Below are 54,091 nucleotides of genomic sequence, written 5' to 3'. Positions count from 1 at the left end.
TGTTCGCCACGGGATACAGTTTGGCCGTGGCCTTGTTGACGCCGACGTCTGTGGATTGGGCCGAGAGAATCACCGCAATCAGCAACTCAAACGGCGTGGAGTAGGCCAGTTCGGTTTTGGGTTCCGGATTGTCTTCGTGGAGCCTGCGGAAAATTTCCAGGCGTTTTGCGGCGTTCATGGGGCAGGCGATTCCTTGCTGGCGGTCAGCGTGATTGTGAAAAATGGGCCCAGGCTTGCAACCCTGCGAGCAATAACCCAAGCAGGATAAACCCGGCCGGCATCAATGTGGTGGCGGCACTGGCGCGTAACAACCCCATGACGAGCATGAGCGCGGCGAACAGGCCGACCAACCGTAGCTGCGCCTTGCGCTGGCCCGCCTCAAAGAAACCATGGTGTTCCAGGACGACGCATTGCACGCTGATCAGCGCAAGGTAGATGCCCAACTGCTGATACAGCGGCAGCGCAAATGCCTGCAACAGTAGCTGCACACAACTGACCAGTGTCGCGGCGACCATCAAGCTGGCACCCAGCCGCAGGGACGCGCTCAGGCGCGAGCGTACCGCGCGCATGACCAGGCCGTAGAGCGTCACGGTCAGCGCCGACAACGCCAGGAAACTCAGGGCTTTGGGCAGGGTGTCAGTCACCCCGAGCAACGGTGCGAGCAGCGCTGCATTGGCCAGGCCAACGGCTCTAGTCATGGGCGTCGGGCTCCAGCAGGGATGAGCGGTGCTCGTCGAAATAGCGCAAAGCGTCATGGGTGGCGCTGATCACCGCTCGAGAGGTGAGGGTGGCACCGGCTATTTGATCGACGGTCGAGTCTTGCATGTCCGTGCGTGAACGCCCCTTGAATGAAGCCAGCCAAGGGTTGCCGGGCTGGCTGATAAGCCCGCCCAGGCTTGGGGTTTCCGATTGCGCCAGGGTCTTGATGCCCAGCAGCTTGCCGTCGCGGTCAATGGCGATCAGCAGTTCGATCGGGCCGGCATAGCCGCTGGTGCTCAACCGCAGCAGCACCGCGCTGGGTTGGCCCGACAGGCTGACCCGATAGCCACCCAGCAGTTGGCTCTCCTCCAGCGGCTGCGCAGCGATCGGCAGCGGTTGCTCCAGCGGCTGATTGTCATAACGGTCGGCGGGTAGCAGGTCGAGCAATGCCTGGCGCTTCAGGGCCAGGGCCTGGCGCGCGGCGTGATCGGCAGTCAGGTGCTGAAGGGTCAGGATCAGCGTGCCGCCGCCGATAGCGATCAGCAACGCCAGCAGTACGCCTCTGTGCGACTTCATAGGCTGACCGCCGGCTGTTTCGCGGCCACCAGGCGTTCCAGCGCCGGCACGGCCAGGTTCATCAGCAGCACCGCAAAGGCTACACCGTCCGGGTAACCGCCCCACGTGCGAATCAGATACGTCAACAGGCCAACGCCCGCCCCGAACAGCAGCCGGGCCCTGGGGCTTTTTGGGCCGGAGACCGGCTCGGTGACGATAAAAAATGCGCCGAGAAGCGTGGCGCCCGTCAGCAGATGAAACAGCGGCGAGCCGTGAGAGTCAGAGCCCGAGCCATTCCAGCACAGCAGGCTGATCACAAACAGGCTACCCAACATGCCCAAGGGCGCGTGCCAACTGAATACCCGCTGGCGCAACAGCCACAGCCCGCCGGCCAGAAACGCCAGGTTCACCCACTCGCTGCCCTTGCCGCCGACATGCCCAAATGCCGGGTTGCGCGCGAACAGTTCATCGATGGTCAGGCTTTTGTTCAGTCGCAGGGCGTCCAGTGCCGTGGCCTGGGCCCAGGCATCGGGCGCGTCGCGGTGCAGGCCGAATACCTGTTGTGCGCCGGCCAGCAGGTCCATGCCGTGGGTGGTCGGCCAGTGCGTCATGAGTTGCGGAAAGGCCACCAGCATCGACGCATACCCAACCATCGCCGGGTTGAAGGGGTTGCGCTGGCCGCCGTACAGGTGCTTGCCCAGCAGCAGTCCACTGGCCACGGCCGCCACGCACAGCCACCAGGGGCAATAGGGCGGCAGTGCCAGGGCGAGCAGGGTCGCGCTGACCAGGCTGCTCAGATCGCCGCCACGCGCCCCCCGCAGGCGTTGCACGCCCGCATCGACCAGCAGTGCGCAGCCCGTCGCCAGCAACAGATTGATCAACACGCCCCAACCGAACAGCCAGAACATTGCCAGCCCACCCGGCAGTGTCGCCAGCAACACCCGTTGCAGGGCCTGTTGAGGCTCAAGCGTGGACATGGGCATCCACCTGGCGCTGTGCTGCGTCGAGATTGGCGTGTGCCTCGGCCAGTTGCTGTGGGTCGGCGTTCCGATCCTGGGCTTTCTTCAATTCGGCGCGCCGCATTGCCAGTTGGATCTTGGCGCGCTTTAGATCGGCGGTGTTAGCGGGGGCCGGCGTTGCAGGCGCGGGCTTCACCTCCAGAGCGGCCAATGCCTGCTCCGCGGCTTCGAACTGTTGTTGCAGCACGATCAGTTGCGACTGCTGTTCAAAGGTGGGCGGATGCCCGAATGCCTTCAAGGATTTATGCAACTGCGCACGGCTCATCGCCACGTTGATCTTGGCTTTCTTGATCGCGGCGTCCTGGGCTGCCTGCGCCGCATCGATCGGCACGGCGGCCAACGGCGCGGCCCGCTTGGTGCGGGCCAGGCGTTCGGCCTGTTTGTGTTCTTCTTCCCGTTGCAGGCGCGCGTTGCGTTGCTCAAAGCGTCGCCGTGCGCGGTCTCGCTTCAAGGCGCGCGCGCGGCGCTCGTGGTCGTTGGTCGCCAGGCCGCCGACAATCGGCAGCACCGCCACTAGCGGGCGCATCTCGATGCAATCGACCGGGCAGGGCGCGACGCACAGGTCGCAGCCGGTGCATTCGTCGATGATCACGGTGTGCATCCATTTGGCCGCGCCGACAATTGCATCCACCGGGCAGGCCTGGATGCATTTGGTACAGCCGATGCATTCGGCCTCACGGATGTAGGCAATCTGTGGTGGCGCTTCGCCGCGGCTGGTATCCAGTGCCAGTACCGGCACGTTCAGCAACTGCGCGAGCGCGCCGATCGTTTCCTGCCCGCCGGGCGGGCATTTATTGATGGCTTCGCCTTGGGCGATCCCTTCGGCGTAGGGCTTGCAGCCCGGGTGCCCGCACTTGCCGCATTGGGTTTGCGGGAGCAGCGCGTCGATACGTTGAATCAGGCTCATGCTTTGATCATTGCGTTGAAACCCAGAAAAGCCACCGCCATCAGCCCGGCGCTGATCAGTTCGACCGGCAGGCCGCGGAAGGGCAGCGGGATGTCGTTGTCGGCGATGCGCTGGCGCAAGTCGCTGAACAGGCTCAGCACCAGCCAGAAGCCGAGCCCGGCGCCCACGCTCAGTGCCGCCATGTGCGCCAGCCCCTCATCATCTTCAATGCCCAGCAACACCACGCCCAGTACCCCGGCGTTGCCCAGCAGCAGCGGCCATAACCCTTCCGTCGGCAGCGTAGGGCGCAGGCGCGTGAGCGCGCCGAGCACGGGGCGGATCAGCAGCGCGGTCAGCGGTAAAAACACCCACAGCCGCAGGGCAGTCAACCCCAACGGTTGCAGCACGTAGTGATCCAGCAAATAGGCCAGCACGCCGCTCACTGCCATCAACACGGTGGTGGCAATCCCCAATGCATGCACCCGCGAGCGTGAATGCGCGGCCAATATCGGGTCGACGGCCAACGGCATCTGCAACACGAGGTTGTTGATCAGGGCGGCGCTGACAAGGGTGAGGAGCATATCGGTCATGGGCATGCCGGTTAAGCGAACAGGGCCTGATTATCCGGCAAGCGAGAAGGGGGTACTAGCTGAAAAGCCCTGTCGCCGCGACGACAGGGCTGTTTTGCAGGGCTTACTTGATGCGTTGACCCGGCTTGGCGCCGCTGTCAGGGCTCAGCAGGTAGATTTCTTCGCCGCCGGGGCCGGCCGCCATCACCATGCCTTCGGAAATACCGAACTTCATTTTCCGCGGCTTGAGGTTGGCGATCATCATGGTCAGGCGACCATTGAGCTTGGACGGGTCCGGATAAGCGCTCTTGATCCCGGAGAACACGTTGCGTTGCTCGTCGCCGATATCGAGGGTCAGGCGCAGCAGCTTGTCGGCACCTTCCACGGCTTCGGCCTTGAGAATCAGCGCAACCCGCAGGTCGACGGCGGCAAAGGCGTCGAACTCGATCTCCGGGGACAACGGGTCCTTGACCAGTTCACCGTTGCCGGCCGGGTTCGATTCGCCGGTGTCGGTCGGGCTGGCGACCAGGTCTTCTTTCGACGCGTCGCTCATGGCCTGGACTTTTACCGGGTCGATACGGGTCATCAGCGGCTTGAACTCGTTCAATTGATGGTTGCTGAGCAAGCTGGCGTGGTCGTTCCAGGTCAGCGGCGCGACGTTGAGGAACGCCTCGGCATCCGCGGCCAGCAACGGCAGCACCGGCTTGAGGAAGATCACCAACTGGCGGAACAGGTTGATGCCGGTGGCGCAGATGGCCTGGACTTCCGCCTGCTTGCCTTCCTGCTTGTTCAGCGACCACGGTGCCTTGTCGGCGATCCACGCGTTGGCGCGGTCGGCCAGGCCCATGATCTCGCGCATGGCGCGGGCAAAGTCGCGGGCTTCATAGGCATCGGCGATGCTTGGCGCGGCGGCCAGGAACGCGTCGGTCAGTTCCGGCGCGGCATTCTCGGCCACCAGCACACCGGCGTTGCCCTTGTGGATGAAACCGGCGCAACGGCTGGCGATGTTGACGACTTTGCCGACGAGGTCCGAGTTGACCTTCTGTACGAAGTCTTCCAGGTTCAGGTCAAGATCGTCGACGCCACGGCCCAGCTTGGACGCATAGTAGTAGCGCAGGTATTCCGGCGACAGGTGATCCAGGTAGGTGCGCGCCTTGATAAAGGTGCCACGGGACTTGGACATCTTCTGGCCGTTGACGGTCAGGTAGCCGTGTACGTTGATGCCGGTCGGCTTGCGGTAGCCCGCACCTTCGAGCATCGCCGGCCAGAACAGGGCGTGGAAGTTGACGATGTCCTTGCCGATGAAATGGTACAGCTCGGCGGTGGAGTCCTTGCCCCAGAACGCATCGAAGTCCAGCTCCGGCGTGCGCTTGCACAGGTTCTTGAAGCTGGCCATGTAGCCGATCGGGGCGTCCAGCCACACGTAGAAATACTTGCCCGGCTCGCCTGGGATCTCAAAGCCGAAGTACGGCGCATCGCGGGAAATGTCCCACTGTTGCAGCCCGGCATCCAGCCATTCGGCGATCTTGTTGGCGACGGCGTCCTGCAGGGTGCCGCTGCGCGTCCAGGTTTGCAGCATCTGCTGGAAATCCGGGAGCTTGAAGAAGAAGTGCTGGGAATCCTTGAGCACCGGTGTGGCGCCGGAGATCGCTGACTTGGGGTTCTTCAGGTCGGTGGGGGCGTAGGTGGCACCGCATTTTTCGCAGTTGTCGCCGTACTGGTCCTCGGTGCCGCATTTCGGGCAGGTGCCCTTGATGAAGCGGTCGGCCAGGAACATTTTCTTTTCCGGGTCGAAATACTGCGTGATCGAGCGCGTGGCAATGTGCCCGGCGTCCTTCAACCGCAGGTAGATCTGGCTCGACAGCTCGCGGTTTTCGTCGGCGTGGGTCGAATGGAAGTTGTCGAAGTCGACCAGGAACTCGGCAAAGTCGGCGCTGTGTTCAGCCTGCACATTGGCGATCAGTTGTTCCGGGGTAATGCCTTCTTTTTCGGCGCGCAACATGATGGCCGAACCGTGGGCGTCGTCCGCGCAGACATAGATGCATTGATTGCCGCGATGCTTCTGGAAGCGCACCCACATGTCGGTCTGGATGTACTCAAGCATATGGCCAAGATGGATGGAACCATTGGCATAGGGCAGGGCGCTGGTGACGAGGATCTTGCGTGGCTCGGACATGGGGCTCGGCTACTCGATGAAACGGAGGTCGGCCACTATAAAGCGCCGGCAAATATATTTCACCCCGTGGCGCTGTTTCAGCATCTTCCCAACCTGCGAAAGCATGCCGTTAAGCCGCTGGAACGGTTAGGATAGCCCCCTGTTTCAGTCAGTCTTTTTCGGGAGTAGCCCATGAGCGCCGTTAATCGCGCAGCGGTGGAAGCCGTTCTTCGCCAGTACACCGACCCCTATTTGAACCAGGATCCGGTCAGTGCCGGTTGTGTCGGCGCCATCGAGATCCAGGGCGACCAGGTGTCGGTCCGGATGGAACTGGGCTATGCCGCCGGTCTGTTCAAGAGCGGCTGGGCGCAGATGCTGCAAATGGCCATCGAAGGCCTCGACGGCGTGCGTTCCGCCAAGGTCGACATTCAGTGCGTGATCGCGCCGCACAAGGCCCAGGCGCAGATCCCCGGCCTGGCCAATGTGAAGAATGTGGTGGCCGTGGCCTCCGGCAAGGGCGGCGTGGGTAAATCCACCACGGCGGCCAACCTGGCGCTGGCGCTGGCGCGCGAAGGCGCCCGCGTGGGGATTCTCGACGCGGATATCTACGGCCCGAGCCAGGGCGTGATGTTCGGCATTGCCGAGGGCACCCGCCCGAAAATCAAGGACCAGAAGTGGTTCGTGCCCATCGAGTCGCTGGGTGTGGAAGTGATGTCCATGGCGTTCCTGACCGACGACAACACGCCGATGGTGTGGCGCGGGCCGATGGTTTCCGGCGCTTTGCTGCAACTGGTGACCCAGACCGCCTGGGGCGATTTGGACTACCTGGTGATCGACATGCCGCCAGGCACCGGTGACATCCAGCTGACCCTGGCGCAAAAAGTCCCGGTGGCCGGTGCGGTGATCGTGACCACGCCGCAGGACCTGGCGTTGCTGGACGCGAAGAAAGGCGTGGAAATGTTCCGCAAGGTCAACATCCCGGTGCTGGGCGTCGTGGAAAACATGGCGGTTCACATCTGCTCCAACTGTGGCCATGCCGAGCACCTGTTCGGTGAGGGGGGCGGCGAGAAGTTGGCGACCCAGTACGGCGTCGAACTGCTGGCCTCGCTGCCGCTGGCGATGGTGATTCGCGAACAGGCCGATGGTGGCAAACCGACAGTGGCGGCCGAGCCTGATGGCCAGATCGCCATGGTTTATCAGGAACTGGCGCGTCACGTGGGCGCGCGGATTGTCCTGCAAGAAGCGGCTTCACCGGCCATGCCGACGATTACAGTCAGCGACGACTGAGTCATTCGCAGGAAACAAGCCCCGCTATTGTCGGGGCTTTTTCTTGTCCGCCGAACGGCCAGGTATCGCTTGCCAGGCTCTTACGCAGTTGCTCGTGTAAGCATTTGCTTACTCTCGCGTAAGTGTTTGGTTTTTTTTGCGTTCCTGGACGTCGCGAATTGTCTGGCCATATTTCTAATCAATTGAAATATAACAATTATTTATTGGCTCGCGAGAGCGAAAGCTCGGCAGGCGACGGGTTGGGTTGCGTTGTACTTCCCTGGGAACTGGTTACTATCAGTCCTGTGTCCACGGATTGACACAGCCATCAAGGAACGATGGTTTGAAGGAACGTCGCAGGATGCGATTCATCAGGATGATGAAAAAGGAATACAGGGACTAGGGAAAAAATGTGGGCGGGTCATACCGCCCCTTTTTTCGCCTGCAGAAAAGTGAAATGCCTGCCCCTGAACGCAAAAAAGGCCCGCAAGGGGCCTTTTTTGTTGGGCTGCGGCGCTGTCAGCGCTCGAGATCCTTGATCTTGCCTTTTACGCCATCCCACTCTTCCGCATCCGGCAGCGACTCTTTCTTCTCCGTGATGTTCGGCCAGATTTCCGCCAGTTCGACGTTCAACTGGATAAATTCCTGCATATCTTCCGGGACCTCGTCCTCGGAGAAAATAGCGACGGCCGGGCATTCAGGTTCACACAGGGCGCAGTCAATGCACTCATCCGGGTGGATCACCAGGAAATTCGGGCCTTCGTAGAAGCAGTCCACCGGACAGACTTCTACGCAGTCGGTGTATTTGCACTTGATGCAGTTGTCGGTGACGACGAAGGTCATTTCTAATTTTCTCCTCAGGCGGCGGCAGCGAAACCCCTTATGGTGGGGCCCGCGAGGTTTGAGAGCGATAATCTGCGAGCCAGGCTAAAAGCCCGCAGCATCCCAAACCGCGCGAGATAATATCAGCTTGCAAGCGTCTGCGTTAGATCTGTGTCTTCAGTGTATAGAGCATTTCCAGCGCTTTTCGCGGTGTCAAGTCGTCCAGGTCAAGTTTTGCCAATTCATCCAGCACCGGATGGGGCAGGCTGGCAAACATATCGCTCTGGTGTGGCGCGTTGGATTTGCTGTTGCTCTTCTTCGGGCTGGCGACCACGGTGTCGTGGGGCAGGGCGGTGGCTTCCAGGCGGCTGAGGTGCTCGCGGGCGCGGCTGATCACGTCGTTCGGCACACCGGCCAACTGCGCCACGGCCAGGCCGTAACTCTGGCTGGCCGGCCCTGGCAGCACATGGTGCAGGAACACGATACGTTCGTTGTGCTCGGTGGCATTGAGATGCACGTTGGCCACCAGCGGCTCGCTTTCCGGCAGCACGGTCAGTTCGAAGTAGTGGGTGGCGAACAGCGTATAGGCGCGCAGGTGCGCCAGGCGCTCGGCCGCCGCCCAGGCCAGGGACAGGCCGTCGAACGTGCTGGTGCCGCGACCGACTTCGTCCATCAGCACCAGGCTGCGCTCGGTGGCGTTGTGCAGGATGTTCGCGGTTTCGCTCATCTCCACCATAAAGGTCGAGCGGCCGCCGGCGAGGTCATCGCTGGAACCGATCCGCGTGAAGATGCGGTCCACCAGGGACAGCTCGCAACTGGCCGCTGGCACAAAGCTGCCGATATGCGCGAGCAACACGATCAATGCGGTCTGGCGCATGTAGGTGGATTTACCGCCCATATTCGGACCGGTGATCACCAGCATGCGGGTTTCGTCATCCAGCGACAGATCGTTAGCGACAAACGGCGTGGTCAATACCTGCTCCACCACCGGGTGGCGCCCCTGCACGATACGCATGCAGGGTTCGCTGACAAACCGCGGGCAGTTCAAGTCAAGGTTCAGCGCACGCTCGGCAAGGTTGCTCAGCACATCCAGCTCGGCCAGGGCGGCGGCGGTGTCTTGCAGTGGCGCGAGGCGGCTGATCAAGTCTTCGAGCAATGCTTCATACAGCATCTTTTCCCGCGCCAAGGCCCGGCTCTTGGCCGACAGCGCTTTATCTTCGAACGCTTTCAGCTCAGGGGTGATGAAGCGTTCGGCACCTTTAAGGGTTTGACGACGTTGATAGTCGATGGGCGCCTGCTCGGCCTGCTTGCTCGGCAACTCGATGAAGTAGCCATGCACACGGTTGTAGCCGACCTTCAGGTTGGCCAGGCCGGTGCGGGCTTTTTCGCGGGCTTCCAGGTCGATCAGGAACTGCCCGGCGTTTTCGCTCAGGGACTGCAGTTCATCCAGTTCGCTGTCGTAACCGGTCTTGAGCACGCCGCCGTCGCGGATGATCGCCGGCGGGTTGTCGATAATGGCTTTTTCCAGCAGGGCCGCGAGGTCCGGATAGGTGCCGGTGGTGACGGCCAGCTGTTGCAGGTGCGGCGTGTCCAGTTCGGTCATCGCCGCTTGCAACTGCGGCAGGGCGCCGAGGGCATCGCGCAGGCGCGCCAGGTCGCGCGGGCGTGCGTTGCGCAGGCCGATCCGCGCGAGGATGCGCTCGATATCGCCGATTTCTTTCAACTGCGGCTGCAGCTTTTCGAAGCGATAGCCGTCGAGCAGGCAGGTAATCGACGTCTGCCGCGCTTGCAGCACCGTCAGGTCGCGCAGCGGACGGTTCAGCCAGCGCGTCAGCAAGCGGCTGCCCATGGCGGTCTGGCAACGGTCGACCACCGATTGCAGCGTGTTGTCGCGCCCGCCCGCCAGGTTGGTGTCCAGCTCCAGGTTGCGACGGCTGGCGCCGTCGAGCACCACGGTATCGTCCAGGCGCTCATGGCGCAGGCTGCGCAAGTGCGGCAGGGCGGTGCGCTGGGTTTCCTTGGCGTAGCTGAGCAGGCAACCGGCGGCGCCGATGGCCAGGGTCAGGGTTTCGCAACCGAAGCCCTTGAGGTCCTGCACGGCGAACTGCTGGCACAGACTTTTCAGCGCCGAATCACGCTCGAAATCCCACGGCGCGCGACGCTTGGTCCCACGACGACGTTCCGCCGGCAGGTCCTTTGGCCAATCATCCGGGATCATCAGCTCCACCGGATTGATACGCTCCAGCTCCGCCAGCAGGTTCTCCCAGCCTTTGGTCTCCATCACGCTGAAGTTGCCGCTGGTGATATCCAGTACCGCCAGGCCGAACAAGCGCTCGTCGCCGAGCACCGCAGCGATCAGGTTATCGCGACGCTCATCGAGCAGCGCCTCATCACTCACCGTCCCCGGCGTAATAATACGCACCACCTGACGCTCAACCGGCCCTTTGCTGGTGGCCGGGTCGCCGATCTGCTCGCAGATCACCACCGACTCGCCCAGCTTCACCAGCTTGACGAGGTAGCCTTCCAACGAATGGTAAGGAATCCCACACATCGGAATCGACTGCCCCGCCGACTGCCCACGCGCGGTCAGGGTGATGTCCAGCAACTTGGCGGCTTTCTTCGCGTCTTCGTAGAAGATCTCGTAGAAATCGCCCATGCGATAGAACATCAACTGATCAGGGTGCTGGTTTTTCAGGCGCCAGTACTGCTGCATCATTGGGGTGTGGGAGGACAGATCGGAAGTGGTTTTACTCATCAGATAATTAGCGAATTCGTTAAAAGGAGTGGCAAAGGGGGCACTTGGCCCGGCTGATTTTGCGATGGCGGCAAGGTTAACACGCGAGGTCGACCCTTCGCAGGCCTGCTCAAAAGACACGGTAAGTGCATAAAAAATGCATGGTCAATGCAAATTAGCATTTGCCAAGCTTCAAATCTGTCGTCACTATCCGCTTTATGCAAAAACGCAACGTTTCTATCGTCTTAAGAGAACTGCTGGACCGCGACCGGATCTCCCCCACGGAGCTTCACCGGCGTACCGGCGTGCCTCAATCCACGCTGTCCCGGATCCTCAGCGGCAAGATCGTTGACCCCTCGGACAAGCACATTTCGCGCATTGCCGAGTACTTCCGCGTCAGCACCGACCAACTGCGCGGGCGCGCGGCGGTGGGCGTTTCGCGGGATGAAGGGCGCGACCCGATGCATTCGGAACTCAAGGACATAAGCCTGTGGGATGACGACACCCCCGTGAATGACGACGAGGTGTCGATCCCCTTTCTGCGTGAGGTTGAATTGGCTGCTGGATCAGGAAGATTCGTCATCGAGGAAAGCGAGAAGGCCAGCCTGCGGTTCGGCAAGCGCAGCCTGCGGCATAACGGTGTGCAGTTCGACCAGGCCAAGTGTGTGACGGTGCGCGGCAACAGCATGTTACCGGTGCTGCGTGATGGCGCGACGGTGGGGGTGAATGCGGGCAAGAGTGCGATTGGCGACATCGTCGATGGCGACTTGTACGCCATCAATCACAATGGTCAGTTGCGGGTCAAACAGCTCTATCGTCTGCCTTCCGGGATTCGCCTGCGCAGTTTCAACCGCGATGAACACCCGGACGAAGACTACAGCTTCCAGGACATCCAGGATGAACAGATCAGCATCCTGGGTCATGTCTTCTGGTGGGGCATGTACGCCCGTTAACCTTCTTGCGTAAGACGAAGCCCGCCAATCAGCGGGCTTTTTTTCGTCTGTAGAAAGGCATCAAACCCTTTGCCAGTAAGGCTTCCAATGCATCAGTGCATTTGTTTGGTAAAAATAAATGCATTTGTGCATTGACTGTATATGCATACATGCATATTCTTTGTCTCAAGCCGGCCAACAAGGCTCGGTGGAGGCGGCAAGGATGCTGCCAGGAACGACAAGGAAGGCACGCAACATCGGCACGGACGCCATCGAAGCGATGGCAGGGATGCCAGGTAACACCGGCAAGGATGCCGACGCTCTTTAGTTTCACCGTTTTACAAGAACAGGCAGCGATGAACCGGCCTTGACGGTTCAGAGGGTTGGCAACTGACCCGGGTGTGCAGCGTAAAGCACCAGAAGCAGTTATCCGGCAGACAGGGATCGTGGTCGGAAAAACATTGAGGAAAGATCCGTACCGCGCCAGTAGCGCCGAAAGATCGAGTACCCAGCCTCACTCATACTGTTCCTTTTGAAGGCGTCTTTTGTCGCCATGCGGCGTTGCCGCTCAACAACAGCCACTCCTCACAAGAGGATCGTATGGGTGAGGCTGGGCACAGGACCGCATTACTGAAAAGCCCGGGCAACCGGGCTTTTTGGAATGCCTACCTATAAATGGATTTACCCAAACGCCGGCATTTTGCCGGCATTGCTCAGCCAGGAGGCGTGACATGACAAACGAGCAGCAAGCGTTAGCGGAAATGCCTATCTGGCTGGTGATCGTACTGGCGCTGATCGGCGGAGTTTCTGGCGAAATGTGGCGCGCCGACAAGGAGGGCGCCCGTGGTTGGTCGCTGATCCGGCGCCTCGCGTTGCGGTCCGGGGCGTGCATGGTCTGCGGGGTCTCGGCGTTGATGCTGTTGTACGCCGCCGGCATGTCGATCTGGACCGCCGGCGCCCTCGGCTGCCTGACAGCCATGGCCGGTGCAGACGTCGCCATTGGCCTTTATGAACGTTGGGCGGCCAAGCGCATTGGCGTCGACGAGGCCCCGCCCTCCCGCCCGGATCAGCAGTAACCGCTGCAAGGACGCGACTGATGACATCTATCGAAAAACCTTCCCAACTGCCCATCGCAATTGGCGAAGCGCTCAAGGGCGCCTTCCCACAATTGCGTGTGGGCAACCACCAGGACTTCCAGGGCACCGGGGATAAAACCGGCGTGCTGATTACCGTGGAACGCAACGGCCCCGGCGTTCGATCCCTTGAAGGACGTAAGGCCCATGCACTGTCGGTGTCACTCATGGCCAGGGTTGTCAGTGGTTCGGCGCCTTACGACGCCTGCGACCTGGCCAGTCAATTGATGGATTTGGCCCTCGATAATCGCTGGGGCCTGCCGTCGGACCAGTGTGACCTGCCAAGCGCCATCGTCGCGGCGCCGACCCTACAGGGCAGTGCCGAAACCGACTACGACAGTTGGACAGTGTCCTTCACCCAAAACATCTACCTCGGCCCGCCGATACTCGAAGATCCCACCGGAAAACCGCTGTTTGCCTGCACGTGGGAAGTCTCGAATATCGACGATCCTGACCAATACCGACCTTTGCAGGAGTAGTCCATGTTCGATGCTTTGTTACGCATGCAACTGGGACCGATCGTCGAGCGCCTGGCGGAAATGGAGGCCCAGCTCGAAGACCTGTACCGACGCGCTGAAAGCTTTTGTCGGATCGGCATATGCCAGCAGGTCGACGCCGCCAGCAATACCTGCATCGTCAGCCACGGCGACTTGCTTACCCCGGCAATTGGTTTTTTCAACCCCAGCGCGGGGGCGCAGACCGAAACGCGCATCCCGTCAGTGGGCGAGCAATGTTTGTTGCTCAACTATGGCGGTGGGGAAGGCGCTGCGCAGTCGGTAGCGCTTTTCGGCCTCAACAGTAGCCTGTTTCCGCCGGTCTCCAGCGTTGCATCGTTGACCCGGCGCCGCCACCAGGACGGGACGCAAAGTGACTATGACGACGCCAGCCACACATTCAACTGGACCAACGGGCCCACCGTGTTCAGCGGTTCCCGCGAACAGGTCGAGGCGAAGGTCGGCGCTGCCACGCTGCAGATCAGCGCCAAGCACATCACCTTGCAACTCGGCGCCGTCGGTGTGCTGCTGGATGCCGGCGGCGTGCATTTGAGCGGCCCGCTGGTGGATCACCAAGGCCGCGTGATCAGCGCCGCATAAGGATTTGCCATGATCGGAATCGATAGGAATACCGGGGCAGCGGTCGATGACTGGCTGCAATTCGTACAGCGTGCCACCCGAGCGCTGACCACCCCCGTGGGCACTCGCCAGAAGCGCCCGTTGTACGGCTCGCTGATCCCCCAACTGCTCGGGCAGAACCTCGGCGACGACCTCTTGATCCTCGCCCAAAGCCACGCGGCCAAAGCGTTCTACAACGTCGAGAACGGCATCGCCGACTTTCAACCCCAGGTCATCGTCGCCAGTCGCCAGGGCGCCGGTCTGTTGCTGCGGTTTGCCGGCACGTGGAAAAACCGCCAACAATCCTTCGAGGTCATGACATGAGCATGCTGATCCCTGGCCAGAACCAACTGGCGGAGCCGGCCATCATTGCCGTCGACGCGTTCGAGCCGTTGCTGGCGCAATTCAAGGCGTTCGTCATCGACTACGTCGCCGCCCGCGCGCCACAAAGTGCCGCCAAACTCAAGGTCAGCCTCGATAACGAAAGCGAACTGCTGAGCCTGGCCCTGGAAGCGTTTTGCGTGCGTCTGCAAACCCACGAACGCCAGTACAACGCACGCATCAAGCAGATGCTGGCGTGGTGGGCCACCGGCAGTAACCTCGACGCACGCCTGGCCGATATGGGCCTGGAGCGCCAGGTGCTGGACCCCGGCGACCCGGCGGCCTTCCCGCCGGTGCCGCCGACATTGGAAAGCGACGACGACGCACGCTTGCGCTATTACTTGGCGCCCCACGCGCCGGCGGCGGGTTCTCGCATGCAGTATCGCCGCGAGGTGTTCACCCTCGGCGAACGACCTGCGGTTAACGTAGAAAGCGCGACACCGGGTGTGGTCACGGTCACCTATACCTTCGACCCGGATGGCTACGCAGCTCAGGTCAAGGATGGCAGCGGCCGACGCACCGCCCCCGGTGAGGTGATGGTGACGGTGCTGTCCAGGGACGGCGATGGAAGCGCTTCCGCCGATTTGCTTGACGGCGTGCGCAGACATTTCGCACGCCCCGATGTACGGCCGGAAACTGATCTCGTCACTGTCCAAAGTGCGCAGATCCAACGCTACAAGATTCGCGTGGTGGCCAAGATCAACGCCGGCCCGGACTCGGGCCTGACCCAAGTGGCGGCGCAACGCTTGCTGCAAACCTACGCCGAATCCTGTCACCGCCTGGAAGGGCGCGTCGACCCGAGCTGGATCGACTACGCCATCCACAGCGCCGGAGCGGCGCAGCTGCAAATCCTCGAACCGCTGGCACCGATTGTCTGCTCGGCGTTCCAGGCGCCGTATTGCACGGGTGTCGAGGTGGAGGTACGCACGCTATGAGTGAGCCCAAACCGAGTCTGTTGCCCGCCAATAGCTCACCGCTGGAAAAAGCGTTGGACCTGGGGTTTGGCAGGTTGCTCGAGCGGATCATGCCGCCGTTTCCGGCCTTGATGAACCCGCTGCAAACACCCTCCGAATTCCTTCCTTACCTGGCCGCCGACCGAGGCGTCAGCGAATGGGACGCGGATGCCAGCGAAACGGAAAAGCGCCTCACCGTGGGCTTGTCCTGGCAGATCCAGCGCCAGGCCGGCACGCCCAAGGCTTTGAGCTATGCGGTGGAGTCGCTGGGTTTCAGCCCCAACATCAGCGCCTGGTATCAACAGCGGCCGCAGGGCTTGCCTTACACCTTCGATGTGCAGGCGATCATCGGGCGCAGTTGGTCCAGCGGTGACCATAACCGATTGATCCGCCGTATCAACGCCGCGAAGAGCGAGCGCGACCAGGCGACGATTACCGTGGTTCACCAGACACAAGCACGCCTTGGCCTGACCGCGATTGTCCACGCCCCGTTTAACGACAGCGAGTTAAGCCTGCAAGGCGCGTTACCCGAACTTGCCTTGGGCGCTCGACTTAACAGTGCCGGCGTTGCCCGGCACTACACCATTAACGACTACGACCTCAGGGCGCAGCCATGACAGATGACATTACGCGCCTGGTGCGCTTCACCTCCAAGGGTTTGGATGAAGTGCTGCAGGCAAAGAACCAGGGCTTGAAAGGCGAAATCACCCACATCGGCGCCGGCACCGGCCGCTACAACCCAGACGGCACGGAAGTGGCCTTGCGTGACGAGCGCCAGCGGGTGGCGATTGTGGATTACGAGGACTTGGGCGAGCGCCAACTCAGGATGGCCGCGCTGTTCGATGGCGATGGCGAGTATGAGATTGGTGAGTTCGGTTTTTACCTCGCCAGTGGGACGTTGTTGGCGGTGTATTCGGTAGCTGGGAAGTTGCTGACGTATAAAGCGGCGGCGGCTCGGGTGCTGCAGAAGTTTACGTTGGATGTTTCGCCGTTGCCGGCGGAGAGCGTGACGATTGTGGTGGGGAGTGAAAACCTGAATGTGTTGCTGGCTGAGGAAATCGCGATTATGGCGACGGCATCGGTTGGCAATATGTATCGCCACGTCGATTTGATGCTCAGGGTTATGCACCTCGAAGCTAAATAGTTGCACCTGCAAAAGTGCTGAAAAGAAAACATGACAGGGAGTTAATGATGGGGATTGAAACGACTATCACGAAAGTTGTGGATGCATGTAACAAACTCACGGAGACGGTTACCAATCAAATTGGGAAGATTGATGCTCGAGTAGATGCTGCATCGAATCAGTTCACGGCTTGGCGTAATAGTGTGCAGGCGAAGGATATCAACGGGCGTTCGTTGTACAGTCAAGAAATTGATCTTACTGGGCTACCTACCGATACCTTCTATCCAGTCTGGTGGACGATGCCAGGAAATGACAGCGGTGAGACGGAGATCACAATTTCTCGTATCTATAGCCGTGATGCGGGCTCTGCCCCTTTTGGGCAAGGAGTGGTTCATATCGCGGGTCTTAATCTGCAAATGGAGGGATGTGGTCACATTTGGAATGGAGATGGCAACTTTCTGACAGTGAAGCGAATTTCACAAACGTACCGCGAGACGGTTCGTGGTGTGAGTTTCGGAATGATCTGTATCGCTCGACATGTATCAGGGGTCCGGCCGCTGTATCTGGGGCTCAAGGATGGGCAGATTATTCAATCGTCCATTCACTCTGGGCTGTATCTGCGAGGTGGGTTGAGCTACACAGTTAATAAATCGTTTGCCGGAGCAGTTGGCTTCAGTCGTTCAGATAGCGAAGTTCCCATGGGCGAAAGCACCCAAGGTGACTGGGAGATCCGCTGGTGTGTTCGACCGTATCGTCTGGCTGATGCCGATGCGGTATTAGGTGCGACATTGCCTGAAAAACGGATGGCTTACGCATATGACAACGACAAAATCTACGCTATGAAGGGAGCATAAATGACGATTTCCATTAAGTCCGTAGTTACCCCCAGCGGCGAGCAATTGATCAACGTCCCAGCAGATCCTGAGATTCTCAAAAACCTCGGTTTTTCCGCAGAGCAAGCAGCTGAGCTTTGTGCTGACGCTGCTAAAACCATTCAACTGGAAAACTCCATAGTTGCGCGCCGCACGCTCTATGTGACTGAAGCTGACCCACTATTCCTAGAGTGGCAGTACGACGAAACCCCTGAAAAAGAAAAGGCTTGGCGAGATAAAGTCGCTGAAATCAAAGCGCTTTACCCCTTGCCTGATCGCATCTGACCCACCGCGAAAGCGGTTTTTTTTCGTCTCCCCAAAGCCCCTCCCGCAGGGGCTTTGGTGTTTTCCACCCGGAGAATTCAACACATGCCCACTCGCCAAACCTACACCGTCCTCATCCCATTCCCCATCGGCGCCGGCCATTGGTCCACCGCCGGCCAGGAACTGGAACTGCTGGACGTCGAAGCATCCGCCCTGTGCACCGCTGGCCGCTTGGAACTGACCAGCGTCCTCAATACCACCCCCAAGAAGGCTGAATAATCATGGCTGAGGTTTTGAACTTCGAGCACAACGGCATCACTGTGAACGCAACTGAGTCCCCCGAGGCCATGGGTGGCCTGGGGGATAACGTGATCGGCCTGGTCGGCACCGCGCCGAATGCCCACGCGTCGATCCCGAAAAATGCCCCGTTCCGCATCAACAGCTTCACCACCCAGGCGCTGCTGGACCCTACCGGCAGTGAGGCGGGCACGCTGTTTCAGGCGGTGTACCAGATCCTCAAAGTGGTCAAGGTACCGGTCTACGTGGTGATCGTGGAGGAGGGTGCCACCCCGGCTGACACGATCAACCATGTGATCGGCGGTAACGAACCGGTCACCGGGCGCAAACTTGGCCTGGCGGCCCTGAGCAGTGTGCCGGAAGACCTGACCATCATCGGCGCCCCAGGCTTCACCGGCACCAAGGCCGTGGCGAGCGAGTTCGCCGCCTTCGGCAAGCGCATCAAGGCCCGTGTGGTGCTGGATGGCAAGGACGCCTCTGTTGCCGATCAGGTGACCTACAGCGGCGAACTGGGCGGTGCCGATCTCGGTTTCGACCGCTGCCTGCTGGTACACAACATGCCGTCGGTGTACTCCAAGGCCGCGAAGAAGAATGTGTTTCTTTCGCCGTCGTCCCTGGCCATCGCTGCACTGGCCAAGGTCAAGCAGTGGGAAAGCCCGGGTAATCAGGTGACCTTCGCCGAGGACGTTTCCCGCGTGGTCGAGTACAACATTCTCGACACGTCCACCGAAGGCGACCTGCTCAACCGCTACGGCGTGAGCTACTACGCCCGCACCATCCTCGGCGGTTTTTCGCTGCTGGGTAACCGCTCCATCACCGGCAAGTTCATCAGCTACGTCGGCCTGGAAGACGCCATCAGCCGCAAGCTGGTCAAGGCCGGCCAGAAGGCCATGGCCAAGAACCTCACCAAGTCCTTCATGGACCAGGAGGTCAAGCGCATCAACGATTGGCTGCAAACCCTGGTCGCCGACGAAACCATCCCCGGCGGCAGTGTGTACCTGCACCCGGAGTTGAACAGTGTCGAGAAGTACAAGAACGGCACCTGGTTCATCGTTATCGACTACGGCCGTTATGCGCCCAATGAACACATGATTTATCAACTCAACGCCCGCGATGAAATCATCGAGCAGTTCCTGGAGGACGTTCTCTAATGTTTACCAACCGAGTCAGACAGGCCATTGCGGCCACCCTCCAAGGCCTGCCGCTGTCCGCGACCGTGGAAGAGTTCACCCCGCCGAAGATCGAGTTCGACATGGAGTCCATGTCCGGCGGGCGCTTCATTGCCGAGGAAATGGCCAAGAGCGGCAAAGTGCTCAACGCCAAGCTGATCCTGCAAGGCGCCGGCCCGGAAATCATGCTGGCCCTGGGCGTGCGGATGGGGGACGACATTCTGCTGAACGTGCGTGAAGCCGGCCAGGATCAGGACGGCAAGACCTACTTCACCTACCACACCGTGGGCGGCAAGCTCAAATCCCTGGAGGAGGCAAAGCTGAAGATGGGCGAGAAGGCCACCACCACGCTGGAGCTGTCCTGCCGCACCTATAACCGCCTGGAAAACGGCATTTCGGTGATCGACATCGACGTGCGTACCCAGAAGTTCGTCCTCAACGGCGTCGATATTCTGGGCGACGCCCGCCGCGCGGTGTTGATGCCGTAACCCCTCGGGGGCGGGTTCGCTCGCCCCCATACTTGACCAAGGAATTGCCCCATGGCCTGGATGCCACCGCTGCACCTCCTGCTGGCCCCGATCACCGCCGACACCGGCGCGACGATCGAGCAGGTGCAACTCAAACCGCTGTACTACGCCGCGCAAAAAGACGCGCTGGCCCGGGCCGGTGATGACGAGGACGACCAGTTCTTCGAACTGGCGAAACTCGCCACCGGCCTGTCGGAAAAAGAGCTCGACCAACTCAAGCGCCCGGACTACGTAAGCATCGCCCAATACGTACATGAGATGTCGACGCGCCCGGCGTCATTCTTCCTGCAAGCGCCCGAAGCTGCGACCCACGACCAGCCCGTCCACCTGCTGTTGCCCCTCGACGCGGCTGGCCGCACCTGGACCGAGCTGCCCCTGGAAATGCCCGCCCTGCGCGCGACCAAAGTGATGAAAAAACTCGCCACCAACAAAGAGCGCGCCGAGTTCATCACCGCCCACTGCACCGGCCTGATGATCCCCGACCTGGCCGGCCTGACCGTGCCTGACTGGACGGAATTGCAGGAGCGCATCGATGATTTTTTAAACAAACCGGCGGACTTCTTTCGGAGCGCGACATCGAAGTGATCCTCGACGTGGTGCCGCTGATTTACTCGGTCAATGAAGCGGAAATCCTCGACTGGGACGCCGGAAAAGCACTGCGCCGCTACGACATCGCGATCACTCGCCTTGGCGTCAAACAGGAGTAGAGCGGGATGCAAGAGACTCAATACGAGATCAGGCTCGCCGAAGAAGACAAGCGCTGGATGACCTTTGCGGCCCTGTCCAACGAGGCGACACTCAACAGTGTGCTGACCCCCCTTCCTGATAGTTTTGTCGGGCCTTCCAGCCTGGATGCCGAACCGCAGCCATCGTCGGAACTCGGCCTGGCGCTGGTCACGGTGAGCCTGGATATCAACGCCTTGACCCTTGAGCAAGTGCGGTTGCGCGAGACGTTGGAAACGCTCAACAGCACATTATTCATTACCAGTGATTCACTGGCGCTCAGGACGGTCGATAGCGCCTCGCAGGCGCAGAACAGTCAACCCAAGGAGCCGCCGCCGGCCGCCGACTCCTGGGTCGACAAAAGCCTGCAGTTCGGGGCCGATGCGGCGAAGACCATTGCCAAGGATGTGGGCTCGAGTTTGTGGGATACGGCCAAGAGCAGGGTCTCGGGCAAGGCCATCGATGCACTGGCGCAAAAGTTTCCCAAAGCCGGCAAGTGGCTTAAAGACGACAAAGACAAGGACAAGGACAAGGACAAGGACTGCTGCTGCAGCGGCGAGTCTCTTCGTGGCGCCGTCACCCCGAGCATCATCTTGCCGCCTGGCTATGAGCGTTCTGGCGGGAAAAAGACTTCCGCGAAAAAAACCGCCAAGTCGACGCGGTGGCGGGAGTTGCCCGTCCCCCGTGGCCTCGGCCCGTTGAAGTATGCCGACACCGCCATCAATGTGATCCAGGGCATACGCGATGGCGACGCAAAAGCAGTCACCACCGGCCTGTCTACGGCCGGTGGTGCCTGGGCCGGCGCCTCTGCCGGCGCGGCCATCGGCACTCTGGTTTTGCCTGGCATCGGCACGGCTGTAGGCGGCGCAATCGGCGGCTTGCTCGGCAGCGAAGCGGGCGCTTGGCTTGGGGACAAACTGTTCAGCCCCGCTGACCGCCTGCCCGCACCCAATGCCGTCAGCAAGGAACTCAACAGCGCATGCACGGACAATGTGCAAGTCACCCTGGCCCCCAGCATCCAGATCACCGGCGTCAACCCCGCCGATGCCCAGCAGGTGGTCAATCAGGTGATCCAGGCTCTGCAATTCCAATGCCTGCCGATGCTCTCCGACACCCTCGGGGTTCGGCGCAATGCGGCACTGGCCGATCCAGGAGGTGATTGATGCGACAACAGATGGTGCTGGGCGATTTCATTTTTGGGCTCGCCCGTGGGTTTGCCTATTCCTCGCTGACCCGTAACAGCGACGGCGGCTGGGCTGACCTGACGATTATCGCGAGCAAACCGCAGTCGCGGCAGAACGGCCAGAAGCTGGAAAAACTCACCTTCAGCGGCACGGCGATGTACGGCGTGGGCATGCAACGCCTGGACGAGTTGCGCGCCCTGCAAAATCAACGCGTGCCGCTGCCTCTGGTGGATGGCATTGGCCGCAACTGGGGCCTGTGGCGGATCAATTCGGTGATGGAAACCCAAAGCAACGTGATCGATGACGGTACCGCCATGCTCATGACCTGGAGCCTTGAATTGGAGGAATTCATCAATGCGTAGAGTGCGAAGTATTGCCGGTGATTCGGTCAACCTGCTGCTCTACCGCGAGCTGGGGCGTTGCGATGATGCCGCGGAAGAAACCCTCTGGCGCTTGAACCCCACGCTTGCCGAATACGGCCCGTTGCTGCCGGCTGGCGTGTGGGTGATCGTGCCCGAAATGGCTTCGCGGCCGGCGGCGTTGCGCCTCGTTTCGGCGTGGGATTAAGAAGGAGGCTACATGGCTCAGGGATTTACGCCAATTGTGGAGTTCTATGGCGCCAACGCGGCGCTGCTCAATCAACGTCTGATGCACTGGAGCCATACCGACGCGGCGGGCCTTGAGTCCGACCGCCTTGAACTGACGCTCAACATCGAGGGCCTGGAGGGCCTGCCCAGCCTGAGTGGCAAGATCGGTTTGCGCGTCGGTTATCAAGAGTCCGGCTTGGTGGAAAAAGGCGAATTTGTCATTACCCAGCGCACGCCGGTGCTGTTTCCCATGCGCTTGCTGATCGTCGCCACCGCGGCGCCATTCAGCGCGAGCGATGCCAGTGGTTACCGCCAGCGTCGATCCGCCAGTTATGGACCGATCACCCTGGGCGCGCTGTTTCGCCAGATGGTCAGCCGCCACGGCTATTCGCCGCGGGTGGCACCGGCGCTGGAGGGCATTGCGATTGCCCACATCGACCAATCCAATGAAAGCGACATGGCGTTCATCACCCGCCTTGCCAAACGTTATGGCGCCGTCACCAAACCGATCAACGAACTGTACGTGCTCGCCGAGGCCGGGCAGGTCAAGTCACTCTCCGGCCAGCAACTGCCGGACGTGACACTGTCGGTCACCGAGGACAATCGCCCCGGCGATCAAGCATTCATCACCGCCAAGCTCGACGAAACCTCGCGCGCCAAATACCAGGGCAGCCGCGTCACCTGGTGGGATGCCGCCGCGGGCAAGCAGCGGGTGGTTCAGGTCGGGGTTGCGCCCTTCAAGACCTTGCGTCAGCGCTGCCAGAACGAAGCCGAGGCGCGGGCGGTGGCTGAGGGTGAATTGCGCCGCGTGGGCCGTGAAGACCTCAAGCTGCAGATCGATTGTCCGGGGAACCCGCTGTTATCGGCCGAAGGGCTGTTGCTGTTGGATGACACCTGGCCTTCCTACATGCAGGGGCGCTGGTCGATTACCAAGGTGACGCATGTCGGCGATCCGGTGACGGGCTATCGCAGTTCGGTCACGGCCGGCGGGTTGTCGGCGTAGTACCTTTTACGGAGTAGGCACCATGCTGATAACACTGCCCCAGCTTCTTTACATCATGCCGGGCGCCCGCCTCAGCGCGGGCATTTTTCTATCCCCGTTAAATGCGGCATTCGCTCGCTACGCGATCGACAATCCGAAACGCCTCGCCGCCTGCCTCGCCCAGATCGGCTACGAATCCGGCGAATTGCGCTACGTCCGCGAACTGGGCAGCGATCAATACCTGAGCAAATACGACACCGGCAGCCTGGCCGTTCGCCTGGGCAACACCCCCGAAGCCGACGGCGACGGTCAGAAGTACCGGGGCAGGGGGCTGATCCAGATTACCGGGCGTCGAAATTACCAGGCATGCAGCCAGGCGCTGTTTGGCGACGATCGTTTATTGCTGCAACCGGAATTGTTGGAGCAGCCCCAATGGGCCGCGGAGTCGGCTGCCTGGTTCTGGCAAAGCAACGGCCTGAACGAACTGGCGGACAACGACCAGTTCACCACCATCACCCGGCGTATCAACGGCGGGCTCAATGGTTTGGAAAACCGCCTGCAGTTGTGGGCACGGGCGAAGGCGGTGTTATGCGTTTCCTAGGGGCTTGGCGCCTGATCGGTGTGTGCCTGTTGGTGGCGCTGACTTGGCAGGTGCAGGCCTGGCGATTGGGTGCGCAGATGGAGCGGCAATCAACTGCCCATGCCCAGGCGCTCAGTCAGCAAAATCAGGCGGCCTTGCGTCAACAACAGGCCGAATACGACAAACGGCTGGCGCTTGAGCAACAACTCAGCGCCATCGACCAACAACATGCTCGGGAGTTGAGCGATGCACAACGTCATCAGGCCGCTCTGCGTGATCGCCTGGCCACTGCTGATGTGCGGTTGTCAGTCCTTCTCGACGCCAGCGACAGCGCCAGTGGTTGCGCAATGCCTGCCGCCACCGCCGCCGGCGGCGTGGTTCATGCAGCCACGCGAGCCCGACTTGACCCGGCGCATGCTCAGCGAATTATCGCCATCACCGACGACGCGGATAACGCCGTGATCGCCTTGCGCGCCTGTCAGGCGTATGTGCGGGCCATCGTGCGTTAGTGTCTTGATGCACGCTGCAACTTGCATGGCCGATGGGCTCATGTAGGGTAGGCCAATGCCCGCTCATTCCAGGAGACCTCCGTGAAAGAAATCACCCAACTGGCCGCTGAACTGGGTCGACGTCTACAGGTGCTCAATGCCCACGTCACCACCGCCGAGTCCTGTACCGGCGGCGGCATCGCCGAAGCCATCACGCGCATACCGGGGAGTTCGGCGTGGTTCGAGGCGGGATATGTCACCTATTCCAACCGGCAGAAAACTCGGCAGCTGGATGTGCCGGAGGCACTGTTCGGCAAAGTGGGGGCGGTCAGCCGCGAGGTGGTGGAGGCCATGGTCAGGGGCGCCCAGGAAAAAAGCCTGGCGCGCTTTGCCGTGGCGGTCAGCGGCGTGGCCGGGCCCGATGGCGGCTCGCCGGAAAAACCGGTGGGCACGGTATGGCTGGCGTTCGGCGTGGGTGACGAGGTCACGGCCGAGCGCCAGCACTTCCCCGGCAACCGCGATGAGGTCCGCCGACAAACGGTAAAGGCCGCGCTAGAGGGCTTGTTGCGACGAGCTGCAGCAGAAATAGAAAATCAGGGGTAGGCGATCTCCGATCTTTGTGGAACAATACTGTCTACTTATACAGGTGTTGGCCGTCAGGCCTTATTGATTACGTGAGGACTTTAATGGACGAGAACAAGAAGAAAGCCTTGGCTGCGGCCCTGGGTCAGATCGAACGTCAATTCGGCAAGGGTGCCGTAATGCGTATGGGCGATCACGACCGTCAGGCGATCCCGGCTATTTCCACTGGCTCTCTGGGTCTGGACATCGCGCTCGGCATTGGCGGCCTGCCAAAAGGCCGTATCGTTGAAATCTACGGTCCTGAATCTTCCGGTAAAACCACCCTGACGCTGTCGGTGATTGCCCAGGCGCAAAAGATGGGCGCGACCTGCGCGTTCGTCGACGCCGAGCACGCCCTGGACCCTGAATACGCCGGCAAGCTGGGCGTGAATGTTGACGACCTGCTGGTTTCCCAGCCGGACACCGGTGAGCAAGCCCTGGAAATCACCGACATGCTGGTGCGCTCCAACGCCATCGACGTGATCGTGGTCGACTCCGTGGCGGCCTTGGTGCCAAAAGCTGAAATCGAAGGCGAAATGGGCGACATGCACGTCGGCCTGCAGGCCCGTCTGATGTCCCAGGCGCTGCGTAAAATCACCGGTAACATCAAGAACGCCAACTGCCTGGTGATCTTCATCAACCAGATCCGGATGAAGATCGGCGTCATGTTCGGCAGCCCGGAAACCACCACCGGTGGTAACGCGCTGAAGTTCTACGCGTCGGTCCGTCTGGACATCCGCCGTACCGGCGCGGTGAAGGAAGGTGACGAGGTTGTCGGTAGCGAAACCCGCGTCAAAGTCGTTAAGAACAAAGTGGCCCCGCCATTCCGTCAGGCTGAGTTCCAGATTCTCTACGGCAAGGGTATCTACCTGAACGGCGAGATGATCGACCTGGGCGTGCTGCACGGTTTCGTCGAGAAATCCGGTGCCTGGTATGCCTACAACGGCAGCAAGATCGGTCAGGGCAAGGCCAACTCGGCTAAGTTCCTGGCGGACAACCCGGATGTCGCCGCCGCGCTTGAGAAGCAGATCCGCGACAAGCTGCTGACCCCCGCGCCGGACGTGAAAGCTGCAGCCAACCGTGCGCCGGTTGACGAAATGGAAGAAGTCGACACTGACGTCTGAAGCAAACGATGACCGTTGTGCTGGATACACTCGTCGCCGTTCGGCGCACTGCGATGGACCTGCTCGCGCGTCGCGAGCATGGTCGAGTCGAACTGACGCGTAAACTGCGTCAGCGCGGTGCGTCCGCTGAGATGATCGACACTGCCCTCGACCGGTTGACGGAAGAAGGGCTGCTGTCGGAAGCCCGTTACCTCGAAAGTTTTGTGTCCTACCGAGCGCGCTCCGGCTACGGCCCGGCGCGAATTCGTGAAGAGCTGAGCCAGCGCGGCCTGCAACGTGCCGACATCGACCTCGCCCTGCGCGAGTGCGGTATCAGCTGGCAGTCACAGCTGGAAGATACCTGGCGTCGCAAGTTTTCTGGGCATCTTCCGATTGATGCCAGGGAACGCGCGAAACAAGGGCGCTTCCTGAGTTATCGCGGGTTTTCGATGGAAATGATCAATCGGTTGTTCAGCGGTCGGGACATGGACGACTGAACAACGCAAAAAATAAAAGGCCCGCTATGAAAATAGCGGGCCTTTTTTTTTGCTCAAAAATCACGCCGGCTCCGGCGCCACCCGTTGTTGTGTCTTGCCCTGAGCCTGCGCCCAGTTCTCCGGCAAGTTGATGTAATCCACCAACTCCCGCAACCGGCCCTGATCACGCCCGTTGAAGTTGAACACCAGTCGCGTCAGATGACTGAACTGCGGCTCATCGTGCTCTTCTCCGGTGTAGGCGAGCTGCTGAAAGTCTCCACTCAGTCGCAGGCTGGCGAACTCTTTTTGCACCTGAGCCAGCGCCCGTTCACTGAGCGGATGATTCATGCGTATCACAAACTCACGCTTCAGCCAGCGAGTAGAGTGGAAGTTGGCATAGAACTGGTTGATCTCGTCCACCGCGGCTTCAGCGCTGTACACCAGGCGCATCAGCTTCAGGTCGGTAGGCAGCACATAGCGATTGGCTTCCAGCTGGCTGCGGATAAAGTCCAGGGCGCCTTGCCAGAAACCGCCACCTGGCGCATCGAGTAACACCACCGGCACCAGTGGGCTCTTGCCGGTCTGGATCAGCGTCAGTACTTCAAGCGCTTCATCCAGGGTGCCGAAACCGCCGGGGCACAACACCAGCGCATCGGCCTCCTTGACGAAGAACAGCTTGCGCGTAAAGAAGAAGTGGAACGACAGCAGGTTCTCGGTGCCGTCGATGGTCGGATTGGCATGCTGTTCGAACGGCAGGGTAATGTTGAAGCCCAGGCTGTGCTCCAGGCCGGCACCTTCGTGGGCGGCGGCCATGATCCCGCCGCCGCCGCCGGTGATCACCATCAGATCGGAGCGCGCCAGTGCCGCGCCCACTTCCCGGGCCAGGGCATAGAGCGGGCTTTCCACCGGCGTGCGCGCCGAGCCGAACACCGTCACTTTGCGCCGCCCCTTGAACTGTTCCAGCACGCGGAAGGCGTGGTCCAGTTCGCGGATGGCTTGCAAGGTGATTTTGGCGTTCCAGCGGCTGCGGTCGTCCTGTGCCATGCGTAGCGCGGTGAGGATCATGTCGCGATAAAGGGGGATATTCGGGCTGTTGGGTGCGATCAACTGGAGTTGAGCTTCGACCTGCTGCGTGAGGTCGACCCCGTTTGCTTCAAAATGCTGGAGCAGGCGGTCATTCGGTTCGTAAGGCATTCAACTTCTCCTTCTTCACAGAGCCTGGGCGGGCGGCGAAATGTTCGTCCGTGGCCACGACACTGCATGTGTCGCTGCATGCCCATGGCATTGCACAGTGTTCGCCAAGCGGCAAAGCGCGACTCTGTATGTTCCTTGTGATTTAAAAACCTTTGCACTGCACATGGCAGGAGGACAACTCTGTTTTGCCCTGAAAATGTTACAGAACAGCATGGGAACTGGGCTGAGCGGGTTGTGGGAATGAGACGATCATGGGCCGAAAAACCCTTGGCTGGCAACCGCTTATTGGTCTCACGTCACCGCGTGCAGCGTTCGGCGGCAAACACAAACGAGGGAATTGCGCGCCACTGGACAGCAGCGCGCGGCGGGGCATGCGCGAGTTACTTTTTCTTCTTCGCCGCAGTTGGTGCCGGGCAGTCTGCTTCGACGAATTTCACCGAAGCCACCGGGCGGTTGGTCTTGTTTTCGGTGATTTCGTAGCGCATCACCGCGCCCTTGGCCATCAGTTCGCGGTAGCCGTGGTTCAGGCACACGCTTTGTCCGAGCTGGAAATACACCGCCTTGGGGTTGGCACGCATCTGTTCGGCACGATCGGGCAGCACGCTGAGGTGATCGATCAACTGCATGCCTTCAACGGTGTAGGCGACTTCCAGGGTTTTTTCATCGATTTCCCGGGGCAGGTCTTTGTTGCTTTCAGCCGCGACGCTTTGCAGCTTCTTGTTCATTTGGGCCTCCAGCAGCGAGGCCGCCTGGGCGCCAACAGGCAAGACCAGCGCGAGGGCGACGGATGGGGCGACAAGACGCAGCATGGAACGCAGCATGAAACTCTCCTGATTCGGTTACTGGTGCATAGACCAGCCACTGGGCTGTGCGTTCAGTGGCGCGCAATTATAGGTGAGCCCTGGCCGGTACAGCCAGGCGTATTGCTGGGAAGTGCGTGTGGCTCTGGTAAACTGCGGCCACTTAAGCCTTCCTCGAGTTCCCCCAGTGTCGATTTTCCTTTCCGTGCGGCGCATCCGATGAGCCACGCCGTCTCTCGTCTGCGTACCCAGCGCCTGGCGCGCGCCATCAGGCCTTTCGTCAATCGGGGTTCGCGTGCCGAGCGCTGCCCCGGCTGCCGGGTGATCCCCGCGTATTGCTTGTGTGCCTGGCGGCCCAAGGTCCAGGCCCGGTCTGCGATGTGCCTGTTGATGCACGACGTCGAACCGATGAAGCCCAGCAACACCGGCTGGCTGATCGCCGATGTGATTGACGACACCAGCGCGTTCGCCTGGTCACGCACCGAGGTCGACCCCGGGCTGCTCACTTTGCTGGCTGATCCGCAGTGGCAGCCCTACATTGTGTTCCCCGGCGAATTCGTCGCGCCGGAACGGGTTGTCAGTGAGGTCAAGGTGGGGGAGGGCAAGCGCCCGCTGTTTATCCTGCTGGACGGCACGTGGAGCGAAGCGCGCAAGATGTTCCGCAAAAGTCCCTATTTGGAGCATTTGCCGGTCCTCAGCCTGGCCCCCGAGCAGCTGTCGCGCTACAAACTGCGTCGTTCCAAGCGGGATGATCATTTCTGCACCGCCGAAGTCGCCGCGCTGTGCCTGGAGCTGGCCGACGACGGCGCGGCCAGCGAAGTACTGGACGCTTACCTCGACGTGTTCAGCACCCATTATCTGGCCGCCAAGTTCCAGTTGCCGCTGGACTCGACGGATATCGTCCATACTCGTCTAGCGCCCTACATCCCGGCGGTATAACCAGACGACGTTTGCATGATGGCACCGTAAATCCGACAACCGCTAAACTGCCCGTTGGCGTAGTGCTTGACCACCCAGGCTACGCTGGGCATGCTGGGCGCCGATCAGGGCGCAACCGTGAATTTCCAACGTCGTTTCAGGTGCTTTTGACGTTGAGCATGCCCTGTGGTGATGGCTGCCTGGCCGTTACCTTGTGTATTGGCGAACCCTGAACCCATCAGGGCTGCCATAAAAAACAGGATCATTTAATCAATGGCCACATACGAAATCCTGATAGCTGATGACCACCCGCTGTTTCGCAGTGCGCTGCATCAGGCAGTAACGCTGGGCTTGGGCCCCGATGTCCGTCTGGTTGAAGTGGCCAGCATTGCCGAGCTGGAAACCCGCCTCACCGAAAAATCCGACTGGGACCTGGTGCTGCTCGACCTGAACATGCCTGGCGCCTATGGGTTTTCGGGGCTGGTGCTGTTGCGCGGGCAATACCCGCAGATTCCCGTGGTGATGGTCTCGGCTCAGGAAGAAGCCGATGTGGTGGTGCGCTCCAAGGAGTTTGGCGCCAGCGGTTTCATTCCCAAGTCGAGCTCCATGGAAGAGATCCAGAAAGCCGTGCGCGCGGTGCTGGAGGGCGATGTGTCCTGGCCGCCGCAAGCGTTTGAAGAGATCAACGTGTCCGACGAAGCCAAGGCTGCCCGCGATGGCCTGGCCAGCTTGACGCCCCAGCAGTTTCGGGTGCTCACCATGGTCTGCGAAGGCTTGTTGAACAAGCAGATCGCTTACGAGTTGAGCGTGTCGGAAGCGACCATCAAGGCCCACGTCACCGCGATCTTTCGCAAGCTGGGGGTGCGAACGCGAACCCAGGCGGCGTTGCTCTTGCAACAACTTGAGTCAATTTCGCAGCATTAAGCTATTGTCGATTCACGCTTTTTTGACTTTGCGTGATCTAGTTTTCCCACTTCTTTGGTTCAGTTGCCTACATTTATGTCGCCTTTCAAGGGTCAAACCGGTATCAAACGTATCTTTAACGCAGGGGGCTATTCCCTGGATGGCCTGCGCGCAGCCTTCACCGGTGAGGCGGCCTTCCGTCAGTTGGTGTTGCTGAACGTCATCCTGATCCCGCTGAGTTTTTTCCTGCATGTCAGCCGCGTCGAACGGGCGCTGTTGATCGCGGTGTGCCTGCTTGCGTTGATCGTCGAGTTGCTCAACTCGGCCGTGGAAGCGGCCATCGACCGCATTTCCCTGGACCGTCACCCACTGTCGAAAAACGCCAAGGACATGGGCAGCGCCGCGCAATTCGTGGCACTGACCATGATCACCCTGGTGTGGGCCGTGATCCTGATCTAAGCCTCAGGCAATGTTCGGCAGCACGATTTCGTCGCTGCGCTGAACCCCGGCGGTGAAGGCGCGGCACAGCTCGAGAAACTCGCGCATCGCCGAGGTCTGGTACTTTTGCTTGTGCCAGATGAAGTAGAACTGCCGGGCCAGGTCCAGGTCCGGGGTTTCTACCGGTACCAGGCTGCCGCGGCGGAAAGCATCGCGCAGCGCCAGCCGGGAAATGCAGCCAATCCCCAGCCCCGACTCCACCGCACGCTTGATCGCCTCGGTGTGTTCCAGCTCGAGGCGAATGTTCAGCGCGCTGCGATGATGGCGCATGGCCTGATCAAAGGTCAGGCGCGTGCCCGAGCCCTGTTCGCGCAGGATCCACGCTTCGTGGGTCAATTCTTCCATGCTGGCGACACCGCGCTGGGCCAGGTGATGCTGAGGCGCGCAAAATACCACCAGCTCATCTTCCACCCAGGTCTGCACTTCGATATCCGGGTGGCTGCAGTCGCCTTCGATTAGACCCAAGTCAATTTCATAATGCGCAACCTGGTGCACGATATGTGCAGTGTTCTGCACGTGCAGCTTCACCTGGCTCTCGGGGTGCTGCTGCATGAAGCTGCCGATCAGCAGCGTGGCCAGGTAATTGCCGATGGTCAGCGTGGCGCCGACGGCCAGTGAACCGAAGCCAGACTTGCCGTTGAGCAGGTCTTCGATCTCCTTGGCCTGGTCCAGCAGGGCTACCGCCTGGGGCAACAACTGACGGCCGAGGGCGTTGAGGCTCAGGCGTTTACCCGCCCGGTCGAATAACTGGCAGCTGGATTGACGCTCCAGCTCGGTGATTGAGGTGCTGGCGGCGGATTGAGATAAGGCCAGAAGGCCAGCAGCGCGTGAGACGCTTTCCTGCTGGGCGACGGCGACGAAGACTTGCAGCTGACGGAGAGTAAATCGCATATCGATATAACCGATAACCCTTATCTTAATAATCCAGTTAACAGATATTGTCGCCGCCATTAGAATGCTGTGCAATTGCGCACTTATCATTTTGGCGCAGACCCATCTCCAGGAGTCCCCCGTACATGAGCAACATGAACCACGAGCGTGTCCTCAGTGTTCATCACTGGAACGACACTCTGTTCAGCTTCAAGTGCACCCGCGATCCGGGCTTGCGCTTCGAGAACGGTCAGTTCGTGATGATCGGCCTGCAACAACCCAACGGCCGCCCGCTCATGCGCGCTTATTCGATTGCCAGCCCGAACTGGGAAGAGCATCTGGAGTTCTTCAGCATCAAGGTGCCTGATGGCCCGCTGACTTCCCAGTTGCAGCATCTGAAGGAAGGCGACGAGATCATCATCAGCAAAAAACCGACAGGCACCCTGGTGCTTGACGATTTGAAGCCGGGTAAACACCTGTACCTGCTCAGCACCGGTACCGGCCTTGCGCCATTTATGAGCGTGATCCAGGACCCGGAAACCTACGAGCGTTTCGAAAAAGTGATCCTGTGCCACGGCGTGCGTTACGTCAACGAAGTCGCCTACCGCGAATTCATCACCAAGCACCTGCCGCAGAATGAGTTCTTCGGCGAAGCCCTGCGTGAAAAGTTGATCTACTACCCCACCGTGACCCGCGAACCGTTCGAAAACCAAGGCCGTCTGACCGACCTGATGCGCAGTGGCAAGCTGTTCCGCGATATCGGCCTGCCACCGATCAACCCCCAGGACGACCGCGCCATGCTGTGCGGCAGCCCAAGCATGTTGGACGAGACCAGCGAAGTGTTGAACAGCTTCGGCCTGAAAGTTTCGCCACGCATGCGTGAGCCGGGTGACTACCTGATCGAACGCGCCTTCGTCGAGAAGTAAACGCGGTCAAAAAAATGTGGGAGGGGGCTTGCTCCCGATTGCTGAGTGTCAGTCAATGCATCCGGTGACTGACCCGCCGCTATCGGGAGCAAGCTCCCTCCCACATTGGTTTTTGGTTTATTTAGCTGCAATCACTTCCAGCACACAGATGACGCCCGCCTCGGGATAGTGCCAGCGCACATCCACGTCCCAGAACTGCGCGCCATATTCCCGCTCGGGCCCGGGCGTTTGATAGGCCGGCCGCGGGTCTTGCGCCAAACACTGTTCGATCAACGCCACCAGCGGTTCAGCAAGGCGCTGAGCGTGGTCTTGCGCCTGGTGCAGAGCCGTCTTCAGCCACTGCACGGGAATCAGTGGCGGCGTGCCATTGGCGATGCCGTTGGTGGCGTTGTCGACAATGTCGGCATACGGCACATACGGCTTGATATCCAGCACCGGCGTGCCATCGAGCAGATCGATCCCGGAGATCCACAACCGGCCCGGTTCGACCTTGTCCAGCTTCACCACCGACTGGCCAATCCCGTTGGGCCGATGGGTCGCACGGGTGGCAAACACGCCCATGGACTTATTGCCGCCCAGACGGGGCGGGCGCACTTTCAGGCGGGGTTTGTCTTCCAGGGCCCGGTGGAACAGAAACAGCAGCCACACATGGCTGACCTGCTCCAGGCCCTGCACCGCCTCGCCGTGGTCGAACGGCGCGACCAGCTCCAGCACGCCGCGGGCGGCAGGCGCCAGTTGCGGTTGGCGCGGGATGGCGAACTTCTCCTTGAAGCAGGAGCGCACGAAGCCGACGGGAGAGACCTGGTAACTCATGGCTTACGCGCGAACCCGCAGGGTCAGGCCCTTGAGGAAGTTGCGCAGCAACTGGTCGCCGCAGGTGCGGTAATTGGTGTGACCGAACTTGCGGAACAGCGCGCTCAGCTCAGGCTTGGACACCGGGAACTCGGCCGCCTTGAGGATGGCGTGCATGTCGTCTTCCTTCAGTTCGAAGGCCACGCGCAGCTTCTTGAGGATGATGTTGTTGGTCACCGGGGTTTCGATCGGTTGCGGCGGACGGCTGTCGTCCTTGCCGCGCTTGAAAATCACCAGGCCGTCAAGGAAGTGCGCCATGACCTCGTCCGGGCAGAACACAAAGCCTTCTTCCTCGTCTTTCTTGAGGTAAGTCAGCAGGTCTTCCTTGGTCACGTCCATGCCGCCGAGTTTGATCAGCTCGACCATCTTGTTGTCGCTGATGTCGAGCATGTAGCGCACGCTGCGCAGTACGTCGTTGTGAATCATGGTGGGCAATCCTGGTTTTCAACGGTGGACACCACCCACGCAGGCGGTGTCGAAAAAGGGGGAGTGGCTCAGAACTTCTCTTTGCCGGACAGGTAACGCCATTGGCCGACCGGCACCTTGCCGATGGACACGCCGCCGATGCGGATACGACGGATGGCGATGACTTTCAAGCCGACAGCTTCGCAGAACAAGGCGATCACCCCCGGTTGCGGGTTTTTCATCGCAAAGCGCAGGCGGTTTTCGTTCTGCCAGCTGGTTTTCACCGGCGGCAGCTCTTTGCCTTTGTAGGTCAGGCCATGGTTGAGGCGGTTCAGGCCGTGAGCAACCATGTCACCTTCGACCTCCACCACGTATTCCTGCTCGATCTTGGCGGCATCGGCGGTCAGTTTGCGCAGAATCTTCCAATCCTGGGTGAACACCAGCAGGCCGCTGGCCTTGGCTTGCAGGTCAGCGCTGGCGGTCAGGCGCAGGAAGTGGCCCTTGAGCGGGCGCTTGCTGAAGCGGTGTTCTTCCGACAGCGTTTCGGCGCTGATCGACGCCATTGCCGTCTCGGCATCCACGCCCACTGGCGCGTGCAGCAGGATGGTCACAGGCTCTGGCGCGGTGGCCTTGGCCTCGGGGTCCAGTTCGACCTTCTGGGTGGTGACCTTGAACTGTGGCTCGTCGATCACTTCACCGTCCACCGAGACCCAGCCGCCTTCGATAAACAGCTCAGCCTCCCGACGGGAGCAACCGACCAGTTCGATAAGGCGTTTGGAGAGGCGTATGGGGTCAGTCATGACAAGGGCCGTAGCAAAAGGGGGCCGCTATTGTACCTGTGTGGGCGCGGTTAATCCCGGCCCCATTTCATTTAGCCCCGACGCGCCTCTTGCTGCACCTGGCGCAAACGCATGTGCAGCAGCGGATAAGGCTGCCCCAGGCCATCATGCTCCGTGCGGCCGATGACTTCGAAGCCTTGCTTGAAGTAAAAGCCCAGCGCCTGCGGGTTCTGTTCGTTGACGTCCAGCTCATCGGCGTTCATGCGCTCGATCGCGTAACGCAGCAATTGCCGGCCGAGGCCCTGGCCACGGTGCTGCGGGTCGATGAACAGCATCTCGACCTTGCCCGCGGCCACCCCGGCGAACCCGGTGATGCGCTGGCGCGTGTCCTTGGTGCAGATCAGCATCACCGCATCGAGGTAGCGGGTCAGCACCAGGTTTTTCAGCAGCGTGATGTAGCTGTCCGGCAGAAAGTCATGGGTGGCGCGCACCGACGCCTCCCAGATCCGCGCCAACTCGGCGTAGTCGCTGGTTTTAGGGGTGTGGATAACCGAATGCTGACGCATGCCCGCTGCCCTTTGTGGATGTTCGGTGTCGATGGGCAAAACGATAGACCTAAAAAAGCCCCGCATCTTGTCCAGAAGCAGGGCTTTTTCACTTTTTTATCCGCGCCTGATGCGATCAGTCGCGCTTTTCGGCCCACAGGTCGTATTCGTCGGCATCGGTCACCGTACACCAGACCTTGTCGCCGGGTTTCAAACCGCTGGCATCGTCGATAAATACGTTACCGTCGATTTCCGGGGCGTCGAAGAAGCAGCGGCCTACGGCGCCTTGCTCGTCGACTTCGTCGATCAGCACTTCGATTTCCTTGCCGATGCGCAGTTGCAGGCGCGCCGAGCTGATCGCCTGCTGGTGCGCCATGAAGCGCTCCCAACGGTCTTGCTTGACGTCATCCGGTACTACGGCCAGGTCCAGCAGGTTGGCCGGGGCGCCTTCGACCGGCGAGTACTGGAAGCAGCCGACGCGGTCCAGCTGGGCTTCGGTCAGCCAGTCGAGCAGGTACTGGAAGTCTTCTTCGGTTTCGCCCGGGAAGCCGACGATGAAGGTCGAACGGATGATCAGTTCCGGGCAGATCTCGCGCCAGTTCTTGATGCGCGCCAGGGTCTTGTCTTCGAAGGCCGGGCGTTTCATGGCCTTGAGCACTTTCGGGCTGGCGTGCTGGAACGGGATGTCCAGGTACGGCAGGATCTTGCCGGCGGCCATCAACGGGATCAGCTCGTCCACGTGCGGGTACGGGTACACGTAATGCAGGCGCACCCACACGCCCAGGCTGCTGAGGGCTTCGCACAGCTCGGTCATGCGGGTTTTCACCGGCGCACCGTTCCAGAAGCCGGTGCGGTATTTCACGTCGACGCCGTAGGCGCTGGTGTCCTGGGAGATCACCAGCAGTTCTTTAACGCCGGATTTGACCAGGCGCTGGGCTTCGTCCAGCACATCGCCCACCGGGCGGCTGACCAGCTTGCCGCGCATCGACGGGATGATGCAGAAGCTGCAACTGTGGTTGCAGCCTTCGGAAATCTTCAGGTACGCGTAGTGGCGCGGGGTCAGCTTGATGCCTTGCGGCGGCACCAGGTCGATCAGCGGGTTGTGGTCCTGGCGCGGCGGCACCACTTGATGCACGGCGTTGACCACCTGCTCGTACTGCTGCGGACCGGTCACGGCCAGCACGCTCGGGTGTACGTTGCGGATATTGCCTTCTTCCACGCCCATGCAGCCGGTGACGATGACCTTGCCGTTTTCCTTGATGGCCTCGCCGATCACTTCCAGGGATTCCGCCTTGGCCGAGTCGATGAAGCCGCAGGTGTTGACCACCACCACGTCCGCGTCCTGGTAAGTGGACACGACGTCATAACCTTCCATGCGCAGTTGCGTCAGGATGCGTTCGGAGTCGACCAGAGCCTTCGGGCAGCCCAGGGAAACAAAGCCGACCTTGGGGTTGGCTTTTGCGATGGTGGTGGACATGTCTAACCTCGGTATTGAATGACGCCGCCAGTCGGGCACGACAAGGCGGTAGACGGGCACTTAGCGCGCTCGTAAAAGAGCATGCTTTTGTGCCTCTGATCAAAAAGTGCGCAATTCTAGCGACGGGCAACGCACTTGACCAGCTTTATGCAGGGAAATACGACGAGTGCTGCGCTATGCTTCGCGCCGTTGCGAACGGGTGAAATCCTTGGGTCAACAAAACGTCTGTTACGAGAAGTAAAACAGCGCATGCTAAGGTCAGCTTAGATGCGTTGTTTATAAGAGACCTCAGGTCATAGGGCAGGAGTGGTTGATGGGTCAGGCAAGTAGTCAGGCAGCGGGTGCCGAGCATTCCAATGCCAAGCCGATTGGCATGCTGGTGGCAGCGGTCGGGGTGGTTTATGGCGATATCGGGACCAGCCCGCTCTATACCCTTAAAGAGGTGTTCGGTGGAGGGTATGGGGTTCAGGTCAACCATGATGGTGTGTTGGGGATACTGGCGCTGATCTTCTGGTCGCTGATCTGGGTCGTTTCGATCAAGTACGTGTTGTTCATCCTGCGCGCCGATAACCAGGGCGAGGGCGGGATCATGGCCCTCACTGCGTTGGCGCGGCGAGCGGCGTCGCCGTATCCGAAGCTGCGTTCGGTGCTGGTGATTCTCGGGTTGATCGGCGCTGCGCTGTTTTACGGCGACAGCATGATCACCCCGGCAATCTCGGTGCTCTCGGCGGTAGAAGGCCTGGAACTGGCCTTCGAAGGGCTTGAACGCTGGGTCGTACCGCTGTCGCTGGTGGTGCTGGTGGGGCTGTTCCTGATCCAGAAACATGGCACCGACCGTATCGGCAAGCTGTTCGGGCCGGTCATGGTGTTGTGGTTCCTGGTGCTGGCGGGCCTGGGCGTGCATGGCATCAGCCAGCATCCGGAAGTGCTCAACGCATTGAACCCGGTGTGGGGTGTGCGTTTCTTCATGGTCCACCCTGGCATGGGTGTGGCGATTCTCGGCGCCGTGGTGCTGGCATTGACCGGTGCCGAAGCGCTGTACGCCGACATGGGCCACTTCGGGCGCAAACCCATTGCGCGTGCCTGGTTCGCCCTGGTGCTGCCGGCGCTGGTGCTCAACTATTTCGGCCAAGGTGCGTTGCTGCTGGAAAACCCCGAAGCGGCGCGTAACCCGTTCTACCTGCTCGCACCGAGCTGGGCGCTGATTCCGTTGGTGGTGTTGTCTACCCTGGCCACGGTGATTGCGTCCCAGGCGGTGATTTCCGGCGCGTTCTCCCTGACCCGTCAGGCGATCCAACTGGGTTACATCCCGCGCATGCACATTCAGCATACGTCCAGCGCCGAACAGGGCCAGATCTATATCGGCGCGGTGAATTGGTCGCTGATGGTCGGCGTGATCCTGCTGGTGCTGGGCTTCGAGTCGTCCAACGCGCTGGCTTCGGCCTACGGCGTGGCGGTGACCGGCACCATGCTGATCACCAGCATCCTGGTGTCGGCAGTGATGCTGTTGCTGTGGAAATGGCCACCGGTGTTGGCGATTCCGGTGCTGATCGGTTTCCTGTTGGTCGACGGGCTGTTCTTCGCCGCCAACGTGCCGAAAATCGTCCAGGGCGGTGCATTCCCGGTATTGGCGGGGATTGTGCTGTTTATCCTGATGACGACGTGGAAACGCGGCAAGGAACTGCTGATGGACCGCCTCGACGAGGGCGGCCTGCCGCTGCCGATCTTTATCAGCAGTATCCGCGTGCAGCCGCCCCATCGCGTGCAGGGCACCGCGGTGTTCCTCACCGCGCGGCCCGACGCGGTGCCCCATGCGCTGTTGCATAACCTGCTGCATAACCAGGTGTTGCACGAGCAAGTGGTGTTGCTGACGGTGGTCTACGAAGACATTCCCCGCGTTCCCGCCGCACGGCGCTTCGAGGTGGATGCCTACGGCGAAGGGTTCTTCCGCGTGATCCTGCACTTCGGTTTCACCGATGAGCCGGACGTGCCCGAAGCGCTGAAGCTGTGCCACCTCGATGATCTGGATTTCAGCCCGATGCGTACCACGTACTTCCTCAGCCGCGAAACGGTCATCGCCTCGCGCATCAAAGGCATGGCCCGTTGGCGCGAAGGCTTGTTCGCGTTCATGTTGAAGAATGCCAACGGCAACCTGCGGTTCTTCAAACTCCCGGTCAACCGGGTGATCGAGCTGGGCACCCAGGTCGAAATGTAAGCGGTTGTTGGACGGGAGCCGGCAATCGGCTCCCGCTTTGTCTTCTGAACCCTGTGCAATCCCCCGTTGTCGACTAGGCTCTAAGCACTGTTGTGTAGGAGCGGGCTTGCCCGCGAAAAACCTTAACGGTAACGCGTCGATCCTGGATAAACGCGGCGCCCATGAGGCTTTCGCGAGCAAGCGCGCTCCTACAGAAGTGCCCAAAAAGCCAAGAAGAGGTGCGCCATGAGTCAGTTGCTCGAACCGTATACCCTGCGCCAATTGACCCTGCTCAATCGCATTGCCGTGTCGCCGATGTGCCAGTACTCCAGCGTCGATGGCCTGGCCAACGACTGGCACCTGGTCCACCTCGGCAGCCGCGCTGTCGGCGGGGCGGGGCTGATTTTCACCGAAGCCACCGCCGTGACCGCCGAGGGCCGTATCACCGCCGAAGACCTGGGCCTGTGGAACGACGCACAGATCGCCCCGCTGCAACGTATCACGCGCTTTATCACTGCCCAGGGCGCCGTGGCCGGGATTCAATTGGCTCACGCCGGGCGCAAGGCCAGCACCCATCGGCCGTGGATCGGCAAACACGGCAGCCTCAAGCCGCAAGACGGCGGCTGGGTGCCGGTGGGGCCCTCGCCGATTGCCTTTGACCCGAACCATACGCAGCCCAGGTCGCTGGACGAGGCGCAGATCGAGCAAGTGATCGCCGACTTCGTCGCCGCCGCCAAGCGCGCGTTGACCGCCGGTTTCAAAGTGGTGGAGATCCACGCCGCTCACGGTTACCTGCTGCATCAATTCCTCTCGCCCATCAGCAATCAGCGTCAGGACCAGTACGGCGGCACCTTTGAAAACCGTATCCGCCTGGTGCTGCAAGTCACCGAAGCGGTGCGCGAAGTCTGGCCGCAAGACCTGCCGCTGTTTGTGCGGGTGTCAGCCACCGATTGGGTGGAGGACGGCTGGAACCCCGATGAAACCGTGGAACTGGCACGTCGCCTGAAAGCTTTGGGGGTCGACCTGATCGACGTGTCCTCCGGCGGCACCGCCGCCAACGCCGAGATCCCCATCGGCCCCGGCTACCAGACGCGGTTTGCCGAGCGTGTGCGCAAAGAGTCGGGCATCGCTACCGGCACCGTGGGCATGATTACCGAGCCGGCCCAGGCCGAACACATCCTGCGCACCTGCCAGGCCGACATCATCTTCCTCGCCCGCGAGCTGCTGCGTGACCCGTATTGGCCATTGCATGCCGACGATGACCTGGGCGGGCGCAAGGCGACCTGGCCGGCCCAGTACCAGCGGGCGACCCATCGGGAGCAGCCGATTCATGAGTCTGATCTCAGGGATTGAGCCTTCTTAGGTTCCAACAAAACCCACCCTTATCCGGTGGGTTTTTTTTGCCAGGAGCTGTGGGATAGGGCTGTAGGTATTTATTCCTGACCCAATTATTTAAGTGAATACTCTAAAAAAATCCCACACGTCATGAGATTGTTTCTACGCTTAGAGTACGCCTGATTTCTGGCCCAGGGAGCCAGTCGGTTTGTCTACCGAGGCATTGCGCTTCACGGCAGGCGGGTAATGGGCACACGGAGTTTTTGATCGATATCAGGAGAAACAGTCCATGGCCAAGTCCTATGGTGTAGCGGGTGTGGTGGCGTCTTTTCTGACCCGCAGGGTGTCCTTGCGTGCCCGAAGGTTGAGTTCCGATGAAGCTGAATTGCTCGCACAGTATCGCGCCCTGACCGAGAACGATCAGGTGGCGATGCGCTATTTGATTGGGGCGATGAAGAGTGTGTCGCGGTTCTGAGCGGGCTGTGACCCCATGTGGGGGCGGGCAAGCCCGCGCTCACATGGTCGGTCACGGTGTCAGGTGTATTTACGCTGCTCCGGTGCCGGCGGGAAGTACTGATACAACCAGGTTTCACTCAAGGTGCGGTCCTGCGTGCGGATAAACAGGCGCAGTTCCACTGGCTCCACGCTGTCGCTGGTCGGGTACCAGTCGAAGAGGATGCGATAGCCCTTGATGCTGTCGAGCACCAGCACGCTGAAGTCTTTCACCTCGCCGTGGGAACAGGTCACCACCGGCTCGATCCCGGTGCCGGCTGCCAGGCGATCCAGGCCGCCGCCCTTGAAGTCCACGGCAAACCGCCGCGCCCAGACTGGCGGGTAATGTTCGCCCGGTGCCCAGCCTTCGGTGAAGCCGCCCATGCCTGAACGCGTGGCGTCGACTTGCGCCAACGGCGTGCTCACCGGTGGCAGGGCGCTCCAGTACAACTTGTAGCCATAGTTGAGTGAATCACCGGCGGCCACCGGTTTTTTCGGGGTCCAGAAGGCCACTATGTTGTCCAGGGTTTCGCCGGTGGTCGGGATCTCCAGCAGGTCGATCGAGCCTTCGCCCCACGCGGTGGTCGGTTCGACCCACAGGCTTGGGCGCTTGCTGTACCAGTCGACGGTGTCCTGGTAGCTGGCGAATTCATGGTCGGTCTGCACCAGGCCGAAGCCTTTCGGGTCGGTGTCGGCGAACGCATTGAATTGCAGCTTGGCCGGGTTGTTCAGCGGGCGGCAGATCCACTCGCCGTTGCCGCGCCACATTGCCAGGCGGTCCGAGTCGTGGATCTGCGGGTGGATGGTGTCGCACATGCGCCGCTCGTGGGTGCCGCAACTGAACATGCTGGTCATCGGCGCGATGCCCAGTTGTTCGATGGCGGTGCGCGCATTGATATGGGCGTCGATTGCCATGACCACCTGGTTGGCCTGGCAGTCGATATCGAAACGGTAGGCGCCGGTGGCGCTCGGCGAGTCGAGCAGGGCGTAGACCACAAAGCGCGTGGCATTTTTATCCGGGGTTTCGAACCAGAACTGCGTGAAGTCGGGGAATTCCTCGCGCTTTTTCGCGTAGGTATCGATCGCCAGGCCGCGTGCGGAAAGGCCATATTGCCCCGTGGAATCCACCGCGCGGAAGTAACTGGCGCCGAGAAACGACAGCACGTCATGGCGATCCAGTTCCGGCGCCTTGAACAGCTTGAAGCCGGAGAAACCCAGGTCGCCGGTCAGTTGTTGGGTGTCGACCGTGGTTTTTTCATAGTTGAACAGCGAAGGGCGGAAATGCACTTCGCGGGCCTCGCGGGTCGTGGGGTCGACGGCGTGCATGCGAACGGGCGTCTTGAAGCCCATGCCGACGTGGAAAAACTGCACGTCCAACTGGCCGTTCACTTCCTTCCACAGCGAGTGTTTGCCGTCGTAGCCGATGGCGTTGAAATTTTGCGGGGTCATGGTCGCCAGGGTGGGCGGCAGCACCTGTTTGGTGTCTTTATACGCGGTCCCGGCGAGTTGCCTGGCCTGGGTCTTCAGCGTTTCGAAGTCGAACGCCACGGCCTTGCCGTCGGCGGCGCGGTTCCCGGCCCAGGCTTGCGCAGCCAACAGGCCGCTGGCCGATAAACCGGTGTAAGCCGCAATGGCCATGGACGCTTTAAGCAAATTCCTGCGGTGCATAGAGACAACCTGTCGTGAGCAAATCCCGCGCCGGCCCTGGCGCGTGCTGGATCAAAGATAACGGTTCGGACATGCCTTCGGCCAAACGCAACGGACATTAAACAGACGCCGCATAGCTTAAGCGGTTCGATGGCGTAGGAAAAATGATTGATGGCGGGATGATGGCTTGGCAAATGCGACAAGACATTTCCGGGCTTTGAGTGAGCACATTACCCAGGAATTATGAAGATCCAATGTAGGCGGGGGCTTGCTCGCGACAGGCGCCTGGACACCGCGTTTAATCGGATGCCCCGCATTATCGTTGGCGTTCTTCGCGAGCAAGCTTGCTCCTACAGTCAAGGTATCAGGGCGAGGTTCAGTGCTTGAACATCACATGGCGCACGGTGGTGTAGTCCTCCAGCCCGTACATGGACATGTCCTTGCCATACCCCGACAGTTTCTGACCGCCGTGAGGCATTTCGCTGACGAGCATGAAGTGAGTGTTCACCCAGGTGCAGCCATACTGCAAGCGCGCAGCCAAGCGATGGGCGCGTCCCACGTCGGCGGTCCATACGGATGACGCCAGACCGTAGTCCGAATCGTTGGCCCAGCCCAGCACCTGTGCTTCATCGGCAAACTTGGTCACCGACACCACCGGCCCGAACACCTCGCGGCGCACGATTTCGTCGTCCTGCTGCGCATCGGCCAAAACCGTCGGCTCAAAGAAGAAGCCGTTGCCTTCCACCGCCTTGCCGCCGGTGACCAGGCGGATATGCGGCTGCGCCACGGCACGTTCGACGAAACCGGCCACGCGGTCGCGGTGTTGCGCGGTGATCAGCGGGCCCAGCTCGGTGGTCGGGTCATCCTGCAAGCCGTACTTGATACTGGCGACTGCCGCGCCGAGCTTCTCGACGAACGCATCGTAGATTTCCGCTTGGGCATAGATACGGCACGCCGCGGTGCAATCCTGGCCGGCGTTGTAGAAACCGAAGGTGCGGATGCCTTCCACCGCCGCGTCGATGTCCGCGTCGTTGAAGATGATCACCGGCGCCTTGCCGCCCAGTTCCATGTGCATGCGCTTCACGCGGTCGGCGGTGTTGGAAATGATGTTGGCGCCCGTGGCGATGGAGCCGGTCAGCGACACCATGCGTACTTTCGGGTGGTTCACCAACGGGCTGCCCACGGTGGGCCCACGGCCGAAGACCAGGTTGAGCACGCCGGCCGGGAAGATCTCCGACGCCAGTTCGACCATGCGCAATGCGGTCAGCGGGGTTTGTTCCGACGGCTTGAGCACCACGGTATTACCGGCGGCCAGGGCTGGGGCGATTTTCCAGGCGACCATCATCAGCGGGTAGTTCCACGGGGCGATGGATGCGATCACGCCCACCGGATCGCGGCGGATCATCGAGGTGTGGCCCGGCAGGTATTCACCGCCGGCCGAGCCGCTCATGCAGCGGCTGGCACCGGCAAAAAAGCGGAACACGTCGGCAATCGCCGGGATCTCGTCGTTCAGTGCCGCACTGTAGGGTTTGCCGCAGTTGTCCGATTCCAGCTTGGCCAGTTCTTCGCCGTGGGCTTCGATCACGTCCGCCAGTTTCAGCAGCAACAGCGAGCGATCCTTGGGCGTGGTCTGTGACCAGCTTTCAAACGCTGCATCGGCGGCCCGCACGGCGGCGTCGACCTGGGCTTCGCTGGCTTCGTTGATTTCCACCAGCACACGGCCCAACGCCGGGTTGAATACGGCCTGCGCCGGGCCTTCGCCTTTGACCAGTTGGCCGTTGATCAAGAGTTTGGTTTGCATGGTTCACTCCTCCAAAAAACTGTTGTTATTGCCCTGAAGAAACCGGCTCTGAGTGTGGGGGGGGCACTTCTCCAATACCCACATTATTTACCGCCACTGCCTGCCACGCTTTCACCGCCGCGGGTCAGGTAATAGGCACCCAGAATCGGGAACATCGTCACGATCATCACCAGCATCGCCACCACGTTGGTCACCGGCACATCCCGTGGGCGACTCAACTGGTTGAGCAGCCACAGCGGCAAGGTGCGCTCATGCCCGGCGGTGAAGGTGGTGACGATGATTTCGTCGAACGACAGCGCAAACGCCAGCATGCCGCCGGCCAGCAGCGCCGAGCCGAGGTTGGGCATGATGATGTAGCGGAAGGTCTGCCAGCCGTCGGCGCCCAGGTCCATCGAGGCTTCGATCAGGCTGTGGGAGGTGCGGCGCAAGCGGGCGATGACGTTGTTGTAGACGATCACCACGCAGAAGGTCGCGTGGCCGACGATGATGGTGAACATCCCCGGCTCGATGCCCAACGTCTTGAACGTCGCCAGCAGGGCGATACCGGTGATGATCCCCGGCAGCGCGATCGGCAGGATCAGCATCAGCGACACGCCTTGCTTGCCGAAGAACTCGCGGCGATACAGCGCGGCTGAAGCGAGGGTACCGAGGACCATGGCGATCAGGGTAGCGATCGCCGCGATCTGCAGCGACAGCTTGATCGCTTCGAGCACGTCCGGGCGGGCGAACGCCACGCTGAACCACCTCAGGGTGAAGCCCTGGGGTGGAAAGCTGAACGCTGCCTCTTCGGTGTTGAAGGCGTACAGGAAGATGATCAGGATCGGGAAGTGCAGAAACACCAAGCCGCCCCAGGCCGCAATCTTCAAGCCGATGGATGATTTCTCAGAGTGCATCGAAGGCCCCCAGGCGTTTGACGATGGACAGGTAAACCGCGATCAGTACGATCGGCACCAGGGTGAACGCCGCGGCCATGGGCATGTTGCCGATGGCACCTTGCTGGGCGTACACCATGCCGCCGACGAAATAGCCCGGCGGCCCGACCAGTTGCGGCACGATGAAGTCGCCCAGGGTCAGCGAAAACGTGAAGATCGAACCGGCGGCAATCCCCGGCACCGACAGCGGCAGGATCACCTGCATGAAGGTCTGGCGCGGCTTGGCGCCCAGGTCGGCCGAGGCTTGCAGCAACGACGGCGGCAAACGCTCCAGCGACGCCTGGATCGGCAGGATCATGAACGGTAGCCAGATGTAGACGAACACCATGAACCGCCCCAGGTGCGAGGTGCTCAAGGTGCTGCCGCCCACGCCGGGGATTCCCAGCACGAACTGCAACAGCGGCTCCAGGCCCAGGTGCTGCACAAACCATTGCGCTACGCCGCCCTTGGCCAGCAGCAGGGTCCAGGCATATGCCTTGACGATGTAGCTGGCCCACATCGGCATCATCACCGCGATATAGAAGAACGCCTTGGTCTTGCCCGTGGTGTAGCGCGCCATGTAATAGGCGATGGGGAAGGCGACGATGGCGCTGGCGAGCGACACCACAATCGCCATGCTCAGGGTGCGCAGGATGATGTCGAAGTTCGATGGCTGGAACAATGCGGCGAAGTTGGCTAGGGTCAGGTCCGGCGTGACCGCCATGGTGAAGTCGTCGAACGTGTAGAAGCCCTGCCACAGCAAGGTCAGCAACGAGCCCAGGTAGATCGCGCCGAACCAGATCAGCGGCGGTATCAGCAGCATTGCCAGGTAGAGGTTGGGTCTGCGATACAGCAGGTTGGAAAACCTGCGCATCGGCGCTTGGGTCAGGCTCATGTCACACCTCGCCTGCGTGGTCGGTCAGGGTGGTCATGGCGGCCCGCGCCCAGCGTGCAGTGATGGGCTGGCCGACCTGATAGCCGTTGCTGATGTCCAGCCACTGGTTATTCGCCTGGCTGATGTTCAACGCCTGGCCGTTCGCCAGTTTCAGTTCGTAGCGGGTGGCGCTGCCCTGGTACTGGATGTCATGCAACAGGCCGCTGATTTCCACTTCGTCGGCCGCCAGCGGGCCTTCGGCAAAGCGCACGTGCTCCGGGCGGATCGAGAACGGCTGCGGGCTGCCGCTGAGGCGCTGGGCCAACTCGCCGCGAATCACATTGGAGGTGCCGACGAATTCGGCGACGAACGCGGTGGCCGGTTTCATATAGAGGTTGCGCGGGGTGTCGACCTGTTCGATGCGGCCCTTGTTGAACACGGCCACGCGGTCGGACATCGACAGCGCTTCGGTCTGGTCGTGGGTCACGAAGATAAACGTGATGCCCAACTGACGTTGCAGCTTTTTCAGCTCGCTTTGCATCTGTTCGCGCAGCTTGAGGTCGAGGGCGCCCAGCGGTTCATCCAGCAGCAACACGCGCGGGCGATTGACCAGCGCGCGGGCCAGGGCGACCCGTTGGCGCTGGCCGCCGGAGAGCTGCACCGGCTTGCGCTCGCCGTAGCCGCCGAGGGCGACCATGGTCAGGGCTTCTTCGGCGCGGTCGAGGCGCTCGGTCTTGCCCACGCCTTTGACTTTCAGGCCGTAGGCCACGTTGTCGCGCACATTCATGTGGGGGAACAGCGCGTAATCCTGGAATACCGTGTTGACGTCACGCTGATACGGCGGCAAGCCGGCGGCTTCCTCGCCATGAATCCGGATCGAGCCTGCGCTCGGTTGCTCGAACCCGGCGATCAGGCGCAGGCAGGTGGTCTTGCCCGAGCCGGAAGGGCCGAGCATGGAAAAGAACTCGCCGTCCTGGATATCGATGGAAACCCGGTCAACGGCTTTCACTTCGCCGAACTGACGGGAAACGTGGGTGAATTGGACTGCAAGCGTCATGGTGCGGTGCTCCCAAAAGGCGCGGGTCGTCGCAGCGGCCCGGCCTGGACTTCTGAAAAAACAGAACATCGGTGAATGTGCTCAATGTGGGAGGGAGCATGCCCCCTCCCACAGGGGGGATTAGCGCCCGCCCATGATCGCAATGTAATCCTGGGTCCAGCGGCTGTACGGCACGAACTTGCCGCCCTCAGCCTGCGGGGTTTTCCAGAAGGCGATCTTGTCGAACTGGTCGAAGCCGTTGGTCTTGCAGCCCTCGGCGCCGAGCAATTCGCTGCCGGTGCAGGCCGCCGGCACCGCCGGCAGGGAGCCGAACCAGGCGGCGACATCGCCCTGGACCTTCGGCTGCAGCGACCAGTCCATCCATTTGTAGGCGCAGTTCGGGTGCTTGGCCTCGCTGTGCAGCATGGTGGTGTCGGCCCAGCCGGTGGCGCCTTCCTTGGGAATGGTCGAGGCAATCGGCTGCTTCTCGTTGATCAGGCCGTTGACCTGATACGGCCAGGCGCTGGAGGCGACCACGCCTTCGTTCTTGAAGTCACTCATCTGCACGGTGGTGTCGTGCCAGTAGCGGTGGATCAACGGTTGCTGTGCGCGCAACAGGTCGAGCACGGCTTTGTACTGGGTTTCGGTCAGTTCGTAGGGGCTCTGGATGCCCAGCTCCGGCTTGGTCGACTTGAGGTACAGCGCCGCATCGGCGATGTAGATCGGGCCGTCGTAGGCTTGCACGCGGCCTTTGTTCGGCTTGCCGTCCGGCAGGTTCTGCGCCTCGAACAGCACATTCCAGCTGGTGGGCGCGGTCTTGAACACGTTGGTGTTGTACATCAGCACGTTCGGCCCCCACTGGTACGGAGTACCGTAGGTTTGCTGGCCGACCACGTACCACGGCGCGTCTTTCAGGCGCGGGTCGATAGTCTTCCAGTTGGGAATCAACGCGGTATTGATCGGCTGCACCCGCTTGCCGACGATCAACCGCAGCGACGCATCGCCTGACGCGGTGACCAGGTCGTAACCGCCCTTGGCCATCAAGCTGACCATTTCGTCAGAGGTGGCGGCGGTTTTCACATTGACCTTGCAGCCGGTTTCCTTCTCGAAACCTGTGACCCAGTCGTAAGCCTTGTCGCTTTCGCCCCGTTCGATATAGCCGGGCCAGGCGACGATATCCAGCTGGCCTTCGCCGGCGCCTACCGCTTTGAGCGGTTCGGCGGCCTGCAGGCTGGCGCTGGCCAGCAGCGCGGTGGTCAGGGCACTGAGCAGTGCGGTCTTATGCGCGGACATGGGGAATCCCTCTTCTTTAATTATGGTCGGGGCAGTTTTTTGCAGCCGGTGACGCTTGAGCTTAGTTGTTGTTTTAAAGGTGCTGGCCGTGGCGAGCCATGATGTGCCGCACCACGCTGTAGTCCTGTAGCGAATCGCTGGACAGATCTTTGCCATACCCGGAGCGCTTCAAGCCGCCGTGGGGCATTTCGCTGACCAGCATGAAATGACTGTTGATCCAGGTGCAGCCGTATTGCAGGCGCGCCGCGACCTGCATGGCCTTGTCCAGGTTCTGCGTCCACACCGACGAGGCCAGGCCGTATTCGGAGTCGTTGGCCCAGTCCACCGCTTGTTCCAGTTCGTCGAAGCGGGTCACGGTGACCACCGGGCCGAACACTTCGCGCTGGACGATTTCATCACTTTGTTTACAGCCGGCGAGCAACGTCGGCTGATAAAAGAAGCCCGCGCCGGAATGCACGGCGGCGCCGGTGACGCGTTCGATATGCGGCTGGCCGAGGGCGCGTTCGACAAAGCTGGCGACGCGGTCGCGCTGGCGCGTGCTGATCAGCGGGCCGAGTTCGTTGTCGGCATCGCGCTTGCCGGCAAAGCGCAGGCTGCTGACCGCCGCGCCCAGGTCGGCGACCAATTTGTCGTGAATCCCCGCCTGGGCGTAGATACGGCACGCGGCGGTGCAGTCCTGGCCGGCGTTGTAGTAACCGTAGGCGCGCACGCCTTCGACCACGGCTTGCAGGTCGGCGTCGTTGCACACGATCACTGGCGCCTTGCCGCCCAGTTCCAGGTGCGTGCGTTTAAGGGTTTTCGACGCGGCTTGCAGGATCTTTTGTCCGGTGACGATATCGCCGGTCAACGACACCATCCGCACCTTCGGGTGGCTGACCAGATGGCTGCCGACGCCTTCGCCGCCGCCGCACACAATGTTGATCACCCCGCGCGGCAACAACTGGTTGAGCGCTGGAGCGAGGGCGAGGATCGACAGCGGCGTGTGTTCCGACGGCTTGAACACCAGGGTATTACCGGCGGCCAGGGCGGGGGCGATCTTCCACGCGGCCATCATCAGCGGGTAATTCCACGGCGCAATCGAGGCCACCACGCCAATCGGGTCACGCCGCACCATGCTGGTGTAGCCCGGCAGGTATTCGCCGCTGAGCTGGCCGGTCTGGCAGCGCACGGCGCCGGCAAAGAAGCGGAACACATCGACGGTGGCGCTCAAGTCATCCTGGCGGGCCAGGTGCAACGGTTTGCCGCAGTTCAGGGATTCGAGGCGAGCCAGGTAGTCGGCTTGGTGCTCGATGGCATCGGCGATGCCCAGCAGAATGTTCGAACGTTGCTGCGGCGTGGTGCGGGACCAGCCGGCAAATGCGCGGTGGGCGGCAAGGATCGCGGTTTCGACCTGTTCGATGCTGGCTTCGGCGATCTGAGTCAGCACTTCGCCCGTGGCTGGGTTGAGAATCGGTTCGACAAAGCCCTGGCCCTGGACCAGTTCGCCGTCGATCAGCAACGCAGTGAGCAGCGGGGTGGGCGCAGCGGACATTTTTCGCGATCTCTTTTCTTGTGTGGCCATGGGCGTTCTCTTACAAGGCGCCCGACTTTCTCTTATGGATGCACAGAGACTAGAGGTCAGGCGCGAGGTCAACAAATACTAAATACTGAATGCAGCATTCGATTAAATAGATGGCTTACGTGGGTGCGGCTGTTCCCGTGCCACGGTCAGGAATGGGTCGACCAGTGCCGGGCGCGCGGTGCCACGGCGCCAGGCGAGGCCGACGTCGAGGGTCTGGCTGAGGTCGGCGATGGGGCGCGCTTCGATAATGTCGCCTTCCAGGGACCAGGGGCGGTAGGTCATGTCCGGCTGGATCGACACGCCCAGGCCGGCGGCCACCAGGCTGCGCACGGCTTCGGTGGAGGCGGTGCGCAAAGTGACGTGTGGTTGCAGGCAGGCAGAGGCCCACATGCGTTGAGCGTTGTGGCCCATTTCGTCGACGTTCAGCTGAATCAACGGCTCACGCGCCACATCGGCCAGGTTGATGCTGTCGTGCTCCAGCAGCGGATGTTGCGCCGGCAGCCACAGGCGGTGGGGCGAGTGGGTGAGTACTTCGGTCTGCAGGGCGTGGCGGTCTTCGAGGTTGGAGAGGATCAACACGCCCACATCGATCTCGCCGCTGACCAGCAAATGCTCGATGTACGGGCGCTCATCCTCCATCACGCGGATTTCCACATTGGGGTAGGCGCGTTGGAAGCGGGTGAGCAGGTCGGCCAGGTAATAACCGGCCACCAGGCTGGTCACGCCGACGATCAATTGCCCGGCCACCTGGTCGGTGCTCTGCTGCAGGCTGCGCTTGGCGTTGTCGACGGTGGCCAGGATCAAGTGCGCCTGGCGCAGGAACTGATGGCCCTGGTGGGTCAGGGTCATGCCCTTGGCGTGGCGGTTGAACAGGTTGACGCCGATTTCCTGCTCCAGTTGCTGGATCGCCAGGGTCAGGGTCGACTGCGAAATAAACGCGGTTTGCGCAGCGGCGGAGATCGAACCGGTCTCGGCCACGGCGATGAAGTGGCGGATCTGACGCAAGGTCATCATGCTGGAGTTACCAGTGGGGTGTTTTTATCGATTTGCTCGAGTGTATATCGATTTAACCGAAGGATAGCCGCGTTACATCTGGAAGCACTCTAGATCGGGGTTTTTTGGCGCTAAGTTTTACGCTGGGAGTCTATTGGTCTTATGAACCCTGGTGTCTGGAGGCTACGCATGAATACCCGTGGATTACTCGAACAACTGCTCAAGTCTGGTCAGGACATGTTGCAGAACAAGGCCGGCGGCCAGCGCAAATCCGACGACAAAGGCGCCCTCGGCGGCCTGCTCGGCAGTGGCGGGCTCGGCAGTTTGCTCGGCGGCGCTGGCGGCGGGGCCCTGGCCGCTGGGGCCATGGGCCTGCTGCTGGGCAATAAAAAAGCGCGCAAATTCGGCGGCAAGGCCCTGACCTATGGCGGGTTGGCGGCATTGGGCGTGATCGCCTACAAAGCCTATGGCAACTGGCAGGCGCAACAGGCCAGCGCGCCCCAAGGCGAGCCGCAGACCATCGACCGCTTGCCACCGGCTCAGGTCGAGCAACACAGCCAGGGCATCCTCAAGGCGTTGGTGGCGGCGGCCAAGGCCGACGGGCATGTGGATGAGCGCGAGCGCGCGCTGATCGAAGGTGAATTCAACAAGCTGGATAACGACCGTGAATTGCAAAGCTGGCTGCACGGCGAGCTGAACAAACCCCTCGACCCGGCCGACGTGGCGCGGGCCGCCAGCACCCCGGAAATGGCCGCCGAGATGTACATCGCCAGTGTGATGCTGGTGGATGAGGAGAACTTTATGGAGAAGGCGTACCTGGATGAGCTGGCGCGACAGCTCAAGTTGGAGCCCGGTTTGAAGGTTGAATTGGAGAAACAGGTGCGCCAGGCGACGCTTTAGGGATCGTTCCCATGGATGGGCGCGATCAGGAGTGACAGGTCTATCGGGGGCGGCTAAGGAGGGCCCCATGGCGCGGCCAGTTGCAGCGTCATGAGGTAACGCTCCTCTGTGGGACGTCTATCGTCCTTGAATCGCCCAACCACCAGCATCACTTGATACTTGTCGCTCGCTCGCCAATAGGATGTGCCGCCTCGGTTCACATTGCGCAGCCGGGCACGCCATTCCGGGGTATCGGCGAACGGAGGGTTGGACGCAACTCGAATGGGTTCCCAGCCTGCCTTGCGCCATTGCTCCTGCAAGTCCAGTACGACCTTGAGGGTGTCGTCGAGCAGTAGTGGCTCTACTTGGGGAGACAAGCTGAGATCTGCGACTCGCATATCCTTATATCTAATCATGAAGAAACGCGCAGGCGGGCTCATAAACCCATACTGAGGGTCTATGAAACGCAGGCGAGCATCAGATTTCGGTACTGTTCCCCAATAATTTCCCGAAACGGCTGGGCCAATGCTTGCGCTGGAACGCTGACGCATGTCTTCCCAGGGCTCGCCTAGCATCAGCGCAATTTCCGGATCTTCCGCGCCCAGGCGTAGCGCTATCCATACGAGTGATGCGGCAACGACCAGTCCCGGTCCGCCACGTCGCCAACCTATCTTCGCGAGCCGGCTCATTGAACACCCCGGTTTTCAGCGATATCGTCTAGCGCCTGTTCGATTCGATGCCGCTCAGTACTGCGCAGCAGTGTGTGAAACCGCGCTGCAGCCTTGAGCACGAATGCCATACGCTGATCGATATTGGCTAGATTGGCGAAGGGGTTGTTGTTGAAATCAATGGTCCGACCTTCATCAGCGGGACTGCATTGGTTTGCCAGTGTCAGTTCAATGGCCTGAGCGATCCCGGACGGTATGCCCGTGACGTATGAAAGATGGTTGCTACGTAGCAGGGTCACGAGTTTTGGATCGCCGTACATGGTCGGTTGAAGAATGTTTCGTTGTTCGTGGTCAGCCAGATGCTCAATACTTTTGGCAATGTCTCCATCGTCAATCGCCTTGAAGGCCTGCAATATTTCCGGGTAATCCCCCTCAAACCTTAGCTTTTCCTGCCCCACCGACCACAACACCCGATCCTGTCCATCCTCATAAATGTTCTGGCGCGACCGCAAGCAGGTCTCAAGCAAGCCCAACCCCCGGTCCTCACCTTCAAGGGCGATGGCTACTTTGGTGATGCGAAAGCCCCTCAAACCGCCGCCGACGGTCCCGCCAGCGGTGGTTTTGGCTCCTCGGGTAATGAAATAGCGGCGCATGCCAGCGATGTCCTTTTGTTAGCAGGGACCAGCACGCTAGGCTCGGCGAGAAAAGCCTGGTAGTCGGACGCTGTAGGTTGGTTCTGTGAAAAGGGTGCCTCAGGCCACCCTCTAGGCATGCCTGCGCACGATGAAGATCGTTCTCACGTTCTGTGGAAACGATTTAACAAATCTAGTTATGGCAGCCCCCACGGCCTGGATAATTCCAGTGTAATGAGGTACCGCTCTTCTGTGGGATGCCGATAGTCCTTGAAGCGCCCAACTACCAACATGACTTGGTATTTGTTTTCTGCCCGCCAGTAAGACTTGCCACCCCGGTTCACATTTCGCAATCGAGCACGCCATTCAGGTGTGTCGGCGAATGGAGGGTTGGAGGCGACTCGGATGGGCAGCCAGCCGGCATTGCTCCATTGTTTTTGCAGATACAGCACGACGTTGAGGGTGTCATCGAGCAATAGCGGTTCGATTTGGGGGGACATGCGGATACTACCAACGCGCTCCTTGTCGAAACTTACCGCGAGGAAGCGGGCAGGCGGGGTAACGAATCCATATTGAGGGTCTATGAAGCGTAGACGGGCATCGGACTTTGGTAGCCTCCCCCATATTTCTCCGGGAATAGCAGGGGCGATTGCTGCACTGGAGCGCTGACGCATGTCTTCCCAAGGCTCCCCAAGCATCAGTGCGATTTCTGGCGTACTGGTGAAGAAACGTATCATTCCTACCAGTAGTACGGCAGCGAACAATACAAGTGCGGCATGTCGCCAGTTTACTTGTGAGAGCCGGTTCATCGCATGCCCCGACCTGCAGCGACATCATCCAGCGCTTGTTCGATTCGATGCCGCTCACCGCTATTTAACAGCTTGTCAAATTGCGCGGCGGCCTTGAGCACGAAGGTCATGCGTTGATCGATATCGGCCAAGTTGGCGATGGGGTTGTTGCTGAACTCAATGGTCCTGCCGTCATCAACAGAGCGGCATTGGCTTGCCAGCGTTAGCTCAATGGCTTGCGCGACTCCGGACGGTATGCCCGTGACGTATGAAAGATGGTTGCTACGTAGCAGAGCCACTAATTTTTGGTCGGTATACATGGTTGGCTGAAGGATATTTTGCTGTTCATGCCAAGCCAGATACTTAACACTTTCGGCGATATTTCCTTCGTCAATGGCCTGAAAGGCTTGCAGAATGTAGTCGTGGTCAAGCCCAAACCTTAAATTTTCCTGCCCCACCGGCCACAACACCCGCTGCAGCCCATCCTCAAAAATGTTCTGGCGCGAGGACAGGCAGGTCTCAAGCAACCCCAACCCCCGCTCCTTATAAAACGCATGCAACGGAAACACATCCAAAAACAGCGTGGTATTGCCCATCGCCATCATCTC

Annotated in this window: 61 protein-coding genes and 1 pseudogene (1 of these 62 cut by a window edge); 33 read left to right on the top strand and 29 right to left on the bottom strand. The window is 60.8% G+C overall.

The features are described 5' to 3' along the window. The 7 genes and pseudogenes from nth to metG form a co-directional block, all read right to left on the bottom strand. Window positions 1-178 carry the beginning of an endonuclease III gene (nth, locus tag C8K66_RS21275; protein WP_046384541.1) on the bottom strand. 461 nt of this gene lie to the left of the window's left edge, so 178 of the gene's 639 nt are visible here — the first part of the coding sequence; its start codon is at window positions 176-178; the stop codon falls past the left edge of the window. Between the two features lie 25 nt (window positions 179-203). Next, on the bottom strand, window positions 204-698 hold the full coding sequence (locus C8K66_RS21270) for an Rnf-Nqr domain containing protein (protein WP_017844630.1): 495 nt from the start codon (window positions 696-698) through the stop codon (window positions 204-206). Then, the gene (locus C8K66_RS21265; protein WP_108525866.1) at window positions 691-1,275 is read right to left on the bottom strand and encodes an RnfABCDGE type electron transport complex subunit G; all 585 of its coding nucleotides are present in this window, start codon (window positions 1,273-1,275) and stop codon (window positions 691-693) included. The genes C8K66_RS21270 and C8K66_RS21265 overlap by 8 nt, the downstream gene beginning before the upstream one ends. Continuing rightward, window positions 1,272-2,231 carry an RnfABCDGE type electron transport complex subunit D gene (locus tag C8K66_RS21260; RefSeq protein ID WP_108525864.1) on the bottom strand — a complete coding sequence of 320 codons (960 nt, stop codon included), beginning with the start codon at window positions 2,229-2,231 and terminating at the stop codon, window positions 1,272-1,274. Before C8K66_RS21260 ends, C8K66_RS21265 begins: the two co-directional genes overlap by 4 nt. Before the next feature lie 556 nt (window positions 2,232-2,787). Continuing rightward, a pseudogene (gene rsxB / locus C8K66_RS31725) lies at window positions 2,788-3,159 on the bottom strand (electron transport complex subunit RsxB); the annotation flags it as partial. A gap of 17 nt (window positions 3,160-3,176) precedes the next feature. Next, the gene (locus C8K66_RS21250) at window positions 3,177-3,749 is read right to left on the bottom strand and encodes an Rnf-Nqr domain containing protein (protein WP_046485771.1); all 573 of its coding nucleotides are present in this window, start codon (window positions 3,747-3,749) and stop codon (window positions 3,177-3,179) included. A gap of 103 nt (window positions 3,750-3,852) precedes the next feature. After that, the gene (gene metG / locus C8K66_RS21245; protein WP_108525860.1) at window positions 3,853-5,904 is read right to left on the bottom strand and encodes a methionine--tRNA ligase; all 2,052 of its coding nucleotides are present in this window, start codon (window positions 5,902-5,904) and stop codon (window positions 3,853-3,855) included. Window positions 5,905-6,075: 171 nt separating this feature from the next. Here metG and apbC point away from each other — a divergent pair, with 171 nt between their 5' ends. Beyond that, on the top strand, window positions 6,076-7,170 hold the full coding sequence (gene apbC, locus C8K66_RS21240; RefSeq protein ID WP_108525858.1) for an iron-sulfur cluster carrier protein ApbC: 1,095 nt from the start codon (window positions 6,076-6,078) through the stop codon (window positions 7,168-7,170). A 498-nt stretch (window positions 7,171-7,668) separates the two neighbouring features. On the opposite strand, the gene fdxA is transcribed toward apbC, so the two are convergent. Both fdxA and mutS read right to left on the bottom strand, forming a co-directional pair. Then, window positions 7,669-7,992, bottom strand: coding sequence for a ferredoxin FdxA (fdxA, locus tag C8K66_RS21235; protein ID WP_003222178.1), 324 nt, complete (start codon window positions 7,990-7,992; stop codon window positions 7,669-7,671). Window positions 7,993-8,134: 142 nt separating this feature from the next. Continuing rightward, a complete protein-coding gene (mutS, locus tag C8K66_RS21230; protein WP_057005817.1) occupies window positions 8,135-10,726 on the bottom strand; it encodes a DNA mismatch repair protein MutS in 2,592 nt (863 codons plus the stop codon). 197 nt (window positions 10,727-10,923) lie between these two features. Between mutS and C8K66_RS21225 the strand changes: the two genes are divergently transcribed. From C8K66_RS21225 to recX, 24 genes are all read left to right on the top strand, one after another. After that, window positions 10,924-11,658: an XRE family transcriptional regulator gene (locus C8K66_RS21225; RefSeq protein WP_026139757.1), complete on the top strand. Its 735-nt coding sequence runs from the start codon at window positions 10,924-10,926 to the stop codon at window positions 11,656-11,658. Window positions 11,659-12,368: 710 nt separating this feature from the next. After that, window positions 12,369-12,713, top strand: coding sequence for a phage holin family protein (locus C8K66_RS21220; protein WP_017844641.1), 345 nt, complete (start codon window positions 12,369-12,371; stop codon window positions 12,711-12,713). A gap of 20 nt (window positions 12,714-12,733) precedes the next feature. Continuing rightward, window positions 12,734-13,249 (top strand): hypothetical protein, encoded by a 516-nt coding sequence (locus C8K66_RS21215; RefSeq protein ID WP_046484889.1) that lies wholly within the window; start codon window positions 12,734-12,736, stop codon window positions 13,247-13,249. A 3-nt stretch (window positions 13,250-13,252) separates the two neighbouring features. Then, entirely contained in the window at window positions 13,253-13,864 is a 612-nt protein-coding gene (locus C8K66_RS21210; RefSeq protein ID WP_108525856.1) for a phage baseplate assembly protein V, read from the top strand. A gap of 9 nt (window positions 13,865-13,873) precedes the next feature. Further along, a complete protein-coding gene (locus tag C8K66_RS21205) occupies window positions 13,874-14,206 on the top strand; it encodes a phage baseplate protein (protein ID WP_017844644.1) in 333 nt (110 codons plus the stop codon). Beyond that, window positions 14,203-15,198, top strand: coding sequence for a baseplate J/gp47 family protein (locus C8K66_RS21200; RefSeq protein ID WP_046384532.1), 996 nt, complete (start codon window positions 14,203-14,205; stop codon window positions 15,196-15,198). Before C8K66_RS21205 ends, C8K66_RS21200 begins: the two co-directional genes overlap by 4 nt. Then, window positions 15,195-15,833, top strand: coding sequence for a phage tail protein I (locus C8K66_RS21195; protein WP_046484896.1), 639 nt, complete (start codon window positions 15,195-15,197; stop codon window positions 15,831-15,833). Before C8K66_RS21200 ends, C8K66_RS21195 begins: the two co-directional genes overlap by 4 nt. After that, the gene (locus C8K66_RS21190; protein WP_046384530.1) at window positions 15,830-16,360 is read left to right on the top strand and encodes a tail fiber protein; all 531 of its coding nucleotides are present in this window, start codon (window positions 15,830-15,832) and stop codon (window positions 16,358-16,360) included. Before C8K66_RS21195 ends, C8K66_RS21190 begins: the two co-directional genes overlap by 4 nt. Before the next feature lie 47 nt (window positions 16,361-16,407). Continuing rightward, entirely contained in the window at window positions 16,408-17,193 is a 786-nt protein-coding gene (locus C8K66_RS21185) for a hypothetical protein (protein ID WP_046384529.1), read from the top strand. Then, window positions 17,194-17,496 (top strand): hypothetical protein, encoded by a 303-nt coding sequence (locus C8K66_RS21180; protein WP_052735814.1) that lies wholly within the window; start codon window positions 17,194-17,196, stop codon window positions 17,494-17,496. A gap of 84 nt (window positions 17,497-17,580) precedes the next feature. Further along, complete coding sequence (locus C8K66_RS31025) at window positions 17,581-17,754, top strand: hypothetical protein (RefSeq protein ID WP_165933336.1); 174 nt, start codon at window positions 17,581-17,583, stop codon at window positions 17,752-17,754. A 2-nt stretch (window positions 17,755-17,756) separates the two neighbouring features. After that, window positions 17,757-18,923: a tail protein gene (locus tag C8K66_RS21175; RefSeq protein WP_017844650.1), complete on the top strand. Its 1,167-nt coding sequence runs from the start codon at window positions 17,757-17,759 to the stop codon at window positions 18,921-18,923. Continuing rightward, window positions 18,923-19,429 carry a phage major tail tube protein gene (locus tag C8K66_RS21170; RefSeq protein WP_017844651.1) on the top strand — a complete coding sequence of 169 codons (507 nt, stop codon included), beginning with the start codon at window positions 18,923-18,925 and terminating at the stop codon, window positions 19,427-19,429. Before C8K66_RS21175 ends, C8K66_RS21170 begins: the two co-directional genes overlap by 1 nt. 51 nt (window positions 19,430-19,480) lie before the next feature. After that, the gene (locus C8K66_RS21165) at window positions 19,481-20,053 is read left to right on the top strand and encodes a phage tail assembly protein (RefSeq protein ID WP_046384528.1); all 573 of its coding nucleotides are present in this window, start codon (window positions 19,481-19,483) and stop codon (window positions 20,051-20,053) included. Further along, a complete protein-coding gene (locus tag C8K66_RS31375; RefSeq protein WP_017844653.1) occupies window positions 20,050-20,175 on the top strand; it encodes a hypothetical protein in 126 nt (41 codons plus the stop codon). Before C8K66_RS21165 ends, C8K66_RS31375 begins: the two co-directional genes overlap by 4 nt. A gap of 6 nt (window positions 20,176-20,181) precedes the next feature. Then, window positions 20,182-21,354: a hypothetical protein gene (locus C8K66_RS21160; RefSeq protein WP_108525854.1), complete on the top strand. Its 1,173-nt coding sequence runs from the start codon at window positions 20,182-20,184 to the stop codon at window positions 21,352-21,354. Then, window positions 21,354-21,737 carry a phage tail protein gene (locus C8K66_RS21155; protein ID WP_108525852.1) on the top strand — a complete coding sequence of 128 codons (384 nt, stop codon included), beginning with the start codon at window positions 21,354-21,356 and terminating at the stop codon, window positions 21,735-21,737. Before C8K66_RS21160 ends, C8K66_RS21155 begins: the two co-directional genes overlap by 1 nt. Continuing rightward, window positions 21,730-21,942 carry a tail protein X gene (locus C8K66_RS21150; protein WP_057005807.1) on the top strand — a complete coding sequence of 71 codons (213 nt, stop codon included), beginning with the start codon at window positions 21,730-21,732 and terminating at the stop codon, window positions 21,940-21,942. The genes C8K66_RS21155 and C8K66_RS21150 overlap by 8 nt, the downstream gene beginning before the upstream one ends. Before the next feature lie 12 nt (window positions 21,943-21,954). After that, complete coding sequence (locus C8K66_RS21145; RefSeq protein WP_057005806.1) at window positions 21,955-22,965, top strand: contractile injection system protein, VgrG/Pvc8 family; 1,011 nt, start codon at window positions 21,955-21,957, stop codon at window positions 22,963-22,965. Between the two features lie 22 nt (window positions 22,966-22,987). Next, window positions 22,988-23,545: a glycoside hydrolase family 19 protein gene (locus C8K66_RS21140; protein WP_108525850.1), complete on the top strand. Its 558-nt coding sequence runs from the start codon at window positions 22,988-22,990 to the stop codon at window positions 23,543-23,545. Beyond that, entirely contained in the window at window positions 23,533-24,033 is a 501-nt protein-coding gene (locus C8K66_RS21135; protein WP_079442966.1) for a lysis system i-spanin subunit Rz, read from the top strand. Before C8K66_RS21140 ends, C8K66_RS21135 begins: the two co-directional genes overlap by 13 nt. Window positions 24,034-24,114: 81 nt before the next feature. Continuing rightward, the gene (locus tag C8K66_RS21130; protein ID WP_017844660.1) at window positions 24,115-24,615 is read left to right on the top strand and encodes a CinA family protein; all 501 of its coding nucleotides are present in this window, start codon (window positions 24,115-24,117) and stop codon (window positions 24,613-24,615) included. 83 nt (window positions 24,616-24,698) lie between these two features. Then, entirely contained in the window at window positions 24,699-25,757 is a 1,059-nt protein-coding gene (recA, locus tag C8K66_RS21125) for a recombinase RecA (protein ID WP_017844661.1), read from the top strand. Between the two features lie 8 nt (window positions 25,758-25,765). Next, window positions 25,766-26,233, top strand: a complete 468-nt coding sequence (recX, locus tag C8K66_RS21120) for a recombination regulator RecX (RefSeq protein WP_017844662.1) — start codon at window positions 25,766-25,768, stop codon at window positions 26,231-26,233. 60 nt (window positions 26,234-26,293) lie between these two features. Here recX and C8K66_RS21115 read toward each other — a convergent pair whose 3' ends face one another. After that, complete coding sequence (locus C8K66_RS21115; protein WP_046384508.1) at window positions 26,294-27,406, bottom strand: TIGR00730 family Rossman fold protein; 1,113 nt, start codon at window positions 27,404-27,406, stop codon at window positions 26,294-26,296. Window positions 27,407-27,786: 380 nt separating this feature from the next. Beyond that, the gene (locus tag C8K66_RS21110) at window positions 27,787-28,227 is read right to left on the bottom strand and encodes a PA3611 family quorum-sensing-regulated virulence factor (protein ID WP_046384507.1); all 441 of its coding nucleotides are present in this window, start codon (window positions 28,225-28,227) and stop codon (window positions 27,787-27,789) included. A gap of 198 nt (window positions 28,228-28,425) precedes the next feature. Between C8K66_RS21110 and C8K66_RS21105 the strand changes: the two genes are divergently transcribed. The 3 genes from C8K66_RS21105 to C8K66_RS21095 all read left to right on the top strand — a co-directional run bounded on the left by C8K66_RS21105 (window position 28,426) and on the right by C8K66_RS21095 (window position 30,486). Next, window positions 28,426-29,145 (top strand): tRNA-uridine aminocarboxypropyltransferase, encoded by a 720-nt coding sequence (locus C8K66_RS21105; protein ID WP_026139758.1) that lies wholly within the window; start codon window positions 28,426-28,428, stop codon window positions 29,143-29,145. A gap of 252 nt (window positions 29,146-29,397) precedes the next feature. Further along, window positions 29,398-30,048: a response regulator transcription factor ErdR gene (gene erdR, locus C8K66_RS21100; RefSeq protein WP_017844666.1), complete on the top strand. Its 651-nt coding sequence runs from the start codon at window positions 29,398-29,400 to the stop codon at window positions 30,046-30,048. A 75-nt stretch (window positions 30,049-30,123) separates the two neighbouring features. Then, a complete protein-coding gene (locus tag C8K66_RS21095; RefSeq protein ID WP_017137081.1) occupies window positions 30,124-30,486 on the top strand; it encodes a diacylglycerol kinase in 363 nt (120 codons plus the stop codon). Between the two features lie 3 nt (window positions 30,487-30,489). On the opposite strand, the gene C8K66_RS21090 is transcribed toward C8K66_RS21095, so the two are convergent. Beyond that, entirely contained in the window at window positions 30,490-31,416 is a 927-nt protein-coding gene (locus C8K66_RS21090; protein WP_046384505.1) for a LysR family transcriptional regulator, read from the bottom strand. Between the two features lie 125 nt (window positions 31,417-31,541). Here C8K66_RS21090 and fpr point away from each other — a divergent pair, with 125 nt between their 5' ends. Beyond that, on the top strand, window positions 31,542-32,321 hold the full coding sequence (gene fpr / locus C8K66_RS21085; RefSeq protein WP_017844669.1) for a ferredoxin-NADP reductase: 780 nt from the start codon (window positions 31,542-31,544) through the stop codon (window positions 32,319-32,321). Between the two features lie 117 nt (window positions 32,322-32,438). Here the strand turns inward: fpr and tsaA are convergent, their stop codons facing one another. The 5 genes from tsaA to rimO all read right to left on the bottom strand — a co-directional run bounded on the left by tsaA (window position 32,439) and on the right by rimO (window position 36,379). Further along, entirely contained in the window at window positions 32,439-33,134 is a 696-nt protein-coding gene (gene tsaA, locus C8K66_RS21080; protein ID WP_108525848.1) for a tRNA (N6-threonylcarbamoyladenosine(37)-N6)-methyltransferase TrmO, read from the bottom strand. Between the two features lie 3 nt (window positions 33,135-33,137). Beyond that, window positions 33,138-33,599, bottom strand: coding sequence for a DUF1456 family protein (locus C8K66_RS21075; protein ID WP_017844671.1), 462 nt, complete (start codon window positions 33,597-33,599; stop codon window positions 33,138-33,140). Between the two features lie 68 nt (window positions 33,600-33,667). Beyond that, the gene (locus C8K66_RS21070; RefSeq protein WP_108525846.1) at window positions 33,668-34,378 is read right to left on the bottom strand and encodes an rRNA pseudouridine synthase; all 711 of its coding nucleotides are present in this window, start codon (window positions 34,376-34,378) and stop codon (window positions 33,668-33,670) included. A 71-nt stretch (window positions 34,379-34,449) separates the two neighbouring features. Next, window positions 34,450-34,923, bottom strand: a complete 474-nt coding sequence (locus C8K66_RS21065) for a GNAT family N-acetyltransferase (protein ID WP_046384503.1) — start codon at window positions 34,921-34,923, stop codon at window positions 34,450-34,452. Window positions 34,924-35,038: 115 nt separating this feature from the next. After that, entirely contained in the window at window positions 35,039-36,379 is a 1,341-nt protein-coding gene (gene rimO, locus C8K66_RS21060; protein WP_046384502.1) for a 30S ribosomal protein S12 methylthiotransferase RimO, read from the bottom strand. Window positions 36,380-36,692: 313 nt separating this feature from the next. Between rimO and C8K66_RS21055 the strand changes: the two genes are divergently transcribed. The 3 genes from C8K66_RS21055 to C8K66_RS21045 all read left to right on the top strand — a co-directional run bounded on the left by C8K66_RS21055 (window position 36,693) and on the right by C8K66_RS21045 (window position 40,383). Next, the gene (locus C8K66_RS21055) at window positions 36,693-38,594 is read left to right on the top strand and encodes a potassium transporter Kup (RefSeq protein WP_057005801.1); all 1,902 of its coding nucleotides are present in this window, start codon (window positions 36,693-36,695) and stop codon (window positions 38,592-38,594) included. Window positions 38,595-38,819: 225 nt separating this feature from the next. Continuing rightward, entirely contained in the window at window positions 38,820-39,926 is a 1,107-nt protein-coding gene (locus C8K66_RS21050) for an NADH:flavin oxidoreductase/NADH oxidase (protein WP_017844676.1), read from the top strand. Window positions 39,927-40,197: 271 nt separating this feature from the next. Next, a complete protein-coding gene (locus C8K66_RS21045; RefSeq protein ID WP_017844677.1) occupies window positions 40,198-40,383 on the top strand; it encodes a hypothetical protein in 186 nt (61 codons plus the stop codon). Between the two features lie 59 nt (window positions 40,384-40,442). On the opposite strand, the gene C8K66_RS21040 is transcribed toward C8K66_RS21045, so the two are convergent. The 8 genes from C8K66_RS21040 to C8K66_RS21000 all read right to left on the bottom strand — a co-directional run bounded on the left by C8K66_RS21040 (window position 40,443) and on the right by C8K66_RS21000 (window position 50,537). After that, complete coding sequence (locus tag C8K66_RS21040; RefSeq protein ID WP_026139759.1) at window positions 40,443-42,068, bottom strand: glucan biosynthesis protein D; 1,626 nt, start codon at window positions 42,066-42,068, stop codon at window positions 40,443-40,445. Between the two features lie 355 nt (window positions 42,069-42,423). Beyond that, the gene (locus C8K66_RS21030; RefSeq protein WP_017844679.1) at window positions 42,424-43,848 is read right to left on the bottom strand and encodes a gamma-aminobutyraldehyde dehydrogenase; all 1,425 of its coding nucleotides are present in this window, start codon (window positions 43,846-43,848) and stop codon (window positions 42,424-42,426) included. A gap of 83 nt (window positions 43,849-43,931) precedes the next feature. Beyond that, window positions 43,932-44,741: an ABC transporter permease gene (locus C8K66_RS21025; protein ID WP_010563467.1), complete on the bottom strand. Its 810-nt coding sequence runs from the start codon at window positions 44,739-44,741 to the stop codon at window positions 43,932-43,934. Beyond that, window positions 44,731-45,654 carry an ABC transporter permease gene (locus tag C8K66_RS21020; protein WP_057005800.1) on the bottom strand — a complete coding sequence of 308 codons (924 nt, stop codon included), beginning with the start codon at window positions 45,652-45,654 and terminating at the stop codon, window positions 44,731-44,733. The genes C8K66_RS21025 and C8K66_RS21020 overlap by 11 nt, the downstream gene beginning before the upstream one ends. A gap of 1 nt (window position 45,655) precedes the next feature. Beyond that, on the bottom strand, window positions 45,656-46,690 hold the full coding sequence (locus C8K66_RS21015; RefSeq protein WP_057005799.1) for an ABC transporter ATP-binding protein: 1,035 nt from the start codon (window positions 46,688-46,690) through the stop codon (window positions 45,656-45,658). A 120-nt stretch (window positions 46,691-46,810) separates the two neighbouring features. Beyond that, window positions 46,811-47,962: a putative ABC transporter substrate-binding protein YdcS gene (ydcS, locus tag C8K66_RS21010; RefSeq protein WP_017844682.1), complete on the bottom strand. Its 1,152-nt coding sequence runs from the start codon at window positions 47,960-47,962 to the stop codon at window positions 46,811-46,813. A gap of 73 nt (window positions 47,963-48,035) precedes the next feature. Then, the gene (locus tag C8K66_RS21005) at window positions 48,036-49,493 is read right to left on the bottom strand and encodes a gamma-aminobutyraldehyde dehydrogenase (RefSeq protein WP_169881156.1); all 1,458 of its coding nucleotides are present in this window, start codon (window positions 49,491-49,493) and stop codon (window positions 48,036-48,038) included. Window positions 49,494-49,625: 132 nt separating this feature from the next. Next, entirely contained in the window at window positions 49,626-50,537 is a 912-nt protein-coding gene (locus C8K66_RS21000; RefSeq protein ID WP_017844684.1) for a LysR family transcriptional regulator, read from the bottom strand. A 168-nt stretch (window positions 50,538-50,705) separates the two neighbouring features. On the opposite strand from C8K66_RS21000, the gene C8K66_RS20995 reads away from it, so the two are divergent. Next, window positions 50,706-51,416 carry a tellurite resistance TerB family protein gene (locus C8K66_RS20995; protein ID WP_108525842.1) on the top strand — a complete coding sequence of 237 codons (711 nt, stop codon included), beginning with the start codon at window positions 50,706-50,708 and terminating at the stop codon, window positions 51,414-51,416. A gap of 53 nt (window positions 51,417-51,469) precedes the next feature. Here C8K66_RS20995 and C8K66_RS20990 read toward each other — a convergent pair whose 3' ends face one another. The 4 genes from C8K66_RS20990 to C8K66_RS20975 all read right to left on the bottom strand — a co-directional run. Next, on the bottom strand, window positions 51,470-52,084 hold the full coding sequence (locus C8K66_RS20990) for a hypothetical protein (protein ID WP_057005797.1): 615 nt from the start codon (window positions 52,082-52,084) through the stop codon (window positions 51,470-51,472). Further along, entirely contained in the window at window positions 52,081-52,716 is a 636-nt protein-coding gene (locus C8K66_RS20985) for a DUF2515 family protein (protein WP_057005796.1), read from the bottom strand. Before C8K66_RS20985 ends, C8K66_RS20990 begins: the two co-directional genes overlap by 4 nt. A gap of 176 nt (window positions 52,717-52,892) precedes the next feature. Continuing rightward, entirely contained in the window at window positions 52,893-53,504 is a 612-nt protein-coding gene (locus C8K66_RS20980; protein ID WP_057005795.1) for a hypothetical protein, read from the bottom strand. Next, a partial coding sequence (locus C8K66_RS20975) for a DUF2515 family protein (protein WP_371928156.1) occupies window positions 53,501-54,091 on the bottom strand: 591 nt, incomplete at its 5' end. The genes C8K66_RS20980 and C8K66_RS20975, both read right to left, overlap by 4 nt.

Source organism: Pseudomonas sp. GV105, assembly GCF_003058185.1.
GTDB classification, from domain to species: domain Bacteria; phylum Pseudomonadota; class Gammaproteobacteria; order Pseudomonadales; family Pseudomonadaceae; genus Aquipseudomonas; species Aquipseudomonas veronii.
This window is presented reverse-complemented; position numbering and strand designations above follow the sequence as displayed.

Excerpts from the sequence above, each read along its gene's own strand:
- C8K66_RS21090 (WP_046384505.1), bottom strand. The coding sequence starts at position 31,416 with ATGCGATTTACTCTCCGTCAGCTGCAAGTCTTCGTCGCCGTCGCCCAG.
- C8K66_RS21040 (WP_026139759.1), bottom strand. The coding sequence starts at position 42,068 with ATGCACCGCAGGAATTTGCTTAAAGCGTCCATGGCCATTGCGGCTTAC.
- C8K66_RS21220 (WP_017844641.1), top strand. The coding sequence starts at position 12,369 with ATGACAAACGAGCAGCAAGCGTTAGCGGAAATGCCTATCTGGCTGGTG.
- C8K66_RS21020 (WP_057005800.1), bottom strand. The coding sequence starts at position 45,654 with ATGAGCCTGACCCAAGCGCCGATGCGCAGGTTTTCCAACCTGCTGTAT.
- C8K66_RS21005 (WP_169881156.1), bottom strand. The coding sequence starts at position 49,493 with ATGTCCGCTGCGCCCACCCCGCTGCTCACTGCGTTGCTGATCGACGGC.
- C8K66_RS21175 (WP_017844650.1), top strand. The coding sequence starts at position 17,757 with ATGGCTGAGGTTTTGAACTTCGAGCACAACGGCATCACTGTGAACGCA.
- C8K66_RS21030 (WP_017844679.1), bottom strand. The coding sequence starts at position 43,848 with ATGCAAACCAAACTCTTGATCAACGGCCAACTGGTCAAAGGCGAAGGC.
- C8K66_RS21015 (WP_057005799.1), bottom strand. The coding sequence starts at position 46,690 with ATGACGCTTGCAGTCCAATTCACCCACGTTTCCCGTCAGTTCGGCGAA.
- C8K66_RS20985 (WP_057005796.1), bottom strand. The coding sequence starts at position 52,716 with ATGCGCCGCTATTTCATTACCCGAGGAGCCAAAACCACCGCTGGCGGG.
- C8K66_RS21180 (WP_052735814.1), top strand. The coding sequence starts at position 17,194 with ATGACGATTTCCATTAAGTCCGTAGTTACCCCCAGCGGCGAGCAATTG.
- C8K66_RS21070 (WP_108525846.1), bottom strand. The coding sequence starts at position 34,378 with ATGACTGACCCCATACGCCTCTCCAAACGCCTTATCGAACTGGTCGGT.
- ydcS (WP_017844682.1), bottom strand. The coding sequence starts at position 47,962 with ATGTCCGCGCATAAGACCGCACTGCTCAGTGCCCTGACCACCGCGCTG.
- C8K66_RS21065 (WP_046384503.1), bottom strand. The coding sequence starts at position 34,923 with ATGCGTCAGCATTCGGTTATCCACACCCCTAAAACCAGCGACTACGCC.
- C8K66_RS21110 (WP_046384507.1), bottom strand. The coding sequence starts at position 28,227 with ATGCTGCGTTCCATGCTGCGTCTTGTCGCCCCATCCGTCGCCCTCGCG.
- C8K66_RS20980 (WP_057005795.1), bottom strand. The coding sequence starts at position 53,504 with ATGAACCGGCTCTCACAAGTAAACTGGCGACATGCCGCACTTGTATTG.
- C8K66_RS21270 (WP_017844630.1), bottom strand. The coding sequence starts at position 698 with ATGACTAGAGCCGTTGGCCTGGCCAATGCAGCGCTGCTCGCACCGTTG.
- C8K66_RS21205 (WP_017844644.1), top strand. The coding sequence starts at position 13,874 with ATGATCGGAATCGATAGGAATACCGGGGCAGCGGTCGATGACTGGCTG.
- C8K66_RS21095 (WP_017137081.1), top strand. The coding sequence starts at position 30,124 with ATGTCGCCTTTCAAGGGTCAAACCGGTATCAAACGTATCTTTAACGCA.
- C8K66_RS31025 (WP_165933336.1), top strand. The coding sequence starts at position 17,581 with ATGCCCACTCGCCAAACCTACACCGTCCTCATCCCATTCCCCATCGGC.
- erdR (WP_017844666.1), top strand. The coding sequence starts at position 29,398 with ATGGCCACATACGAAATCCTGATAGCTGATGACCACCCGCTGTTTCGC.
- C8K66_RS21185 (WP_046384529.1), top strand. The coding sequence starts at position 16,408 with ATGGGGATTGAAACGACTATCACGAAAGTTGTGGATGCATGTAACAAA.
- C8K66_RS21160 (WP_108525854.1), top strand. The coding sequence starts at position 20,182 with ATGCAAGAGACTCAATACGAGATCAGGCTCGCCGAAGAAGACAAGCGC.
- C8K66_RS21225 (WP_026139757.1), top strand. The coding sequence starts at position 10,924 with ATGCAAAAACGCAACGTTTCTATCGTCTTAAGAGAACTGCTGGACCGC.
- C8K66_RS21045 (WP_017844677.1), top strand. The coding sequence starts at position 40,198 with ATGGCCAAGTCCTATGGTGTAGCGGGTGTGGTGGCGTCTTTTCTGACC.
- metG (WP_108525860.1), bottom strand. The coding sequence starts at position 5,904 with ATGTCCGAGCCACGCAAGATCCTCGTCACCAGCGCCCTGCCCTATGCC.
- C8K66_RS21075 (WP_017844671.1), bottom strand. The coding sequence starts at position 33,599 with ATGATTCACAACGACGTACTGCGCAGCGTGCGCTACATGCTCGACATC.
- C8K66_RS21135 (WP_079442966.1), top strand. The coding sequence starts at position 23,533 with ATGCGTTTCCTAGGGGCTTGGCGCCTGATCGGTGTGTGCCTGTTGGTG.
- C8K66_RS21200 (WP_046384532.1), top strand. The coding sequence starts at position 14,203 with ATGAGCATGCTGATCCCTGGCCAGAACCAACTGGCGGAGCCGGCCATC.
- C8K66_RS21260 (WP_108525864.1), bottom strand. The coding sequence starts at position 2,231 with ATGTCCACGCTTGAGCCTCAACAGGCCCTGCAACGGGTGTTGCTGGCG.
- C8K66_RS21150 (WP_057005807.1), top strand. The coding sequence starts at position 21,730 with ATGCGTAGAGTGCGAAGTATTGCCGGTGATTCGGTCAACCTGCTGCTC.
- C8K66_RS21050 (WP_017844676.1), top strand. The coding sequence starts at position 38,820 with ATGAGTCAGTTGCTCGAACCGTATACCCTGCGCCAATTGACCCTGCTC.
- apbC (WP_108525858.1), top strand. The coding sequence starts at position 6,076 with ATGAGCGCCGTTAATCGCGCAGCGGTGGAAGCCGTTCTTCGCCAGTAC.
- fpr (WP_017844669.1), top strand. The coding sequence starts at position 31,542 with ATGAGCAACATGAACCACGAGCGTGTCCTCAGTGTTCATCACTGGAAC.
- C8K66_RS21170 (WP_017844651.1), top strand. The coding sequence starts at position 18,923 with ATGTTTACCAACCGAGTCAGACAGGCCATTGCGGCCACCCTCCAAGGC.
- C8K66_RS21055 (WP_057005801.1), top strand. The coding sequence starts at position 36,693 with ATGGGTCAGGCAAGTAGTCAGGCAGCGGGTGCCGAGCATTCCAATGCC.
- C8K66_RS21140 (WP_108525850.1), top strand. The coding sequence starts at position 22,988 with ATGCTGATAACACTGCCCCAGCTTCTTTACATCATGCCGGGCGCCCGC.
- C8K66_RS21165 (WP_046384528.1), top strand. The coding sequence starts at position 19,481 with ATGGCCTGGATGCCACCGCTGCACCTCCTGCTGGCCCCGATCACCGCC.
- C8K66_RS21210 (WP_108525856.1), top strand. The coding sequence starts at position 13,253 with ATGTTCGATGCTTTGTTACGCATGCAACTGGGACCGATCGTCGAGCGC.
- C8K66_RS21000 (WP_017844684.1), bottom strand. The coding sequence starts at position 50,537 with ATGATGACCTTGCGTCAGATCCGCCACTTCATCGCCGTGGCCGAGACC.
- fdxA (WP_003222178.1), bottom strand. The coding sequence starts at position 7,992 with ATGACCTTCGTCGTCACCGACAACTGCATCAAGTGCAAATACACCGAC.
- C8K66_RS20990 (WP_057005797.1), bottom strand. The coding sequence starts at position 52,084 with ATGAGCCGGCTCGCGAAGATAGGTTGGCGACGTGGCGGACCGGGACTG.
- C8K66_RS21155 (WP_108525852.1), top strand. The coding sequence starts at position 21,354 with ATGCGACAACAGATGGTGCTGGGCGATTTCATTTTTGGGCTCGCCCGT.
- C8K66_RS20995 (WP_108525842.1), top strand. The coding sequence starts at position 50,706 with ATGAATACCCGTGGATTACTCGAACAACTGCTCAAGTCTGGTCAGGAC.
- C8K66_RS21215 (WP_046484889.1), top strand. The coding sequence starts at position 12,734 with ATGACATCTATCGAAAAACCTTCCCAACTGCCCATCGCAATTGGCGAA.
- C8K66_RS21105 (WP_026139758.1), top strand. The coding sequence starts at position 28,426 with ATGAGCCACGCCGTCTCTCGTCTGCGTACCCAGCGCCTGGCGCGCGCC.
- C8K66_RS21265 (WP_108525866.1), bottom strand. The coding sequence starts at position 1,275 with ATGAAGTCGCACAGAGGCGTACTGCTGGCGTTGCTGATCGCTATCGGC.
- C8K66_RS21250 (WP_046485771.1), bottom strand. The coding sequence starts at position 3,749 with ATGACCGATATGCTCCTCACCCTTGTCAGCGCCGCCCTGATCAACAAC.
- recA (WP_017844661.1), top strand. The coding sequence starts at position 24,699 with ATGGACGAGAACAAGAAGAAAGCCTTGGCTGCGGCCCTGGGTCAGATC.
- rimO (WP_046384502.1), bottom strand. The coding sequence starts at position 36,379 with ATGTCCACCACCATCGCAAAAGCCAACCCCAAGGTCGGCTTTGTTTCC.
- C8K66_RS21115 (WP_046384508.1), bottom strand. The coding sequence starts at position 27,406 with ATGCCTTACGAACCGAATGACCGCCTGCTCCAGCATTTTGAAGCAAAC.
- C8K66_RS21190 (WP_046384530.1), top strand. The coding sequence starts at position 15,830 with ATGACAGATGACATTACGCGCCTGGTGCGCTTCACCTCCAAGGGTTTG.
- tsaA (WP_108525848.1), bottom strand. The coding sequence starts at position 33,134 with ATGAGTTACCAGGTCTCTCCCGTCGGCTTCGTGCGCTCCTGCTTCAAG.
- mutS (WP_057005817.1), bottom strand. The coding sequence starts at position 10,726 with ATGAGTAAAACCACTTCCGATCTGTCCTCCCACACCCCAATGATGCAG.
- C8K66_RS21195 (WP_046484896.1), top strand. The coding sequence starts at position 15,195 with ATGAGTGAGCCCAAACCGAGTCTGTTGCCCGCCAATAGCTCACCGCTG.
- C8K66_RS21025 (WP_010563467.1), bottom strand. The coding sequence starts at position 44,741 with ATGCACTCTGAGAAATCATCCATCGGCTTGAAGATTGCGGCCTGGGGC.
- recX (WP_017844662.1), top strand. The coding sequence starts at position 25,766 with ATGACCGTTGTGCTGGATACACTCGTCGCCGTTCGGCGCACTGCGATG.
- C8K66_RS21145 (WP_057005806.1), top strand. The coding sequence starts at position 21,955 with ATGGCTCAGGGATTTACGCCAATTGTGGAGTTCTATGGCGCCAACGCG.